The organism is Streptomyces sp. NRRL S-87, from assembly GCF_000719335.1.
Taxonomy (GTDB): Bacteria; Actinomycetota; Actinomycetes; order Streptomycetales; family Streptomycetaceae; genus Streptomyces.
This window is the reverse complement of record NZ_JOGB01000050.1, coordinates 1-49,786: the sequence shown is the minus strand read 5'-3', so window position 1 is coordinate 49,786 and position 49,786 is coordinate 1. Positions and strand designations below refer to the sequence as shown.

Annotated in this window: 38 protein-coding genes and 1 pseudogene; 28 read left to right on the top strand and 11 right to left on the bottom strand. The window is 72.9% G+C overall.

What is annotated here, in order from left to right; genetic code table 11:
- Positions 1-112: 112 nt before the first annotated feature.
- Complete coding sequence (locus IF43_RS39875) at positions 113-619, bottom strand: DinB family protein (RefSeq protein WP_037890222.1); 507 nt, start codon at positions 617-619, stop codon at positions 113-115.
- Between the two features lie 141 nt (positions 620-760).
- A pseudogene (locus IF43_RS39870) lies at positions 761-1,561 on the bottom strand (GNAT family N-acetyltransferase); the annotation flags it as partial.
- A gap of 78 nt (positions 1,562-1,639) precedes the next feature.
- On the opposite strand from IF43_RS39870, the gene IF43_RS0126915 reads away from it, so the two are divergent.
- From IF43_RS0126915 to IF43_RS0126900, 4 genes are all read left to right on the top strand, one after another.
- Positions 1,640-2,065 (top strand): hypothetical protein, encoded by a 426-nt coding sequence (locus IF43_RS0126915; protein ID WP_051796240.1) that lies wholly within the window; start codon positions 1,640-1,642, stop codon positions 2,063-2,065.
- 48 nt (positions 2,066-2,113) lie between these two features.
- On the top strand, positions 2,114-2,680 hold the full coding sequence (locus IF43_RS0126910) for a hypothetical protein (protein WP_199922792.1): 567 nt from the start codon (positions 2,114-2,116) through the stop codon (positions 2,678-2,680).
- A gap of 215 nt (positions 2,681-2,895) precedes the next feature.
- On the top strand, positions 2,896-5,118 hold the full coding sequence (locus IF43_RS0126905) for an MMPL family transporter (protein WP_030205877.1): 2,223 nt from the start codon (positions 2,896-2,898) through the stop codon (positions 5,116-5,118).
- A gap of 78 nt (positions 5,119-5,196) precedes the next feature.
- A complete protein-coding gene (locus IF43_RS0126900) occupies positions 5,197-5,748 on the top strand; it encodes a GNAT family N-acetyltransferase (protein ID WP_030205876.1) in 552 nt (183 codons plus the stop codon).
- A gap of 87 nt (positions 5,749-5,835) precedes the next feature.
- Here the strand turns inward: IF43_RS0126900 and IF43_RS0126895 are convergent, their stop codons facing one another.
- On the bottom strand, positions 5,836-6,330 hold the full coding sequence (locus IF43_RS0126895; protein WP_158939510.1) for a DUF3887 domain-containing protein: 495 nt from the start codon (positions 6,328-6,330) through the stop codon (positions 5,836-5,838).
- Between the two features lie 351 nt (positions 6,331-6,681).
- On the opposite strand from IF43_RS0126895, the gene IF43_RS41815 reads away from it, so the two are divergent.
- Entirely contained in the window at positions 6,682-6,846 is a 165-nt protein-coding gene (locus tag IF43_RS41815; protein ID WP_158939508.1) for a hypothetical protein, read from the top strand.
- A 149-nt stretch (positions 6,847-6,995) separates the two neighbouring features.
- Positions 6,996-10,037, top strand: a complete 3,042-nt coding sequence (locus IF43_RS0126885) for a helix-turn-helix transcriptional regulator (protein WP_030205874.1) — start codon at positions 6,996-6,998, stop codon at positions 10,035-10,037.
- 35 nt (positions 10,038-10,072) lie between these two features.
- Here the strand turns inward: IF43_RS0126885 and IF43_RS0126880 are convergent, their stop codons facing one another.
- Together IF43_RS0126880 and IF43_RS0126875 are read right to left on the bottom strand one after the other, a co-directional pair.
- Complete coding sequence (locus IF43_RS0126880; RefSeq protein WP_051796238.1) at positions 10,073-11,254, bottom strand: sorbosone dehydrogenase family protein; 1,182 nt, start codon at positions 11,252-11,254, stop codon at positions 10,073-10,075.
- An 86-nt stretch (positions 11,255-11,340) separates the two neighbouring features.
- Positions 11,341-12,384: an aldo/keto reductase gene (locus IF43_RS0126875; RefSeq protein ID WP_030205865.1), complete on the bottom strand. Its 1,044-nt coding sequence runs from the start codon at positions 12,382-12,384 to the stop codon at positions 11,341-11,343.
- A 77-nt stretch (positions 12,385-12,461) separates the two neighbouring features.
- Between IF43_RS0126875 and IF43_RS0126870 the strand changes: the two genes are divergently transcribed.
- The 6 genes from IF43_RS0126870 to serA all read left to right on the top strand — a co-directional run bounded on the left by IF43_RS0126870 (position 12,462) and on the right by serA (position 22,205).
- On the top strand, positions 12,462-13,400 hold the full coding sequence (locus IF43_RS0126870) for a 2-hydroxyacid dehydrogenase (protein ID WP_030205862.1): 939 nt from the start codon (positions 12,462-12,464) through the stop codon (positions 13,398-13,400).
- Between the two features lie 258 nt (positions 13,401-13,658).
- The gene (locus IF43_RS0126865) at positions 13,659-16,532 is read left to right on the top strand and encodes a bifunctional diguanylate cyclase/phosphodiesterase (RefSeq protein ID WP_030205860.1); all 2,874 of its coding nucleotides are present in this window, start codon (positions 13,659-13,661) and stop codon (positions 16,530-16,532) included.
- A gap of 210 nt (positions 16,533-16,742) precedes the next feature.
- Positions 16,743-18,620: an acetolactate synthase large subunit gene (locus IF43_RS0126860; RefSeq protein WP_030205859.1), complete on the top strand. Its 1,878-nt coding sequence runs from the start codon at positions 16,743-16,745 to the stop codon at positions 18,618-18,620.
- A 32-nt stretch (positions 18,621-18,652) separates the two neighbouring features.
- Positions 18,653-19,177 carry an acetolactate synthase small subunit gene (gene ilvN, locus IF43_RS0126855; RefSeq protein WP_030205858.1) on the top strand — a complete coding sequence of 175 codons (525 nt, stop codon included), beginning with the start codon at positions 18,653-18,655 and terminating at the stop codon, positions 19,175-19,177.
- Positions 19,178-19,316: 139 nt separating this feature from the next.
- Positions 19,317-20,318 (top strand): ketol-acid reductoisomerase, encoded by a 1,002-nt coding sequence (gene ilvC, locus IF43_RS0126850; protein ID WP_030205857.1) that lies wholly within the window; start codon positions 19,317-19,319, stop codon positions 20,316-20,318.
- Positions 20,319-20,615: 297 nt separating this feature from the next.
- Positions 20,616-22,205: a phosphoglycerate dehydrogenase gene (gene serA, locus IF43_RS0126845; RefSeq protein WP_030205855.1), complete on the top strand. Its 1,590-nt coding sequence runs from the start codon at positions 20,616-20,618 to the stop codon at positions 22,203-22,205.
- Positions 22,206-22,329: 124 nt separating this feature from the next.
- Here the strand turns inward: serA and IF43_RS0126840 are convergent, their stop codons facing one another.
- Positions 22,330-23,922 (bottom strand): MFS transporter, encoded by a 1,593-nt coding sequence (locus IF43_RS0126840; RefSeq protein WP_051796235.1) that lies wholly within the window; start codon positions 23,920-23,922, stop codon positions 22,330-22,332.
- 97 nt (positions 23,923-24,019) lie between these two features.
- On the opposite strand from IF43_RS0126840, the gene IF43_RS0126835 reads away from it, so the two are divergent.
- The 3 genes from IF43_RS0126835 to IF43_RS0126825 all read left to right on the top strand — a co-directional run bounded on the left by IF43_RS0126835 (position 24,020) and on the right by IF43_RS0126825 (position 27,612).
- Positions 24,020-24,604 (top strand): TetR/AcrR family transcriptional regulator, encoded by a 585-nt coding sequence (locus IF43_RS0126835; RefSeq protein WP_030205850.1) that lies wholly within the window; start codon positions 24,020-24,022, stop codon positions 24,602-24,604.
- Between the two features lie 124 nt (positions 24,605-24,728).
- A complete protein-coding gene (locus tag IF43_RS0126830; protein WP_030205846.1) occupies positions 24,729-25,673 on the top strand; it encodes a hypothetical protein in 945 nt (314 codons plus the stop codon).
- Positions 25,674-25,902: 229 nt separating this feature from the next.
- Positions 25,903-27,612, top strand: coding sequence for an FAD-dependent monooxygenase (locus IF43_RS0126825; protein ID WP_030205831.1), 1,710 nt, complete (start codon positions 25,903-25,905; stop codon positions 27,610-27,612).
- An 84-nt stretch (positions 27,613-27,696) separates the two neighbouring features.
- Here the strand turns inward: IF43_RS0126825 and IF43_RS0126820 are convergent, their stop codons facing one another.
- The gene (locus IF43_RS0126820; protein ID WP_030205828.1) at positions 27,697-28,896 is read right to left on the bottom strand and encodes a helix-turn-helix domain-containing protein; all 1,200 of its coding nucleotides are present in this window, start codon (positions 28,894-28,896) and stop codon (positions 27,697-27,699) included.
- A 193-nt stretch (positions 28,897-29,089) separates the two neighbouring features.
- On the opposite strand from IF43_RS0126820, the gene IF43_RS0126815 reads away from it, so the two are divergent.
- Together IF43_RS0126815 and pruA are read left to right on the top strand one after the other, a co-directional pair.
- Positions 29,090-30,016, top strand: a complete 927-nt coding sequence (locus tag IF43_RS0126815) for a proline dehydrogenase family protein (protein WP_030205827.1) — start codon at positions 29,090-29,092, stop codon at positions 30,014-30,016.
- Between the two features lie 20 nt (positions 30,017-30,036).
- On the top strand, positions 30,037-31,668 hold the full coding sequence (pruA, locus tag IF43_RS0126810; protein ID WP_030205826.1) for an L-glutamate gamma-semialdehyde dehydrogenase: 1,632 nt from the start codon (positions 30,037-30,039) through the stop codon (positions 31,666-31,668).
- A gap of 170 nt (positions 31,669-31,838) precedes the next feature.
- Here pruA and IF43_RS0126805 read toward each other — a convergent pair whose 3' ends face one another.
- Positions 31,839-33,869 carry a phosphocholine-specific phospholipase C gene (locus tag IF43_RS0126805; protein WP_030205825.1) on the bottom strand — a complete coding sequence of 677 codons (2,031 nt, stop codon included), beginning with the start codon at positions 33,867-33,869 and terminating at the stop codon, positions 31,839-31,841.
- Between the two features lie 149 nt (positions 33,870-34,018).
- Positions 34,019-35,029: an NADP-dependent oxidoreductase gene (locus tag IF43_RS0126800; RefSeq protein ID WP_030205824.1), complete on the bottom strand. Its 1,011-nt coding sequence runs from the start codon at positions 35,027-35,029 to the stop codon at positions 34,019-34,021.
- Positions 35,030-35,131: 102 nt separating this feature from the next.
- On the opposite strand from IF43_RS0126800, the gene IF43_RS0126795 reads away from it, so the two are divergent.
- From IF43_RS0126795 to IF43_RS0126780, 4 genes are all read left to right on the top strand, one after another.
- A complete protein-coding gene (locus IF43_RS0126795; protein WP_030205823.1) occupies positions 35,132-36,034 on the top strand; it encodes a LysR family transcriptional regulator in 903 nt (300 codons plus the stop codon).
- Positions 36,035-36,281: 247 nt separating this feature from the next.
- Complete coding sequence (locus IF43_RS41110) at positions 36,282-36,422, top strand: hypothetical protein (RefSeq protein ID WP_107048601.1); 141 nt, start codon at positions 36,282-36,284, stop codon at positions 36,420-36,422.
- Positions 36,423-36,536: 114 nt separating this feature from the next.
- Positions 36,537-37,577 carry a 3-isopropylmalate dehydrogenase gene (locus IF43_RS0126785; protein ID WP_030205822.1) on the top strand — a complete coding sequence of 347 codons (1,041 nt, stop codon included), beginning with the start codon at positions 36,537-36,539 and terminating at the stop codon, positions 37,575-37,577.
- Positions 37,578-37,891: 314 nt separating this feature from the next.
- The gene (locus IF43_RS0126780; protein WP_030205819.1) at positions 37,892-38,977 is read left to right on the top strand and encodes a branched-chain amino acid aminotransferase; all 1,086 of its coding nucleotides are present in this window, start codon (positions 37,892-37,894) and stop codon (positions 38,975-38,977) included.
- 157 nt (positions 38,978-39,134) lie between these two features.
- Here IF43_RS0126780 and IF43_RS0126775 read toward each other — a convergent pair whose 3' ends face one another.
- Complete coding sequence (locus IF43_RS0126775) at positions 39,135-40,565, bottom strand: cytosine permease (protein WP_030205813.1); 1,431 nt, start codon at positions 40,563-40,565, stop codon at positions 39,135-39,137.
- A gap of 192 nt (positions 40,566-40,757) precedes the next feature.
- On the opposite strand from IF43_RS0126775, the gene ureA reads away from it, so the two are divergent.
- From ureA to IF43_RS0126745, 6 genes are all read left to right on the top strand, one after another.
- Positions 40,758-41,453 carry an urease subunit gamma gene (ureA, locus tag IF43_RS0126770; RefSeq protein WP_030205810.1) on the top strand — a complete coding sequence of 232 codons (696 nt, stop codon included), beginning with the start codon at positions 40,758-40,760 and terminating at the stop codon, positions 41,451-41,453.
- Positions 41,450-43,183, top strand: a complete 1,734-nt coding sequence (locus IF43_RS0126765; RefSeq protein ID WP_051796229.1) for an urease subunit alpha — start codon at positions 41,450-41,452, stop codon at positions 43,181-43,183. Before ureA ends, IF43_RS0126765 begins: the two co-directional genes overlap by 4 nt.
- Positions 43,184-43,273: 90 nt before the next feature.
- Complete coding sequence (locus IF43_RS0126760) at positions 43,274-44,332, top strand: agmatine/peptidylarginine deiminase (RefSeq protein WP_051796228.1); 1,059 nt, start codon at positions 43,274-43,276, stop codon at positions 44,330-44,332.
- An 18-nt stretch (positions 44,333-44,350) separates the two neighbouring features.
- Positions 44,351-44,971 (top strand): TetR/AcrR family transcriptional regulator, encoded by a 621-nt coding sequence (locus tag IF43_RS0126755; protein WP_030205794.1) that lies wholly within the window; start codon positions 44,351-44,353, stop codon positions 44,969-44,971.
- Positions 44,972-45,275: 304 nt separating this feature from the next.
- On the top strand, positions 45,276-46,877 hold the full coding sequence (gene cimA / locus IF43_RS0126750) for a citramalate synthase (protein ID WP_030205788.1): 1,602 nt from the start codon (positions 45,276-45,278) through the stop codon (positions 46,875-46,877).
- 67 nt (positions 46,878-46,944) lie between these two features.
- Complete coding sequence (locus IF43_RS0126745) at positions 46,945-48,378, top strand: hypothetical protein (RefSeq protein ID WP_030205785.1); 1,434 nt, start codon at positions 46,945-46,947, stop codon at positions 48,376-48,378.
- 80 nt (positions 48,379-48,458) lie between these two features.
- Here the strand turns inward: IF43_RS0126745 and IF43_RS0126740 are convergent, their stop codons facing one another.
- Positions 48,459-49,085, bottom strand: coding sequence for a YceI family protein (locus IF43_RS0126740; protein WP_030205783.1), 627 nt, complete (start codon positions 49,083-49,085; stop codon positions 48,459-48,461).
- 278 nt (positions 49,086-49,363) lie between these two features.
- On the opposite strand from IF43_RS0126740, the gene IF43_RS0126735 reads away from it, so the two are divergent.
- A partial coding sequence (locus IF43_RS0126735; RefSeq protein ID WP_030205780.1) for a carboxyl transferase domain-containing protein occupies positions 49,364-49,786 on the top strand: 423 nt, incomplete at its 3' end.

Sequence of the window (49,786 nt, the reverse complement as noted above, 5' to 3'; positions counted from 1 at the left end):
GCCTGCGGCCACCCCTGGCCCGGGCCTGCCTCCGGTCCAGCCTGCCACCCCTGTCAAGCGCCTCCCCCACACACCACGGGACGGCCTGACGGGGCTGCGAGACGTTCGGGCGTCAGGCGCCCACCGTGCCGTCGATGCCCTCGCGGAGGAAGTCCGCGTGGCCGTTGTGGCGGGCGTACTCGTGGATCAGGTGGAGCATCACCAGCCGCAGGGAGACGTCCTCGTCCCAGTTCTTGTTGTGCGCCGTCACGTCGAGGGACTCGGCGGCCTGCTCGATGCGGCGCGCGTGCGCGACCTCCTCCTCCCAGGCCGCGAAGGCCTCGGCGCGGGTGGCGCCCGTGGCGTCGTACGCCGCCTGGTAGTCGCCCTCGGCGGACCAGCGCAGGGGGAGGTCCTCGCCGTTCATGGTCCGGCGGAACCAGGTCCGTTCCACCTCCGCCATGTGTCGGACGAGGCCCAGCAGCGACAGGGTCGACGGCGGCATCGAGCGGCGGCGCAGCTCCTCGTCGGTGAGGCCCTCGCACTTCATGGCGAGGGTGGCGCGGTGGTAGTCGAGGAAGGCGCGCAGGGTCTCGCGCTCGCCGCCGGTCAGGGGCGGGCCGATGCGTTCCGTGGTCATGATCTGCGCGCCTGTTTCGGGTTCGGGTTCGGTTCGTGCGGGCTCGGGCTCGGGTTCGGGTTCGGTTCGTGCGGGTGTGGGTGCGGGTTCGAGGTCTGTGCGGTTCGGAGAGGGGGTGTTCGGGGCCCAGTTGTACTCGCGCGTCGTGGTGAGGGGGGTGAAGCCGAGGCGTTCGAGGATGGGTCGGCTCATGGGGGAGGCGTCGACCTGGAGGTACGGGATGCCGCGCGCCGCCGCGATCGCCGCACGGTACGCCACCAGCGCGCGGTAAATGCCCCGGCCGCGCCACTCCGCCACCGTGCCGCCGCCCCAGAGTCCGGCGAACGCCGTGCCCGGCGTCATCTCCAAACGGGCGGCGCTGACCGGGCGTTCGCCGTCCGGCGTCGCCGCGAGGGCGACCACGGCCGCGATCGTGTCGGGTCGCTCGGTGAGTTGGGTCAGGATCTGGTGCGCCAGGTCCGGGCGGGGCGCTCCGAACGCCCGGTCGTGCACCTCCTCCATCAGCGCGACCCCGGCCGCGTCGGTGACCGCCACCAGTCGGAGGCCCGGGGCCAGTTCGGGCTCCCGGGGGAGGTCCGCCACGCGGGCCACCATCAGGGTCTCGGGCTCCCCGGGTTCGAGGCCGGCCGCGGCCAGCCGCGCGCCCAGGTCGGTCGGGCCGTCGTGTGCGTACAGCTTCCACTCGAAGGGACGGCCGGCCCCGCCGTCGAGCGCCGCGTAGTGCGCCACCTGTGCGGCGATCTCGGCGTCCGCGGTCGACTCGTCGAGGCCGGACCACAGCACCGCGTTCCAGCCGGGCGGCGGGGAGGTCTGGCGTACCACCCGCCCGGTCGCCTCCACCACCGCGCCGGTGCCGTCGGGGCGGGCGCCGAGGCGCATCTCGCGGTCGTACTGCGCGAGCAGTCGCCGGCGGTCGGGGTCGGAATCTTGATCGAACGTCATGCGGCCAGCTCAGCACTGGTCGGGCAGGCGGGCAATCGGTTTTGCCCTAGCCTCGGGCTCATGACCTCGGAAGACTCCATGACTCCCGACGTGTACGTCGGCAACGCCGGCAAGGACGCGCCGCTCGACCGGGGCTGGCTGCTCGGCCACTTCAAGGACCCCGGTGACCTCCGCCACAGCGGGGAGGTCGAGATTAAGTGGGGGGTGCACCCGAAGGGTGAGGAGCGGGGCCAGTGGGTGCGCGGTGAGCGGCGGGTCGCGCTGCAGGTGCTGATCAGCGGCCGGTTCCGGCTGGAGTTCCCCGGCCGCAGCGTGGTCCTCGCCGAGCAGGGCGACTACGTCGTGTGGGGGCGGGGCGTGGACCACTCCTGGTGCGCCGAGGAGGACTCCGTGGTCCTCACCGTCCGCTGGCCCTCCGTCCCCGGGTACCAGGTCCCCCCGCCGGACCCGTCTCACCTCGTGGTCCGGCGGTCGGACGGCCTTGACGGACCTCGCAAGGTTTAGGTAAGCCTTACCTGCTTAGGTCATCCTTATCCCCGCCAGGAGCCCGTCATGTCCGCCCTTCCCGCGCCCACCCCCGCGCCCGGCGTCCTCAGACCGGTGCGGCTGTACGACTCCTGGTGGACGGTCGCGGCGGCCGCGCTCATGGCGGTGGTGCTGCTCACCGGCGGCCTCTGGTTCTCCACCCACGTGCGCACCGACCCCGTCCTGCACGAGGCGGCGCTCTTCGTGCACCTGGCCTCCCTGGTCCTCGGCTTCGGTTCGGTGCTGGCCGCCGACTGGTACGGGACCCTCTGGCTCATGGGCCGCGCCCCCCTCTCCGAGGCGCTCAACGTGACCTCCCGCCTGCACGTCCCGATCTGGGCCGGCCTCGTGGGCCTGGTCGTCAGCGGCCTGATGCTCCACCCCGACCTGTCCTCCCCGCTGACCCGGGCCAAGATCGGGCTGATCGCACTGCTCACGGTCAACGGACTCCAGGCCGGGCTGCTGACCCGCCGCCTCTCCGCCCCCGGCGCGCCGAGCCGCGCCGCCCTCGTCTGGGCCGGCGGCACCGCGCTGGTCTCCCAGGGGTGCTGGTGGGGCTCCGTGGTCGTCGGCTTCGTCAACACCCGCCGCTGACGGTCCCCGGCCGGAAGCCCCCGGTCCGTGCGGTGCCTGTGCGGCCCCTGTGACGATGCCCACGAAACGGACCAACGATCACCAATCGCTGCCATGGTGGCGGGTGGGGCAAAACCCCCTCCTGGTCCGGGAAGGCGTACCCCCGCCTCGTTCTTCGTCGTTCTTTGCGCGCGGGCCTCTCCCGTAAAGATCCGATCCATCAGGGAGCACGCTCGTTGGCAGCTATCGCGCGGTGGTGCATGCGGCATCGCCTCCTCGCCGTCCTGATCTGGCTCCTCGCCCTCGGCGGCACCGCCACCGCAGCGACCGTCGCCGGCGCCGCGTACTCGAACAACTACGAGGTGCCCGGCACCGAGTCCGGCAAGGCCAACGACCTGCTCAAACAGGGCTTCCACGGCCAGGGCGGCGACACCGACACCGTGGTCTGGCGCACCAGCGCCCCGGCCACCGTGCACAGCGCCTCCGTCGAGCAGCGGATGTCCGAGGCCCTCGAGACGATCTCCGGACTGCCCGGCGTCGGCTCGGTGGCCAGCCCGTACGAGCGTGACGGCGCCGGCCAGATCAGTCGGGACGGCCGCACCGCCTACGCGGTGGTCACCTTCGACCAGCAGGCCGACTCCGTGCCGAAGTCCCAGGCCCGGGCCGTGGTCGACGCCGCCAAGGCCGCCGAGGCGGAAGGCCTCCAGGTCGAGCTCGGCGGCCGGGCCGTCCAGCTCACCGAGGCCCCCGGCATGCACCTGGCCGAGGTCATCGGCGTGGTCGTCGCGGGCGTGGTCCTCTTCCTCGCCTTCGGCTCGCTGGCCGCCAGCCTGCTGCCCCTCGCGACCGCCCTGGTCAGCGTCGGCACCGCGTACGCCGGGATCACCCTGCTCGGCCACGCCATGGCCGTCGCCGACTTCGCGCCCATGCTCGGAACCCTGATCGGCCTCGGCGTCGGCATCGACTACGCGCTGTTCATCGTCACCCGCCACCGCAAGGGCCTGCGCCGCGGCCTCGCCGTCGAGGAGGCCGCCCGCAACGCCGTGGCCACCACCGGCCGGGCCGTCGTCTTCGCCGGCGCCACCGTCTGCATAGCCCTCCTCGGCATGCTGATCCTGCGGCTGAACTTCCTCAACGGCGTCGCGATCGCCGCCAGCCTCACCGTGGTCCTCACGGTGGCCGCGTCCGTGACGCTGCTGCCCGCCCTGCTCTCGTACATCGGCATGCGCGCGCTCTCGCGGCGCGAGCGCCGCGCCCTCGCCGAGCGCGGCCCCGAGCCCGGGACCACCACCGGCTTCGCCGCCCGCTGGGCCGCCTTCGTCGAACGCCACCCCAAGCTGCTGGGCGCCGTCGCCGCCGTCGTGATGACCGTCCTCGCGCTGCCCACCCTCTCCCTCCACCTGGGCACCTCCGACCAGGGCAACAACCCCACCACCTCCACCACCCGCCAGGCGTACGACCTGCTCGCCGACGGCTTCGGCCCCGGCGTCAACGGGCCGCTCACCCTCGTGGCCCACCTGGAGGGCGCGGGGGACCGGCTGGCGCTCGACCGCCTCGCCGACTCCGTACGCGACACCCCGGGCGTCGCGACGGCCGGGCACGCGGTCCTCAACCGGGCCGGCGACACCGCCGTCATCCCGGTCGTACCCGAGACCTCCCCGCAGTCCCGGCAGACGAGCGACCTGGTCGACCGGCTGCGCGACGAGGTCATCCCGGCCGCGGAGCAGGGCAGCAGCCTCGACGTGCACGTGGGCGGCGTGACGGCGGGCTACGACGACTTCGCCGAGATCATCGTCGGCAAGCTGCCGCTGTTCGTGGGAGTGGTCATCGCCCTCGGCTGCCTCCTGCTGCTGCTCGCCTTCCGCTCCATCGGCATCCCGCTCAAGGCCGCGGCCATGAACGTGGCCGCCGTCGCCTCCTCCTTCGGGATCGTGGTCGTGGTCTTCCAGTGGGGCTGGGGGAGCGAGCTGCTCGGCCTCGGCAGCGCCGGGCCCATCGAACCGTTCCTGCCCGTGATCATGGTCTCCGTGCTCTTCGGGCTCTCCATGGACTACCAGGTCTTCCTGGTCAGCCGGATGTACGAGGAGTGGCTGGAGACCGGCGACAACCGCCGCGCGGTCAGGGTCGGCCTGGCCGAGACCAGCCGCGTGATCAACTCCGCCGCCGTGATCATGATCTCGGTCTTCCTGGCCTTCGTCCTGTCCGGCGACCGGATCATCGCGATGTTCGGCATCGCCCTGGCCGCGGCCGTGGCCCTGGACGCCTTCGTCCTGCGGACCCTGCTGGTCCCGGCCCTGATGCACATGCTCGGCGGGGCCAACTGGTGGCTCCCCGGCTGGCTGGACCGGCGGCTGCCCAGGATCAGCATCGAGCCGCCGGACCTGCCGCGGCATGCGACACTTCCGGCGCAGCGGGTGAGCGACGAAAGCGCGGAGCCGGCTGCGACCACGCACGCCTGATCCGCCCGCCCGCAACCCCGTCCGGTGACGAGAGCCCGGCCACCGCCGGCCACCGCCGGTCACCGCAGAAGGAGCCCGATGTTCGCGATAGACCTCGCCGACGACGCCCAGCTCAGGCCGCTGGAGGTGTGGCACGCCGAGGAGTTCCTCGCGCACATGGACCGCGGCCGCGAGTTCATCGGCCAGTACATCGCGTTCCCCGACCGGGCCGTGGACCTCGACGGGACGCGCGAGTTCCTGCGCACGAACGCGGAGAAGGCGGCGAACGACAGCACGCGCCTCTTCGGCATCTGGATCGAGGGCACCCTGCGCGGCGGGGTCCTCTTCCCGGTCTTCGACGCGGCGGGCGGCAACGCCGAGGTGGGCTGCTGGATGGAGCCGGCCGGGGCGGGGCGGGGCCTGATCACCAAGGCCTGCCGCGTGCTGATCGACCACGCCGTCCACGTCCGCGGCATCCACCGCCTGGAGTGGCACGTCTGCACCGAGAACGAGAAGAGCATCGCGGTCGCCAAGCGGCTCGGCTTCACCCTCGAGGGCGTCCAGCGGGAGAACTACCTCCACCGCGGGCGTCGCCAGTCCACCGAGGTCTGGTCCCTCCTCGCCCCCGAGTGGCGCTCCGCCGCGTCCTGACACCCGCCCGACGGCCGGCGCGGCGCACGGGAGCCCGCCGCGTCCGGCCCGCCGGCTCGCGGCAGGCCCGCCCACCCGTGGGCGCGGCTACGTGACCGGGGTGTTCGGCGCCAGGCACCACAGACCGGCCACGCTTCCGTCCTGCTGGAAGACGAACCGGAGGGCGGCGGACTGCTGCGACATCGTCATCGGGATGTCGACCGCAGTGAGCGCGCCGACCGTGACGTCCGACGGATCCCCGTGCGACCGGTAGTCCCCGAAGACGTCCTGGCAGGTCTGCCAGGCCCTCGCGAGTGCCTCCGGGGGCAGGGCCCGGCGCATCGTCGGGGAGAAGCGGGCCGAGGCCGCGACGAAGTCGCCCGCCACGATGTCGTCGAGGGCCTGTACGGCGATCCGGTCGAACCGGGTGTCGGCCGCGACCGCCGCCGGGCCCGCAGCCACGGCGGCCGGGCGGGCCTCGGCCGCCACCCCCGTACCGCCCGCCGACACCAGTGCGCAGACGGCCAGCGTCAGAGCGGCGGCCCTCGGGGCCGCCCGGGGCCCCCTGCCGGCAGTGCGGTCTCGGTCCGGCGTCGCAACCACGGCTACCTCCGGTCGGCTGGGGTGGGATACCTCCACCCTGCTCCTCCCGCACTGCCCCCGCACGCCGGGCCGGTCCCGGGACGCCGCCCGCCCCGGGACCCCGGCCGGGCGCTGAAGGTGCCCGACCCGCCTTACCCGACGCCCCGCCCCGCCTTAGACCGGGGCCGGGACTCAGGGCCGAACCGCGGCGTAGGGCTCCCGTCTAAGGCCCCCGGTCCCGCGCAGATGCGGAAGTCGCCCGATGTGGCAGCACCCCCTGGCACGCGAAGCTTGAGGCACATCGAAACGAAGTGACCGCAACACGGCGAGTGTCCGCCCAACGGGGCGGGCCGGTCAGAGGAGAAGACGAAGATGTTCGAGTACGAGATCGCCACCATGCGCAACGCCGAGCTCATCCGCCAGGCCGAGGCCTACCGCCGCGTGCGCCAGGCGCAGCGGGCCGCGGCCGCCACCGAGGGCACGGGCCAGGGCACCGACCGGCGCGCCGCCCGCGAGCGCTTCACCCGCGCCGCGTAGGCGCGGCCGGGCCTGCGCTCCCCTTCCGACCCGCACGTGCGGTCCCGCCCCGACACCCCTGAGGCGGGCCCGCCACCCCTCGTCCCGGAGGCGGGAGTTCCGTGAGAAGCCCGGTGAAACCCAGTGCCGCCGCAGTCGATCTCTGTGCGATGCTCGGCGACGTGGAAACCAGATCCGTCAGCCCGGTGTTCGTCGGCCGAGCCGACGAACTGGCCGTCCTCACCGACGCACTCGACCGCGCGGCCACGCACGAACCGCAGGCCCTGCTCATTGGCGGTGAGGCCGGGGTGGGCAAGACCCGCCTCACCGAGGAGTTCATAGCCGAGGCCACCCGGCAGGGCGCCGTGGTGGCCGTCGGCGGCTGTGTGGAGATCGGCGCGGAGGGCCTGCCCTTCGCCCCCTTCTCCACCGCTCTGCGCTCCCTGCACCGCCGCCTGCCCGAGCAGCTCGCCGCCGCGGCCGGCGGTCAGGAGTCCGAACTCGCCCGCATCCTGCCCGAGTTGGGCGAGACCTCCCGCGGCCCGCACGACGAGGAGAGCACCGCCCGCCTCTTCGAGCTCACCGCCCGCCTGCTGGAGCGGCTGGCCGCCGACCGCACCGTCGTGCTCGTCCTGGAGGACCTGCACTGGGCCGACGCCTCCACCCGCCACCTGCTCGCGTACCTCTTCCGCACCCTGGCCCGCGGCCGTCTCGCCCTCGTCGCCACCTACCGCGCCGACGACGTCCACCGCCGCCACCCGCTGCGGCCGCTGCTCGCCGAGCTCGACCGGCTGCGCACCGTACGCCGCCTGGAACTGGCCCGCTTCACCCGCGCCGAGGTACGCCGCCAGCTCGCCGGCATCCTGGCCTCCGAGCCCGACGAGCGCTTCGTCGACGACGTCTTCGCCCGCTCCGACGGCAACGCCTTCTTCGTCGAGGAGCTCGCCGCCTGCGGGGGCGGCGGCAGCTGCCCGCCCGGCCTCACCGAATCCCTGCGCGACCTCCTCCTCGTCCGGGTCGAGGTGCTCCCGGAGACCGCCCAGCGGGTGGTCCGGCTGGTCGCCGAGGGCGGCTCCACCGTCGAGTACCCGCTGCTCGCCGCCGTCGCCGGACTCTCCGAGGACGAGCTGCTCGAAGCCCTGCGCGCCGCCGTCACCGCCAACGTCCTGCTCGCCACGCCCGAGGGGGACGGCTACCGGTTCCGCCACTCCCTCGTCCGCGAGGCCGTCGGCGACGACCTGCTGCCGGGCGAGCGCTCCCGCGTCAACCGCCGCTACGCCGAGGCGCTGGAAGCAGACGACACCCTGGTGCGCGCCGAGGAGCGGGTGATCCGCCTGGCCAGCTACTGGTACGCCGCCCACGACCCGGCCAAGGCCCTGCCCGCCGCTCTGGACGCCTCCGTCGCGGCCCGCCGCCGGTACGCCTACGCCGAGCAGCTGCGGCTCCTGGAACGGGCCGTCGACCTGTGGGAGGACACCCCCCGCGAGGTGCGCGACGCCCTGCGCCCCGCCGACTACACCGACGTCTACCCGCCCTGCGGATGCGACCCGGCCACCGCTCCGCTCCAGTGGCTGGACCTGATGGCCGAGGCCACCGTCGCGGCCCGGTACGGCGGCGAGCGCGAACGCGCCCTGAAGCTCACCAAGACGGCCCTGCGCACCCTGGAGGACGACCACGACCCGCTGCGCGCCGCCTGGTTCTGGACCGAGCGCTCGCGGCTGATCTCCAGCCTGGGCCGCGGCGACGGCTGGGCCGAACTCGGTACCGCCCAGGAGCTGGTGCGCGGCCTGCCGCCGTCCCAGGTGCACGCCGAGGTGCTCACGCACGCCGCGTCCTGGGGCATGCTGCACGATCCCGGCCCGGACAACCTCGCCACCGCCGAACGGGCCGTCGAGGTGGCCAGGCTGGTCGGCGCCGAGGACGTCGAGCTCAACGCCCGGCTCACCCTGGGCAGCCTGATGTCCGACGCCGGCGACATCGACGGGGGCCTCGCCGTCATGGAGGAGGTCAAGGACCGGGCGGTGGCCCTCGGCCTGGCCGCCATCCTGGGCCGCGCCCACATCAACCTCTCCTCCCAGCTGGAGAACAACGGCCGCTCCGAGGACGCCGTGGCCCTGGCCGACGAGGGCATCGCCCTGGTCCGCCGGTACCGGCTCCTCGACAGCGAGGCCTGGGTGTGCGGCAACAAGGCCGACTCCCTCTACAGCCTCGGCCGTTGGGAGGAGTGCGCCGACCACGCCCGGCGCGCGCTCGAGGTGGCCCAGACCGGCAAGCCGCGCGGCGCCGGCGCGCTCCAGCTCTCCCACCTGGCGCTGGCCCGCGGCGCCCTCGGCGAGGCCGCCGCCCAGCTCGCCGCCGCCCGCGCCCACTTCGGCACCCACGACAGCCAGCCCCAGCACCGCATCCCGCTGGACCGGATGGCCATCGGCATCGCGGCGGCCGAAGGCCGGATCCAGGAGGTACGGGCCACCCTCGCGGAGTCGATCGCCCAGGGCATCCCGCCCGGCAACCACCGCTACGCCTGGCCGATGCTGCTGGCCGCCGCCACCGGCGAGGCCGACGCGCGGGGCCTGCCCTCTGCCGACGCCGGCCGGGCCGCCGCCCTCGACGCGATCCGCAAGCAGGCCAGGGCCCTCGCCACGCCCGTGCCCCTGTGGGTCGCGCACGCCGCCTACGTACGGGCCGAACTGCTGCGCGCCGAGGGCCGGGACGCGCTCTCCGACTGGGCGGAGGTCGAGGCGGCCGTCCGGCCGCTGAGCCGCCCGTACCTGCTGGCCAGGGTGCGCCACCGGCTCGCCGAGGCCCTGCTGGCGGCCGGCGGCGACCGGGACGTGGCGGCCGCGCTGCTGCGCGACGCGCTGGACACCGCCGGGCGCCTGGGCTGCCGGCGGCTGCGCGAGGAACTGGAGCTGCTCGCCCGCCGGGCCCGGCTGCCGCTCACCGGCGCCGAGGACCCGCAGGTCGTACGGGCCGACGCGGATCCGGAGGAGGACCCGGCGGAGGCGCTGGGGCTGACCAGCCGCGAGCGGGACGTGCTGCGGCTGGTCGCGGCCGGGCGCACCAACCGGCAGATCGCGGAGGAACTCTTCATCTCGCCGAAGACGGCGAGCGTGCACGTCTCGAACATCCTGGCCAAGCTGGGCGTGGCCGGCCGGGGCGAGGCCGCCGCCCTCGCCCACCGGCTGCGGCTGTTCACGCCGGAGGCCGCCTGAGCGAGCGGGCGGCGTCGGGGGTTCCGCGAGGTCCGTCAGCGCACCGTCAGTTCCACGATCCGGTCGTCGCCCGGGCGCGGCGATCCGCGCCCGTCGGTGTTGCTGGTGCTGAGCAGCAGTCCGTCCGGGCCGGTGGCGAGGACCGTGCGCAGGCGGCCGAACCGGCGCTCCAGGAAGGCCTGGGGGGCGGCGGCCGCGCGGGCGCCGTCGAGCGGGACGCGCCACAGCCGCTGGCCGCGGAGCCCGGCCATCCAGATCGCCCCCTGCGCGTACGCGATGCCGCTGGGGGAGGCCTCCTCGGTGGTCCACTGGGCCACCGGGTCGCGGTACCCGGGGCGGCCGGCCCGGCCCTCGACGACCGGCCAGCCGTAGTTCCGGCCGGGCTCGATCAGGTTCAGTTCGTCGTACCGGTTCTGCCCGAACTCCGCCGCCCAGAGCCGGTGCTCGGCGTCCCAGGCGAGGCCCTGCACGTTGCGGTGCCCGTACGAGTACACCACCGAGTCCGCCTCGGGGTTGCCGTGGACCGGCTCGCCGTCCGGGGTCATCCGCAGGATCTTGCCGCCCAGCGACGCCTTGTCCTGGGCCAGGTCCCCGTTGCCGGTCTCACCCGTGCCGGCGTACAGCATCCGGTCGGGGCCGAACGCGATCCGCCCGCCGTTGTGGATCAGTCCCTTCGGGATGCCCCTGAGGATGGTGTCGGGGGCACCGAGCTGCTGCCCGGACGGGCGCCGCTCGTCGTAGATCAGGCGGGCGATGCGGTTGTCCGACGCGGTGGTGAAGTACGCGTACACCAGGTGGTCCGCGGCGAAGTCGGGGGAGAGGGCCAGGCCCAACAGGCCGCCCTCGCCGCCGGGTTCGACCCCGGAGACCTCCCCGACGGGGGTGAGCCGGCCGCTCCGCCCGTCCACCCGCGTGATCGTGCCGTCGTCGCGCGAGCCCACCAGCAGGTCGCCGCCGGGCAGCGGGGCCACCCCCCAGGGGGTCTTCAGCTCGGTGGCCACGGTCCGGCCCGTCGTCACCGAGCCCTTGGCGGCCACCGCGGGTGCGGTGGCGGACGCCGAGGGCTTCGGCGGGGACGGCACGGCCGTCGCGGACCGCTCCGCCGGGGTCGCGACCCCGGCGCCGCCGCCCCCCGCACCCGTACAGCCCGCCGCGAGGAGGGCCGCGCACACGGCCGGCGCCCCCGCCCTCAGAACGCCCCGCACTCCTCTGCGCATGGCTCGCTCACTTCCCCCGTGCCGCCGCCCGTACACCTCGAACATCCGGACCACTCCGGACCATCCCCGCCACCTCGGAGAACACCTCAGTCCCACGATCCCACCGGCCCCGGCAGCCCCGCGATCTCCACCAGGTCCGCCGCCGTCAGCAGCACCCGCGCCGCCCGGGCGTTCTCCACCGCCCACCGCGCCTGCTTCGCCCCCGGTACGGGAACCACGTGCGGCCCCTGCGCCAGCACCCAGGCCAGCGCCACCTGCGCCGCGGTCACCTCCGGTCCGTGCCGCCGGGCCACCCGCCGCAGCCCCGCCACCAGCGGCTGGTTCGCGGCCATCGCCTCCGCGGTGAACCGCGGGTGCCGGGCCCGTACGTCCTCGCGCTCGAAGCCCTGCCCCGGCGTCAGCGTCCCGGTCAGGAACCCGCTGCCCAGCGGCCGCGCCGCCAGCAGGCCCACCCCGCGCGCCGCGCACCACGGCAGCAGCGTCTCCAGCGCCTCGGGAGCCCACACGGACAGCTCCGCCTGCACCGCGCCGACCGGGAACACCTGCTGGACCCGCTCCAGTTGGTGAATCGTCTCTGCGTAACGGGCCGCACCCGCGGGGCGCCGCCCCGGACCCCGTCCGGCCCGCCCGGCGCCCCGCGGGGTCTCCCGCGGCCGCGCGTCCACCGCACAGAAGCCCAGCGCCCGCACCTTCCCCGCGGACACCAGCCCGGCCAGCGCGCCCCAGGTCTCCTCCACCGGCACGTCCGGGTCGGCCCGGTGCAGCTGGTACAGGTCGATGACGTCGCTCTGGAGCCGGCGCAGCGACGCGTCGCAGGCCCGGCGCACGTACTCGGGCCGTCCGTTGACCACGACGTGCTGGTCGCCCACCTGGAGACCGCACTTGGTCGACACGAACGCCTCGGCGCGCCGCTCCTTGAGGACCCGCCCCAGCAGGAGCTCGTTCGTGAACGGCCCGTACATGTCGGCCGTGTCCAGCAGGTTCGCCCCCTCGTCGAGCGCCGCGTGCACCGTGCGCAGCGAACCCTCCCCGTGCCGGCGCGATGCCGAGTAGCCCCAGCTCATCGGCATGCACCCGAGGCCGATGGCACCCGCCTCCAGCGCCGCCGCCCCCAACGTCCTGCGCTCCACCTGCTCGTACCCCTCCCCGTGACCGCCACCCAAAGCTATCCGCTGATCATGTGGCCGGTTCGCATAGCCTCCTGGTCATGACTACTGACGTGTGGCTGCCGTTCCGTCCCGAGGAGGTCCCGGGCCTGCCCGAGGGCCCGGAGTACCGCTTCTGGGACGGCGGGCCGGAGTACCCGGCCGATCCGGCCGACTGCGCCTTCTACGTGGTGCCGTACATGAAGGGCGCCGAGGTCGCCTGCCGGCCGCTGCCCGCCATGTCCTCGGTCCGGGTCGTGCAGACCCTGTCCGCGGGGATAGACCACGTCGAGCCCGGCCTGCCCGACCTGGGGTCCGGCGTACGGCTGTGCAACGCGCGCGGCGTCCACGAGGCCAGCACCGCCGAGCTGACCCTGGCGCTGGTCCTGGCCTCGCTGCGGGACCTGCCGGGGTTCGTGCGGGGCCAGGACCGCGAGGAGTGGCGGGCCGGCTTCTACCCCGCGCTCGCCGACAAGTCCGTACTGATCGTGGGGTACGGCTCGATCGGCGCCGCCATCGAGGACCGGCTGGCCCCCTTCGAGTGCGCGGAGGTCGTCCGGGTCGCCCGGAGCGCCCGCACCGCGGCCCGGGGGCCCGTGCACGCGCTCGCCGACCTGCCCGCGCTGCTGCCGCAGGCGGACGTGGTGATCCTGTCGACCCCGCTCACGCCCGACACCAAGGGGCTGGCCGGGGCCGAGTTCCTCGGGCGCATGAAGGACGGGGCGCTGCTGGTCAACGTCGCCCGCGGCCCGGTCGTCGACACCAAGGCCCTGCTCGCCGAGCTGGAGTCGGGCCGGCTGCGCGCGGCGCTCGACGTCACCGACCCGGAACCGCTGCCCGCCGGGCACCCGCTGTGGCACGCTCCCCACGTCCTGATCACGCCCCATGTGGGGGGCAGCACCTCCGCTTTCAAGCCACGGGCCAAGCGGCTGCTGGCCGCCCAGCTCACCCGCTTCGTCACCGGAGAGACCTTGGAGAACGTCGTACTGGTCACCGAATGATCACCGAATGAGCCCGATTCTGTACGCTCCGGAGCGGTTCGAGTGCACAGGGTGTCCACAACTCCGACAGTAGTAACACAGCGTATAGGTGCTATGTCCCTGAGTGACGAAACTGGTGTATCGTCCGCCAAGGGGCTGCGCCGCGAACGTACGGCGCTGGGGAGTGATCGGACACTTTGGGGGGCGACGGGCGATGCACGGCCAATGGACGAACGATCCGCGCACACGGAAACCGGCCATGCCGGTGCTGGGGCCCCGGTGAGTGCCCCCGGGGCCCTCCTCGCCCAGCCCCCGCCGGTGTCCGGCGGTGGCCGGGGCCTGGCCGCCCAACTCCTCCTCGCCGTGATCTGCGGAGGGTACGCCGTCGGCGCCGCCCTCGGCTGGGGGTCCGAGGAACTCGCGCTCGTCATGGGCGACTTCGGACTGAGCGCCGCCGCCCTGCTCGCCGCGGTCTCCTGCTACAACTACGCGCGCTCCAATCCCAGCAGGGAGCGCCCCGCCTGGCTCCTGTTCGCCTTCTCCTCCCTGATGGCCGCCTGCGGCAACGCGGTCTGGGGCTGGTACGAGGTCGTCCTGGAGCGCGAGGTGCCCAGCCCCTCCGTCGCCGACTTCTGCTTCCTCTGCTTCGCGCCCCCCGCGATCGTCGGCCTGCTCGTCCTCGCCAAGCGCCCCGTCACCCGCGCCGGGTGGGTCTGCCTCGCCCTCGACTCCTGGCTCATCGGCGGCTCGCTGCTCACCCTGTCGTGGAGCCTCGCCCTCGCCCACACCGCCCAGAGCGCCACCTCCGAGGGGTCCGGCAGCGTACCGCGGGCCGCCCTGTCGCTCGCGTACCCGCTGCTGGACATCGCGCTCGTGTCGATGGTCCTCGTCCTGCACTTCCGGCGCTCGGCCGCCAACCGCTCCGCCGTGAACACGGCCATCGCCGCCCTCGCCCTGACCGTGCTCAGCGACGCGCTGTTCACCTCCCCGCTGCTGCACGCCAGATACCGCTCCGGCGAACTGCTCGACGCCGGCTGGTTCGCCGGCTCCCTGCTGCTCGCGTACGCCCCCTGGGGCGCCCGGCGGCTGCTGCACGGCGACGAAGACGACGGCCCCCCGCGCGGTCCCCGCCCGCACAGCCGGCCCATCACCGGCTCGCTGCCCGCCCTGACGCCCTACCTCGCCGCCGCGGTGTGCACGCTCGGCATCCTCTACAACGTCGTCGACGGCCGCCGGGTGGACCGGGTCGTCGTCTTCACCGGCTGCACCGTGGTCCTCGCCCTCGTCGTGCGCCAGGGCATCATGCTCCTCGACAACATCGCCCTCACCCAGGAACTGGCCCAGAAGGAGAACCACTTCCGCTCCCTGGTCCAGGGCTCCAGCGACGTCATCATGATCGCCGCGCCCACCGGGATACTGCGGTACGTCAGCCCGGCCGCCGCCGGGGTCTACGGACGCGAGGCCGAGGAGCTCGTCGGCTCCGAGCTGTCCGCCCTGATCCACCCCGACGACCTCGGGCGCGTGGTCCACGAGGTCCGCCGCTTCCTCGCCGCCCCGCCCGCCGAGGAGCCCACCACCCGCATCGAATGCCGCTTCAAGTCCGGCAGCGGCGAGTGGCTGAACGTGGAGTCCACCGTCAACCGCCACCAGGGCGGGCTCATCCTCAACAGCCGGGACGTCACCGAACGGGTCCGCCTCCAGGCCCAGCTCCAGCACAGCGCGGAGCACGACCCGCTCACCGACCTCCCCAACCGGGCGCTGTTCACCCGCCGGGTCCGCCAGGCGCTGACCGGCCGCCGCGCCGGGGACCACTCGAGCGCCGTGCTCTTCATCGACCTCGACGGCTTCAAGGCGGTCAACGACAGCATCGGCCACCAGGCCGGCGACGAACTGCTGATCGAGGCCGCCCGCCGGCTCCACGAGTCCGTCCGCGCCGGGGACACCGCCGCCCGGCTCGGCGGGGACGAGTTCGCCGCCCTCATCCTGGGCGACGGCAGCCGCGACCGCAGCGCCCGCGAGTACCAGGTGCACGAGATCGCCGAGCGGCTGCGCGCCACCCTCTCCCAGCCGTACCGGATCGCCGGCAGCGAGGTCCGGGTCGCCGCCAGCATCGGCGTCGCCTTCGCCGATCCCGGCATCAGCCCCTCGGACCTCATGCGCAACGCGGACCTCGCGATGTACCGGGCCAAGGCGGGCGGCAAGGACCGCGTGGAGCTGTACGCGCCGCAGATGGAGGCCGAGGTGGTCGGCAGGGCCGAGGTCGCCGGCCGCCTGCGCACCGCCCTGCACGACGGCGAGTTCGTCCTGCTGCACCAGCCCGTGGTCTCGCTGGCCACCGGGACCGTCACCGCGGTGGCCGCCCAGGCCCGGTGGCGCTCCGCCCAGGGGTTCCTCTTCACCCCCGCCGAATTCCTCCGGGTGGCCGAGTCGGCCGACCCGCACGGCGGCCCCGAGCCGGGCCGGACCGCCGAGCTGGGGCGCTGGCTGCTGGAGGAGGCCGTCGAGCAGGCCGCCGAGCGGCACCGCGCGGGCCACGGGACCCCCGTGACCGTACGGATCTCGGCCCACCGACTGCTGGACCGCTCCCTGCCGCCCACCGGCACCGTGGAAGCCCTCCTGACCCGGCACGGGCTGCCCTCGGGGGCGCTGGTGATCGAGCTGGCCGACAGCGACCCCAGGGTGGCCTTCGACGAGCTGGAGCGGCGCCTGGCCGGGCTGCGCCGGCTCGGCGTACGGATCGCCCTCGACGGCTTCGGGAGCGGGTACGCGGCCATCGGTGCGCTGCGTCGGCTGCCGGTCGACGTGCTGAAGCTCGACCGGGGGCTGGTCGAGGGCGTCGTGGAATCGGCCCGGCTGCACAAGATCACCGCAGGTTTGTTGCGTATTGCAAATGATTTGGGCATGGAGTCCGTGGCCGAGGGCGTGGACCTGCCCGAGCAGGTCCTGGCGCTGCGCGCCATGGGCTGCACCCACGGCCTGGGCATGGCCTTCTCCGGCCCCTTGGACGAATACCGGCTGCGCCGCTCCCTCGTGCGCGGTACGTTTCCAGTACCCGGCGGGGCCGCCCTTCCCGCACTGGCGGGCAGGTCGCTGAGCGTCCCGCGGGGACTCCGTAGGGGCTCAAATAGTGAGACGTCCATCCCACCTACTTGACATCCCCCTCCCGCCGGAGGGAGGGTCAGTGCCATGCGCACCCGAATTCTCGTACTTGGAAAGCGCGTCGGCTGAAGCTGGGCAGTTCACGACCCCGCTCAACGCACCCGACGCGCTCCCCTCGCTTGCCCTTAGGCACGAGGGGTTTTTTGTTGCACTGGCAAAACCCAAACCCACGCAAAAACCCTCAGCTTCGAGAAGAGATTGCCGATGACCGAGCAGGCCTCCGGGGCCCACCATCCGCAGCCGCGGGCCCGTACCGGCGGACAGCAGACCGCTGCGATCGAGCACGTCACGGGTGCGCAGTCCCTCATCCGTTCTCTCGAAGAGGTGGGGTGCGACACCGTCTTCGGCATCCCGGGCGGCGCGATCCTCCCGGCGTACGACCCGATGATGGACTCGAAGAAGGTCCGCCACATCCTGGTCCGGCACGAGCAGGGCGCCGGCCACGCCGCCACCGGCTACGCGCAGGCCACCGGCAAGGTCGGCGTCTGCATGGCCACCTCCGGCCCGGGCGCCACCAACCTCGTCACCCCGATCGCCGACGCCCACATGGACTCCGTCCCGCTGGTCGCGATCACCGGCCAGGTCTCCTCCAAGGCGATCGGCACCGACGCCTTCCAGGAGGCGGACATCGTCGGCATCACGATGCCGATCACCAAGCACAACTTCCTGGTCACCAGGGCCGAGGACATCCCGAAGACGATCGCCGAGGCCTTCCACATCGCCGCCACCGGCCGCCCCGGCCCGGTCCTGGTCGACATCTCCAAGGACGCCCTGCAGTCCCGGACCACGTTCAGCTGGCCGCCCGCCCAGGACCTGCCCGGCTACCGACCGGTCACCAAGCCGCACGCCAAGCAGATCCGCGAGGCCGCCAAGCTCATGGTCCAGGCCAAGCGCCCGGTCCTGTACGTGGGCGGCGGCGTCATGAAGTCCGGCGCCACCGCCGAGCTGAAGGTCCTGGCCGAGCTGACCGGCATCCCGGTCACCACCACCCTGATGGCCCTGGGCTCCTTCCCGGACACCCACCCGCTGCACGTCGGCATGCCGGGCATGCACGGCGCGGTCACCGCCGTCACCGCCCTGCAGAAGGCCGACCTGCTCATCGCGCTGGGCACCCGCTTCGACGACCGCGTCACCGGCAAGCTCGACAGCTTCGCCCCGTACGCCAAGGTCATCCACGCGGACATCGACCCGGCGGAGATCGGCAAGAACAAGCCCGTGGACGTCCCGATCGTCGGCGACGCCCGCGAGGTCATCGCCGACCTGGTCCAGGCCGTCCAGGCCGAGCACACCGAGGGCCACGCCGGCGACTACACCGCCTGGTGGAAGGACCTCAACCGCTGGCGCGACACCTACCCGCTCGGCTACGACCTGCCCGAGGACGGCAGCCTCTCGCCGCAGCAGGTCATCCAGCGCATCGGCGAGCTCGCGCCCAAGAGCACCATCTTCGCGGCCGGCGTCGGCCAGCACCAGATGTGGGCCTCGCACTTCGTCAACTACGAGGAGCCCCGCACCTGGCTGAACTCCGGCGGCGCCGGAACCATGGGCTACGCGGTCCCGGCCGCGATGGGCGCCAAGGTCGGCATGCCGGAGCGCACCGTCTGGGCGATCGACGGCGACGGCTGCTTCCAGATGACCAATCAGGAACTGGTCACCTGCGCGCTGAACAACATCCCGATCAAGGTCGCGATCATCAACAACGGCGCGCTGGGCATGGTCCGCCAGTGGCAGACCCTGTTCTACAACCAGCGGTACTCCAACACCGTCCTGCACGCCGACGAGACCGGCCACACCACCGTCGGCTCCCAGCTCGGCGAGTCCACCGCGCCCCGCCAGGGCACCCGCGTCCCGGACTTCGTCAAGCTCTCCGAGGCCATGGGCTGCGTCGCCCTGCGCTGCGAGGACCCGGCCGACCTGGACAAGGTCATCGCCGAGGCCAACGCCATCAACGACCGTACGGTCGTCGTCGACTTCATCGTCCACGAGGACGCCATGGTCTGGCCGATGGTCGCCGCCGGCACCTCCAACGACGAGGTCATGGCCGCCCGTGGCGTCCGCCCGGACTTCGGCGACAACGAAGAGTGACTGAGCGAAGAGCGAAAGAGAGAACGACTCACATGTCCAAGCACACGCTCTCCGTCCTGGTCGAGAACACCCCCGGCATCCTCGCCCGGATCGCCGCCCTGTTCTCCCGCCGCGGGTTCAACATCGACTCCCTCGCGGTCGGCGTCACCGAGCACCCCGACATCTCCCGCATCACGATCGTCGTCAACGTCGAGGACCTGCCGCTGGAGCAGGTGACCAAGCAGCTCAACAAGCTGGTCAACGTCCTCAAGATCGTCGAGCTGGAGCCGTCCCACGCCATCCAGCGCGAACTCGTCCTGGTGAAGGTCCGCGCCGACAACGAGACCCGCTCCCAGATCGTCGAGATCGTCCAGCTGTTCCGCGCGAAGACCGTCGACGTCTCCCCGGAGGCCGTCACCATCGAGGCCACCGGCGGCGCCGACAAGCTGGAGGCCATGCTCAAGATGCTGGAGCCCTTCGGCATCAAGGAGCTCGTCCAGTCCGGCACGATCGCCATAGGGCGCGGCGGCCGCTCCATCACCGACCGCAGCCTGCGCGCCCTCGACCGCAGCGCCTGACGCCACGCCGGACGCCACGCCGGGCCCCGTCCGACGGGCGCCCGGCCCCCCGAGCCCGTATACCGAGACCGGTAGACCGCAACACCGCCCCCCGCCGTACGGTGGGAAGCAGAAGCACCAAGACCAAGGAGATTTCGCAGTGGCCGAGCTGTTCTACGAGTCCGACGCCGACCTGTCCATCATCCAGGGCCGCAAGGTCGCGGTCATCGGCTACGGCAGCCAGGGCCACGCCCACGCGCTGTCGCTGCGCGACTCCGGCGTCGACGTGCGCGTCGGCCTGCAGGAGGGTTCCAAGTCCAAGGCCAAGGCCGAGGAGCAGGGCCTGCGCGTGGTCTCCGTGGCCGAGGCCGCGGCCGAGGCCGACGTCATCATGATCCTGACCCCGGACCCGATCCAGGCCCAGGTCTACGAGGAGTCCATCAAGGACAACCTGAAGGAGGGCGACGCGCTCTTCTTCGGCCACGGCTTCAACGTCCGCTACGGCTTCATCAAGCCCCCGGCCCACGTCGACGTCGCCCTCGTCGCCCCTAAGGGCCCGGGCCACCTGGTCCGCCGCCAGTACGAGGAGGGCCGCGGCGTGCCGTGCATCGCGGCCGTCGAGCAGGACTTCACCGGCAGCGCCTTCGCGCTGGCCCTGTCGTACGCCGCCGGCATCGGCGGCACCCGCGCCGGCGTCATCAAGACCACGTTCACCGAGGAGACCGAGACCGACCTGTTCGGTGAGCAGGCCGTCCTCTGCGGTGGCGCCTCCGCCCTGGTCAAGGCCGGCTTCGAGGTCCTGACCGAGGCCGGCTACCAGCCGGAGATCGCGTACTTCGAGTGCCTCCACGAGCTGAAGCTCATCGTCGACCTCATGTACGAGGGCGGCCTGGAGAAGATGCGCTGGTCCGTCTCCGAGACCGCCGAGTGGGGCGACTACATCACCGGCCCGCGCGTCATCACCGACGCCACCAAGGCCGAGATGAAGAAGGTCCTCGCCGAGATCCAGGACGGCACCTTCGCCAAGACCTGGATGGAGGAGTACCACGGCGGTCTGAAGAAGTACAACGAGTACAAGAACGCCGACTCCGAGCACCTGCTGGAGACCACCGGCAAGAAGCTGCGCAAGCTCATGAGCTGGGTCGACAGCGACGAGAGCTGATCCGGAGCGGCGGGGCCGGGGCGTACGCGTCCCGGCCCCGCCGTCCCTGGGCGTCCGCCCGCTCCGGCCGGACCGGTCCGGCCCCGCGGTGGGGGCCGCCCCACCCCGCTTGTCCACGCCGTCCAACCACGGACGGGTGATCCTTCCGCTCAGGCGGAAAACAAGCGGCGGTCCGCCACTACACTGCTCAACACATACGCGTCAGGCCCACAGTGTCGTGCGTCTTCCACGCGGCTACCCCCTCCACCGCATGCGGCCGTCGGGACGGCCGTCCGCACTGGACTTGTGAGGACCCACGTGAGCTCGAAACCTGTCGTACTCATCGCCGAAGAGCTGTCGCCCGCCACGGTCGAGGCCCTCGGACCCGACTTCGAGATCCGCCACTGCAACGGAGCCGACCGCGCGGAGCTGCTGCCCGCCGTCGTGGACGTCGACGCGATCCTCGTCCGCTCCGCCACCAAGGTCGACGCGGAGGCCATCGCCGCCGCCAAGAAGCTCAAGGTCGTCGCCCGCGCCGGCGTCGGCCTCGACAACGTCGACGTCTCCGCCGCCACCAAGGCCGGCGTCATGGTCGTGAACGCCCCGACCTCCAACATCGTCACCGCAGCCGAGCTCGCCTGCGGTCTGCTGGTCGCCACCGCGCGCAACATCCCGCAGGCCAACACCGCCCTGAAGAACGGCGAGTGGAAGCGCAGCAAGTACACGGGCGTCGAGCTCAGCGAGAAGACGCTCGGCGTCGTCGGCCTCGGCCGCATCGGCGTCCTGGTCGCCCAGCGGATGTCCGCGTTCGGCATGAAGGTCGTCGCCTACGACCCGTACGTGCAGCCCGCGCGCGCTGCCCAGATGGGCGTCAAGATGCTCTCCCTCGACGAGCTGCTCGAGGTCGCCGACTTCATCACCGTGCACCTGCCGAAGACCCCCGAGACCCTCGGCCTCATCGGTGACGAGGCGCTGCACAAGGTCAAGCCGACCGTCCGCATCGTCAACGCCGCGCGCGGCGGCATCGTGGACGAGGCCGCCCTCTACTCGGCCCTCAAGGAGGGCCGCGTCGCCGGCGCCGGCCTCGACGTGTACGCGAAGGAGCCCTGCACGGACTCCCCGCTGTTCGAGCTCGACGAGGTCGTGTGCACCCCGCACCTGGGCGCCTCCACCGACGAGGCCCAGGAGAAGGCCGGCATCGCCGTCGCCAAGTCGGTGCGCCTCGCGCTCGCCGGCGAGCTGGTGCCGGACGCGGTGAACGTCCAGGGCGGCGTCATCGCCGAGGACGTACGCCCGGGCCTGCCGCTCGCCGAGAAGCTCGGCCGCATCTTCACCGCCCTCGCGGGCGAGGTTGCGGTCCGCCTCGACGTCGAGGTCTGCGGCGAGATCACCCAGCACGACGTCAAGGTGCTCGAACTCTCCGCGCTCAAGGGCGTCTTCGAGGACGTGGTCGACGAGACCGTGTCGTACGTCAACGCCCCGCTGTTCGCGCAGGAGCGCGGCGTCGAGGTACGCCTGACCACCAGCTCGGAGTCGCCGGACCACCGCAACGTGGTGACCGTGCGCGGCACCCTGGCGGACGGCCAGGACGTGGCCGTCTCCGGCACGCTGGCCGGCCCCAAGCACCTGCAGAAGATCGTCGGCATCGGCGGCTACGACGTGGACCTGTCGCTGGCCGACCACATGGTCGTGCTGCGCTACCAGGACCGCCCGGGTGTCGTCGGCACCGTCGGCCGGGTCCTCGGTGAGGCCGGGCTGAACATCGCCGGCATGCAGGTGGCGCGCGCGGAGGAGCACGGCGAGGCGCTCGCGGTGCTGACCGTGGACGACACCGTACCGGCGGGCGTTCTCGCGGAGATCGCGGAGGAGATCGGCGCCGCCTCGGCGCGGTCGGTCAACCTCGGCTGATCCGGCCGTACGCAGGACGACGGAGAAGGGCCCGGGTGATCCCGGGCCCTTCTGCGTGTCTGCGTGTCTGCGTGTCTCCGTGTCTGCGTGCCCCCGGCACCCGCCGCGGGCGCGCGGGTCAGCGTCAGCAGGCGGCGTGGGTGGGGCGGGCGGCCCCGTCGGCCGGGTCCGCCGCGGGATCGGTGGCGGGGGCGGTCGGGGTGGCGGTCGGGGGGGTGGCCGGGTCGCCCTGGGCGCCGCGGTCGCGCAGCAGGGAGGCGGTGACGACCGCGGTGGCCAGCAGCAGGGCCGCCGTGCCGAAGGCCATGTACTGCATGCCGTGGACGAAGGCTTCGCGGGCCAGGGCCAGCAGGGTGTCGCCGGCGCGTCCGCCGAGCTGCCCGGCCGCGGCCACCGCACCGCCCAGGGTCTCCCGGGCCGCCGCCGGCTCGACCCCGGCGAGGTCGGAGCGGTAGACCGCGGTGCCGAGGCTGCCGAGGGCGGCCATCCCCAGGGCGCCGCCGAACTCCTGGCCGGTCTCCAGCAGCGAGGCGGCCGAACCGGCCTTCTCCGCGGGGGCGGTGGCCAGGGCCATGTCGGAGACCAGGGCCATCACGGTGACCATGCCCGAGGCGAGCACCGCACAGCCGGCCAGCACCAGCCACAGCGAGTCGGTCCCGACGCCGGTGAGCAGGACGAATCCGGCCGCGGCCAGGGCGAAGCCGGCGGCGATCACGTACGCCCGGTCCACCTTCCGGGCGACGCCCGTGGCGATCGGGGCGGTGGCGCCGACGGCCACGGACGGGGCCAGGCTCCACAGCGCCGCCTCCAGCGGGGCCATGCCGAGCACGGACTGCAGGTACTGGGTGCTGAAGTACGCGGAGCCCATCATCCCGAAGGCGGCGACGGTGTTGAGGCCGATGCCGGCTCCGAAGCCGCGGTGGCGGAACAGCGCCCGGTCGATCATCGCGTCCCGGCGGCGCCGCTGGCGCAGGACGAAGAGCGCACCCACGGCCAGACCGGCCGCGATGCAGGCGGCGTACCGGGCCTCGAAGCCCTCGGCGGCCAGCTCCTTGAGCCCGTAGACCACCGGCAGCACAGCGCCCGTCGACAGCGGCACGCTCAGCAGGTCGAAGCGGCCGGGCGCGGGGTCCTTGAACTCCGGGACCAGGACCGGGGCGAGGACGAGCAGCAGCACCATCGCCGGGACGTTCACCAGGAAGACCGAGCCCCACCAGAAGTGCTCCAGCAGCAGGCCGCTGAAGACCGAGCCGAGGGCCACGCCGCCGGCCATCGCCGCGGACCAGATGCCGACGGCCTTCGAGCGCTGGGCATCGTCCTGGAAGAGGTTGCGGACCAGGGCCATGGTCGAGGGCATCAGCGTGGCCCCGCCGACGCCCAGCAGCACGCGGGCGGCGATGAGCATCTCGGCGCTCTGGGCGTACGCGGCCGCCACGGAGGCGAGGCCGAAGGCGCCGGCGCCCAGGAGGAGGAGCTTGCGGCGGCCGATCCGGTCGCCGAGCGAGCCCATCGTGATCAGCAGTCCGGCCAGGGCGAAGCCGTAGCTGTCGAAGATCCACAGCTGCTGGGTCGCCGTCGGGTCGAGCTCGCGGGTGATGGAGGGGACCGCGAAGTACAGGACGGAGACGTCCATGGAGACCAGGAGCAGGGGCAGCAGGAGGACGGTGAAGGCGGTCCACTCCCGGCGGCCGGCGCGTCGTGCGGCGGAGTTCGTCATGCCGAGAAATGTACAGACGTCATAAACGCTTGTCTATGACGGATGTATGGAACGTCTGTCTGTGACGCTCGTACGGGTCGGCGCTAGGCTCGGACCCATGGGACACAAGGAAGATCTGCTCGACGGCGCGAAGAAGTGCCTGATGGACAAGGGCTTCGTGCGCACCACCGCACGCGACATCGTCAACGCCTCGGGCGCGAACCTGGCCTCGATCGGCTACCACTACGGTTCGAAGGACGCCCTGCTGATGCAGGCTTTCCTCGCGTTGATGGAGGAGTGGGGCGACTCGGTCATGCCCTCGGCCGGCGCCGCGGAGGGGAAGGGGGGCTCGCTGGAGCGCTTCCGCTCGCTGTGGGAGTCCTTCCTGAGCACCGAGGAGGCGACCCGGCCGCTGTGGCGGGCGAACCTCGAGGTGGCGATGCAGGACGACCGCCTCCCGGAGCTGCGCGCGCTGCTCGTCTCCTCCCAGGAGGAGGGGCGCAGGGGACTCGTGGCCACGTTCACCGGAGTGCCCGAGGAGGACGTCACCGAGGAGGACGTCGTCACCCTCGGCGCCTTCTACCAGGCGCTCCTCGGCGGAGTGATGATCCAGCGGATGTTCGCCCCCGAGGCCGCGGTCACCGCGGAGCAGCTCACGCAGGGCCTGCGGCGCGCGGCCGAGTTGGCGGCGGAGCGGGGCTGAGCCCACCGCCCCCGTGCGCGCCGGGAACCGCGGGCGGGGCGGCCCCGTCACATCCCCGACCGGCCGGTAACCACTACCGGAGCAGGCCAGGGCCGTAGCGGCAGTACGGGGTGAGGGGGACGGTGTGGAACGCAGGTCGTTAGGGACGTCGTCGGGGTGGCGCGCGCGGACGCTCGCCGCGGCGCTGGCGGTGGGCGCGCTGCTCGCCGGCTGCTCCGGTCCGTACCGCAGCGAAGAGCGGTACCCGGGCGAAGGTCCCGACACCGGGCCGCGGATCTGGCAGGTGGCCCGCGCCTGGGACGCCTCACTGGCCGCACGGGCCTGGCGCGACGGGTTCTTCCCGCTCGACCCGCTCGTCAGGCTGCCCGCGGGGGGCTGGCGCAGCGCGGCGGACCGGCGGGCGTACGAGCGGCAGGACCTGGTGTTCCGGTCCGACCCGGCGTTCACGGTCCCGTCCGTGCCGGGGACCGTCCGGTGGGCGGACGGCAGGACCCTGGAGCTGCCGGTGATGCCGGCCGTCGAGGCGTACCGCGCCCTGGCGCCCGGCGGGGGGCGTGGCGCGGGCCGTGGAACCGGCCCCGGCGCCGGCCGTGGCGGGGAGGGGTCGCTGGTCGTCACGCGGGCGGAGCTGGGGGAGCTGGCCGTGCGCACCAGCCGCGGTCCGGCCCGGGTGCCGGCCTGGCAGTTCACCGTGGCGGGGTACGACACCCCGCTCGTGCGCGTCGCGGTCGACCCCTCGCCGGTCCCCAAGGCCCCGATCGGGCCCGCCGGTCCGAGCGCGTCGGCGCTGTCGCTGGTGTCGGTCTCGGCCGACGGACGGGTCCTCACGCTCTCCGCGGGCCACGGGGCGTGCGACGGGGGCGCGCGGGTGGACGTGCTCGAGGGGATCGACGCGGTGGTGCTCGAGGCTGGGGCGGAGCCGGCGCGGCGCGGCGGGTCCGGCAACTGCCCGGCCGTCCTGCTCCACCAGACGGTCGAGGTCACCCTGGCCAGCCCGCTGGCGGGGCGGACGCCGGTGGACGCGCACACGGGCGGTCCGGTCGCCATGCCGGGGATCCGGGCGCGCTGACCCGTCCGGTCGGCACCCGGCCGCCTGGGGAGTGCGGGCCGCCGCGCCTGCACGGCCACCCGGCCGTCCCGTGCGCACGATGGGGCGGGCGGCCGATGGGCCCCGGCGGGTCCCCGGGTGGACAGGGGGCCCCCGGCGGATCTCCGGCGGGCGGACGGGAGCTCGGCCGGATCTCCGGCGGGCGAACGGGGCTCCGGCGGCCCCCGGACGAGCGGCAGAGGAGCGTGGCATGGCCGAGGCGGGCGGCGACTGCGAGGTGGACGTACTGGTCGTCGGGGGCGGCCCGGTCGGGCTCACGGCCCGGGCGCTCCTGGAACGGTGGGGCGTACGGGTGCTGGTGGTCGAGAAGCACCGCGAGCTGTCGCCCTTCCCGCGGTCGCGGCTGGTCAACGTGCGCTCGATGGAGATCTTCCGCCAGCTGGGGCTGGCCGCCGGGATCACGGCCCGGGCCTTCGCGCCGGAGTACGGCCGGGTCCGCTTCCGCGACACCCTGCACGACCGGGACTTCGCCACCGCGGCGATGGCCGGCGTGCACGACCCGGTCCCCGTCAGCCCCGTCACGGGGGTGGTCACCTCCCAGGACCGGCTGGAACCGCTGCTGCTCGGTGCGGCCCGGGCGCCGGTGCGGTTCGGGGCCGAACTGACCGGCCTGGCCGAGGACGGCGACGGCGTCACGGCCGTGCTCCGGGCCGGCGAGGGCGGCGCCGAGGCGCGGGTCCGGGCCCGGTACGTCGTGGGCGCCGACGGCGCGCACTCCACCGTCCGGGGGCTGTTGGGCATCGGCACCACCGGCCCGGGGGAGTTGGGGGCCGTCACCACCGTCGTGTTCGACGCCGACCTCGGCCCGTGGCGCGCCCGGCAGCCGGCCGGCGTGTACTTCACGGCGCACGGGTCGTTCATGCCGCTCTACCCCGAGGGGGGTTGGGCCTGGTTCGGCCCCACCCCCGAGGACACGGCGGGTACGGACTGGGCGCGACTCGTCGCCGACGCGCTGGGTGCGGGTGCGGGTGCGGGTGCGGGTGCGGGTGCGGGCGGGGGCCTGGGCGTGGGTACGGGTTCGGGTGCGGGCCCGGGCCCCCGGGTTCTGCGGGTCCAGCACTGGGTGATGAACGCGTTCGTCGCCGACCGGTTCCGGCGCGGCCGGGTCCTGCTCGCCGGGGACGCCGCGCACGCCGTCCCCATCATCGGGGGGCTCGGCATGAACGCCGGCATCGCCGACGTGCACAACCTGTGCTGGAAGCTGGCCGGCGTCCTCCGCGGCTGGGCCGGACCGGGCGTGCTGGAGACCTACGGGACCGAACGGGAACCGGTCGCCCGGCGGACGCTCGACGAGGCGGTCGCCAACACCCGGCAGCTGGTCCAGGTGCAGAACCGGCTGCGCGAGCAGGCCCGGGCCGGCGGAGCGCCGCCGGAGCCGGCCGAACTCCCCTGGTCGGACCGGTACTTCGCGCAACTCGGGCTGGTGCTCGGCGTCACCTACCGCTCCGAGGCGGTGCTGGTGGGTGGGGGTGAAGAGGAGGAAATGCTACGCGAGGGGGTGGACGGTGTGCCGGTCGCGCGCGAGGGGGCGGACGGTGTTCCGGTCGTTCCGTCCGTTCAGTCCGTTCCGTCCGTCGAGTACGTGCCCACCGCCGGGCCGGGTCGACGCATGCCCCACCTCTGGACGGCCGACGGCCGGTCCACGATCGACGCCCTCGGGGAGTGGTTCACCCTGTTCACCCCCGATCCCGCGGGCTGGGCGGGACGGGACGACGGACCCGTGCCGCTGCGCGTCGAGCCCCTGCCGGGCGAGCACCTCGACGCCTGCGGCATCGGACCGTCCGGAGCCTTGCTCGTCCGGCCGGACGGCCACGTGGCCGCCCGCTGGCCCGAGCGCCCGGCGGACGGCGACCCGCTCCGCCGCGGCCTGGCCGCGATCACGGGGGCGGCGGCGCCCTGACGGGGTCGGGGGCGTCCCGGAGCTGCGGAAGTGTCCCGTGGCCGAACTACTCGCGGGACCGGGGGCTTCGTGGTGGCGGCCCGCTCACGGACCGAGCCGGGCCGCCTTCAGGGCCATGTGCAGCAGCAGGCGGTCCTCGCCGTCGTCGAGGTCGAGTCCCGTGAGGGCCTCCACCCGCGAGAGGCGGTAGTAGAGCGTCTGCCGGTGGATGCCCAGGGCCGCCGCCGCCCGCCCGGCCTGGCCGGCGCAGTCGAGGAACACCTCGGCGGTGCGGGCCAGCTCCGGGTTGGCCGGGCTCAGCAGCGCGCGCGTCGCCGGGTCGTCCGCCGGGCCGAGCGCCGCCAGCATCCGGTACGGGCCGATCGCCGACCACTGCGCCACCGGGCCCAGCCGGGGCTGCGCGCGGGCCGCCCGGGCGGCCGCCGCGGCCTGCCGCCATGCGGTGGCGAGCTCGGCGAGGTCCCGTACGGGCTCCGACACCCCCGCGGCCGCCCCGCCCGCGCCGGCGGCCCCGGCCACCCGGGCCGCGGCGGCCGTGGCGGGGGTCAGCGCGTCGGCCGTACGGAGGCGGACCAGCAGGGCCAGTGCCCGGTCGTCGGCCGGCACGTCACCCGGCCGGCCGTCCCCGGCGTCCCCGCCGGACGGACCCTCCGGTGCGAGCGGGCCGCGCCACGGCGCCACGCCCATCGCCGCCACGGCCGGCACCGGCCCCGGCACCTCACCCGACCAGGGGGCCACGCACACCAGCGCGTGCAGCCCGTCCGCCGCCGCACCCAGGGCCGCCCGCAGCGCGGCCGCGGCCATGTCCCGCTGCCAGCCCCGCCCGGCCGTCAGCACGGTCCGGAACTCCCGCGACAGGTCCGCCCCGGCCTTCGCCTCGTCCGCCAGGAGCACGCCGATCCGCTCGGCCACCTCCATGGCCGCCGCCAGCTGCTCCGGGTCCGGCCCCGGCTCCGCGTCCAGCAGCCACACGTACCCGTGGACGATCCCGCGGTGGCGCACCGGCAGGCAGATCCGCCCGCGGAACACCCCCGCGTCCGGCGCCGCCGGGATCCGTACCGGCCCGGTCGCCCGGGCGATCCCGAAGCCCTCGAACCAGCTGCGCACCGCCGCCGTGGACCGGCGGGTCAGGATCGAGCGGGTCCGCACCGGGTCCATGGCCAGGTCGTCGTCGCTGTCGTGGGCGCCGAAGGCGATCAGGCGGAAGTCCCGGTTCTCCAGGGTCGCCGGGGCGCCCAGCAGCGCCGAGATCTCGTCCACCAGCTCCTGGTAATCGGCCTTCACGCGGCCATTCTCCCATCGCCGGCGGGCCCCTTCAGACAGATGTCTGAAGTCGCGGCCACGGATGCGTGACAGCTGTCGATAGCCCAGGATTCAGGAGATCCTTAGGTTTCACGGTGGTTTTATTTGCGTTCCTTTGACGGACATCGCCCACACCCGCGATGTCGGTCCCTCTGCCACCCGTTGGAGGTGCCCCGTGCTGGGTCCCCTGATCCTCGCCGCGTCCCGCAGCGACAAGATGCGCAAGATCGTCTCTGCCGCTCCGGTCACGAAGCCCGTGGTGAACCGCTTCATCCCCGGTGAGACGGTCGACCAGGTGATCCCGATCGTCGCGGACCTCTCGCAGAAGGGCCTCGAGGTCACCCTCGACGTCGTCGGCGAGGACATCACCACCGTGGAGCAGTCCTACGCCGCCCGCGACGCGTACCTGGAGCTCATCGAGCACCTCAAGGAGCTGGAGCTGGGCGAGCGGGCCGAGATGTCGGTCAAGCTCTCCATGTTCGGGCAGTCCCTCGAGGGCGGCCACGAGCTGGCCCTGGCCAACGTCCGCCCGGTCGTCGAGGCGGCCGCCGCCATCGGCACGACCGTGACGCTGGACGCCGAGGACCACACCACCCTCGACTCGATGTTCGCCATCCACGAGGAGCTGCGGAAGGACTTCCCGCAGACCGGCTGCGTCATCCAGGCGTACCTCTTCCGCACCGAGGCCGACGCCCGTCGCCTGGCCGCCGCCGGCAGCCGCGTGCGCATCGTCAAGGGCGCCTACAAGGAGCCCGCCTCCGTCGCGTACCAGGACAAGGCGGAGATCGACAAGGCGTACGTCCGCATCCTGAAGACCCTGATGGACGGCGAGGGCTACCCGATGATCGGGTCCCACGACCCGCGCCTGATCGCCATCACCCAGGAGCTGGCCCGCAAGGCCGGGCGCAAGCTGGACGAGTACGAGTTCCAGATGCTCTACGGCATCCGCAGCGAGGAGCACCTGCGGCTGGCTGCCGAGGGGCACCGCATGCGCGTGTACACGGCGTACGGCACCGACTGGTACGGCTACTTCATGCGCCGCCTGGCGGAGAAGCCCGCCAACCTCCTCTTCTTCGTCCGCTCGATGATCACCAAGAACTAGGTCAAGGAGTTACCAGTCCCATGGACGCAGTGACCCAGGTCCCCGCGCCGGTCAACGAGCCGGTCCACAGCTACGCGCCCGGCAGCCCGGAGCGCGCGCGGCTCGAGGCCAAGCTCAAGGAGCTGTCGGAGAACCCGATCGAGCTCCCGATGACCATCGCCGGCGAGAAGCGCATGGGCGGTGGCGACCGCTTCGACGTGGTCCAGCCGCACGACCACAAGTCCGTCATCGGTACGTACGCCAACGCCACCGAGGCGGACGCCCAGGACGCCATCGACGCCGCCCTGGCCGCCGCCCCGGCCTGGCGCGCCATGTCCTTCGACGACCGCGCCGCGATCATCCTGCGCGCCGCCGAGCTGCTGTCCGGCCCGTGGCGCGAGACCCTGGCCGCCTCCACGATGCTGGGCCAGTCGAAGACCGCGCAGCAGGCCGAGATCGACACCCCCTGCGAGCTCGTCGACTTCTGGCGCTTCAACGTCCACTTCGCCCGCCAGATCCTGGCCGAGCAGCCGGTCGCCCACTCCGCCGGCGTGTGGAACCGCAGCGACCACCGCCCGCTCGAGGGCTTCGTCTACGCGATCACGCCGTTCAACTTCACCGCGATCGCCGGCAACCTGCCGACCGCCCCGGCCCTGATGGGCAACGTGGTCGTCTGGAAGCCGTCCCCGACCCAGACCCACGCCGCCGTGCTGCTCATGCAGCTGCTGGAGGAGGCGGGCCTGCCCAAGGGCGTCATCAACCTCGTCACGGGCGACGGCCTGGCCGTCTCCGAGGTCGCCCTGAACCACCCCGAGCTGGCCGGCATCCACTTCACCGGCTCGACCAAGACCTTCCAGTACCTGTGGAAGACGGTCGGCAACAACATCGAGAAGTACCGGTCCTACCCGCGCCTGGTCGGCGAGACCGGCGGCAAGGACTTCGTCGTCGCGCACCCGTCGGCGGACCGCGCGATCCTGAAGACCGCGCTGACCCGCGGCTCCTTCGAGTTCCAGGGCCAGAAGTGCTCCGCGTCCTCCCGCGCGTACGTCCCGGCCTCCATCTGGAACGACGGCTTCAAGGAGCAGTTCGCCGCCGAGGTCGACGGCATCACCATGGGTGACGTCCGAGACCTGTCGAACTTCATCGGCGCCGTCATCGACGAGCGGTCCTTCGCCAAGAACAAGGCCGCCATCGACCGCGCGAAGTCGGACCCGACCTGCACGATCGTCGCCGGCGGCACGTACGACGACTCGGAGGGCTACTTCGTCCGCCCGACCGTCATCGAGTGCACCGACCCGGAGAACGAGGTCTTCACGACCGAGTACTTCGGCCCGATCCTCGCCGTGCACGTCTACGAGGACGACAAGTACGACGAGATGCTCGCGCAGATGGAGAACGTCTCGGCCTACGCCCTGACCGGCTCCGTCATCGCGCAGGACCGCTACGCGGCCGCCGACACGATGGAGAAGCTCCGCTTCGCCGCGGGCAACTTCTACATCAACGACAAGTCGACCGGCGCCGTGGTCGGCCAGCAGCCCTTCGGCGGCGGCCGTGCCTCGGGCACGAACGACAAGGCCGGCGCCGCGTCCAACCTCCTGCGCTGGACCTCGACCCGCTCCATCAAGGAGACGCTGGTCCCGCCGACCGAGTACGGCTACCCCCACATGGGCTGACGCCCCCCGGGCCCCCTCCCGGGCCCACCCGGGTCCGCCCCCGGACGAGCCGCACCTCGTCCGGGGGCCCGGCCCCCTCGAACCCCGCCCCCGCTCCGGTACCCCCAAGCCCGGAGCGGGGGCGGTCTCCATCCACCCACCACGGGCCGGCCTGACCGGGGCGTCGTCGGTCAGCCGCTCACGCTCGGCGCGCCCGTCTCCAGGTGGCCCGTGTAGCGCCGCGACCACGTGCCGTCGGAGCCCGCCAGCACCGTGAAGTCGTACCAGCCGTTGCAGTACGCCACCTGGTTGAAGTAGTCCTCCGTCGAGCCGCCCGCCGGGACCGTGTACGTCCAGGGCCCGTCCGAGCGGTAGGCGTTGGAGCGGATCGTGAACGTGGCCGCGGCGGACGACCGGTTGGTGATCTCGAACCAGAGGGCCAGCTTGCCCGTGCCCTGCTCGACCGCGTAGCGGGCCGCCACCTCGTAGTCCCTGCCCGCCTGGTTGGCGTCGCCGATGAACCGGCGCAGGAAGCGGTTCGGGCCGGTCATCGAGATGTCGTACCTGCCCAGGCCGTAGCCCAGACCGATGTTGAAGGAGTCGGTCGCCGTGCCGCCCGGATCGACGGTGTACTGGTACGGCGTGGTGTCGCGGTGCTGGTGCGGGTGGATCGAGAAGTGCGCGGCGCTCCTGGCCGGAGCGCCCTGGTTGGTCATCGAGAACCAGGCCAGGACCCTGCCGGCGGCGCCGAACTCCAGGCGGTCCAGGTTGCCGTTGACCTGGTACGGCAGGGCGCGGGCCGGCCGGGTGCCCGCCTCGACCGACGGCAGCGCGTTGTCCTGGGGTACCGGGTTCGGCATCGGGGCGCAGGTGGCCTGGCCGATGACCTTCGCCGTGCCCGGCAGGTTCGCCGGTACGCCGTACACCGGGTGGGCGAAGTCGAAGACCCCGGTCAGGTCGCCCGTCACCTTCCGGCGCCACGCGCTGATGTTCGGGCAGGTGGCCGGCCTGCCGAGGGCCGCCGTCCACGTCTCCAGGAACCGCAGCACGGAGGTGTGGTCGAAGACCTCGGAGCTCACCCAGCCGCCCCGGGTCCACGGCGACATCACCAGCATCGGGACCCGGAAGCCGAGCCCGATCGGCACCCCGTCGACGAACTCGCCCGGGGTCCCGGCGGGCGGCACCGGCGGCGGGACGTGGTCGAAGAAGCCGTCGTTCTCGTCGTAGTTGAGGAAGAGGACGGTGGAGTCGAAGACCTCCGGGTTCGCGGCCAGCGCCCGGTGGACGAGGTCCACGAAGTGCGCGCCGTCGCCGGGCGGGGCGTACGGGTGCTCGCTGAAGGCCTCGCTGGCGACGACCCACGACACCTGCGGCAGCGTGCCGGCCAGCGCGTCGGCGCGGATGGCGGCGGCGATGTCGTCGGGGGTGGAGCCGGTGGTCCGCGGCACCGAGCCCATGCCCTTGTCCCACAGCGGGTCGCCGGGCCGGGCGTCGGTGAACTTCTTGAAGTACGCCAGGCCGTTGTCGCCGTAGTTGTCGGCCGCGTTCTGGTAGACCTTCCAGCTCACCCCGGCGCGCTCCAGCGCCTCGGCGTACGTCTCCCAGGTCAGGCCCGACTCCTCCCCGCCGTCCTTGCTGGCGGCCTCCACCTTGCCGCTCCACAGGAACGTCCGGTTGGGGCCGGTCGCGCTGAGCGCGGAGCAGAAGTACGCGTCGCAGACCGTGTAGGCGTCGGCGAGGGCGTAGTGGAACGGGATGTCACCGCGGTCCAGGTAGCCGAGCGTGCGGGTGTTCCCGACGCCGGTGACCCAGTTGTCGAGGCGGCCCTTGTTCCAGGCGGCGTGCTGCGAGGTCCAGCTGTGCGGCAGGTCCCCGGTGCACTGGGCGAGGGTCCGGCCGTCGGCCCCGCCGGCCGGGGGAGTGGCGCTGAGCTTCCACGGGTAGTGGCGGCCGCCCCAGTTGGGCTGGTTGAACATGCCCCAGCCACCGGGGATGTTGACCGCGGCCCGGTCGCCGAAGCCGCGGACGCCCCTGAGGCGGCCGAAGTAGTGGTCGAAGCTGCGGTTCTCCTGCATCAGGATCACCACGTGCTTGACGTCCGTGATCGTGCCGGTGGCGGCCGGCGCGGCCGCCGAGGCCGGGCCGGCGGCCGCGGGCAGCGCGGTCCCCGCCACGAGTCCGGCCCCGATCCCGACGAATCCCCTGCGGCTGATGGGAGTCATGCCCCGCCCTTCACGTCTGCGAGTGTCCCGCGTGCCCCAGCGGCAACGCCGAGCCAAGGGTGGGGGTCAGGCCTCCAAAGGTCTAGATCCGTGCAGTAAGGCGTGGGTCAACTTCCGGTGGCGGATGGAGCGGAGCCGGACGGACCGGTTCAAACCCCCGTCCGCACCAGCATCTTGCCGGTGTTCTCGCCGTGCAGCATCCCGACGAAAGCGTCGACGGTGCGATCGAACCCGTCCATTACGGTCACGTCCACGGTCACCGAACCATTGCGCAGATGCGGGACCAGGAACTCCTCCAGTTCGTCCTGGAGATTGGTGTGGTGGCGAACCAATACGCCCTCCATGCGCAGTGATTTGTGCACGACCTCGAAGAGGTTGCGCGGCGCGGCCGGCGAGCGGTCGCCGTTGTACATCGACAGGGCGCCCACCCAGGCGATGCGGCCGAACTCGCGCAGCGCGTCGATCGCCGCCTCCAGGTGGTCCCCGCCCACGTTGTCCACGTACACGTCGATCCCGTCGGGGGCGGCCGCGGCCAACTGCTCGCCCACCGGCCCGTCGTGGTAGTCGAAGGCCGCGTCGAAGCCCAGCCGTTCGGTCAGGTGGCGCACCTTGGCCGGCGAACCGGCGCTGCCCACGATCCGTCCGGCGCCCAGCAGCCGTGCGATGTGCGCGGTGGCCGTGCCCACCCCGCCCGCGGCCGCCGACACGAAGAGGTCCTCGCCCTTCTCGAAGCGCGCGGTGCGGGTGAGTGCCGCGTACGCCGTCAGGCCGGTGCCGCCGAGGATGCTGAGGTACGCCTCCAGCGGCACGCCCTGCCAGTTCCGCAGCCGGCGCGTGCCGTCCACGCCGGACGCGACGACGGCGTGCGTGCGCCAGCCGCCGCGGTGGAAGACCAGGTCGCCCTCGGCCAGTCCCGGGTCCCGGGAGGCGACGACCCGGCCGACCGCGCGGCCCTCCAGGGGGGCGCCGAGCGCGAAGCCGCCCTCGCCGCCGTCCATCAGGCCGCGGTGGTAGGGGTCCACGGAGAGCAGCAGGTTCTCGACCACGGCCGTGCCGGCCGCGGGGGAGGGCACGGGGCCCTCGACGTACGTGAAGTCGGCGGCGGTGGGGAAGCCGGTGGGTCGGGCGGTCAGGTGCACGTAACGAGCGGTGTCGGTCATGGGCACGACGCTAGGAAGGAATGGCGGACGGAAGCAGGGGGTTGGCCTCATGGCAGCACGAGATCCATGAGCACTGCTCATACGACGAGGTGGGAGCCTCCCATGACCCCCGCGCCCGAACTCGCCCCCCAGGAACTGCGGGTCCTGGCCGCGGTCGCCGACACCGGCTCCTTCACCGCCGCCGCGGTCGCCCTCGGCCTCACCCAGTCGGCGGTGTCCCACTCCGTCCGCGGTACCGAGGCGAAGATCGGCACGGTCCTCTTCACCCGGGGCCGCCGGGGCGCCGCCCCCACCCCCGCCGGTGAACTGGCCGCCGGCCACGCCCGCCGCGTGCTGCGCCAGCTCGACCTCCTCGTCGCCGACGCCCGTTCCGCCGGCCGCGCGCCGGCCGGGGCCCCGCCACGGGCCGCCGGACCGCTGCGCGTCGCCGCCTTCCGCAGCGCCGCCCTGCACCTGCTGCCACCCGCGCTGGAGCGGCTGCACCGCCGGCACCCGGACGTCGAGCCCGAGGTGCGGGTCGTCCGGGAACTGGGCGCCGGTACCGCGGGCGAGGTCGCGGCGGGCCGTGCCGACATCGGGATCGCGACCCTGGGCGGCTCGGCCGCGCTCCCGGAGGGGCTGCTGACCGGCGCGCTCGCCGAGGAGCCGTACTCCCTGGTGCACCCGGCCGGCCATCCGGACCCCAGGGCGCTGCCGCTGGTGGACTGGGACGAGAACTGCGGCTCGTACACCCGGGCCTGGTGGCGGCGGCAGGACTGGATCCCGCGGGCCACCGTGCAGGCCGAGGACGACGGCATGGTGCTCGCCATGGTCGAGCGGGGTCTCGGGATGGCGATCATGCCCGCACTGTCCCTGAACGGAGCAAGCGCCTCCGTCGCGATCGCGGACCTCGGACCCGACCGCCCGACCCGCACCGTGGGCTACGTCACCACCCCCGAGGCCGCTTCCTCCCTGGCCGTGAAAGCCCTGATCAGGGAGTTGCGGGTGGGACACCAGGCGTCTTGAGGGAGCTCTTCCGGGGGAAGTGCCGTCTCAGATAGTAGGAAGTCCGAGTAAGTGCAGAGACATACAGCGCGACCTGTCCTAGCTTTGTAGGAGCCGAACGTCTCGCTGATCCAGCGAATGGCGGCCGTGAGCGCGCGCCCCGCGCAGGCAACCCCTGCGGCGCCCGACTCCCCGCCCCTTCCGGCGCCTTGAAGGAACCCCCTCATGCGCGGTCCCGCCGCGCCGTGATCTCAAGGAGTCGATCACCATGTCCGCAGTCACCGCCGTCCGCCGTGCCCGCGTCCGTCACACCTCCGCCGCCTCTCCCGACGCCGACCGCAAGAACGCCGCGGCCGCCCTCCAGCGCGCCCTGGACCGTCGGGACAACGGCGGCGTGACCGGCCACTGACGCCGGCCGCAGCCCCGCAGACCGACACCTCCGCCGCACCTTGTGCGAAGACACGTCACGTCCGGATGTTGGACGTGATGTGTCAGCGGATGGGACAAGGAGTACGGTGCCGTCATGTCGACCAGCATCAATCTCGCAGTGATCCCCGGCGACGGCATCGGCCAGGAAGTCGTGGCGCAGGGCCTCAAGGTCCTCTCCGCCGTCCTGCCGCAGGACGTGAAGCTGGAGACCAAGGAGTACGACCTCGGCGCCCGGCGCTGGCACCGCACGGGTGAGACCCTCCCGGACGCGGAGCTCGAGTCCCTCAAGCAGCACGACGCCATCCTGCTCGGCGCCATCGGAGACCCCTCGGTCCCCTCCGGCGTGCTCGAGCGTGGCCTGCTGCTCAAGCTCCGGTTCGCCTTCGACCACTACATCAACCTGCGGCCCTCGAAGCTGTTCCCGAACACGGCCACCCCGCTGGCCGGCCGTCCGGAGATCGACTTCGTCGTGGTCCGCGAGGGCACCGAGGGCCCGTACACCGGCAACGGCGGCTCCCTGCGCACCGGCACCCCCGCCGAGGTGGCCACCGAGGTCAGCGTCAACACCGCCTACGGTGTCGAGCGGGTGGTCCGGGACGCGTACGAGCGCGCCGACGCCCGCCCCCGCAAGAAGCTGACCCTCGTCCACAAGAACAACGTGCTCGTGTACGCGGGCCACATGTGGAAGAACATCTTCGACAAGGTCGGCCAGGAGTACCCCGAGGTCACCACCGACTACCTGCACGTCGACGCCGCGACGATCTTCTTCGTCACGCAGCCCGAGCGCTTCGACGTCATCGTCACGGACAACCTCTTCGGCGACATCCTCACCGACCTGGCCGCGGCCGTGACCGGGGGCATCGGCCTGGCCGCCTCCGGCAACATCAACCCCACCGGCGCCTTCCCGTCCATGTTCGAGCCCGTCCACGGCTCGGCCCCGGACATCGCCGGCACCGGCAAGGCCGACCCGACCGCGACGATCCTGTCGGTCGCCCTGCTGCTGCGCCACCTCGGCCACGAGGACCGGGCCGCCCGCATCGAGGACGCCGTCTCCGCCGACCTCGCGGAGCGCGACGGCACGTTCCGCAGCACGGACCAGATCGGCGACGCGCTCGCCGCCCGAGTAGCCGGCTGACCCGGCCGCCCACCCCGATCCACTCCAGTCCGCGCGCCCGTACGAAAGACCAGGGCGCGCGGACCGCACGATCCAGGTGAACAGCCGCCGGGTCGCTCTCCACGGGCCCCGGCGGCTTCTCCTTTGCGGTCCCCGGGTGCCACCATCTTCCCCGGACCGCCACCACCCGTTTCTCCGCAGGCGGCCCCCGCGCGATAATCGAACGTGGGGCCGCGGCATGCGGGAATGCGCGGACGTCCTCAGGCCGGACGTCCTGCAGTCCCGTACGGCGTGAGCGCGGTCCGTCACACACAACCGGTGAAGGACTAGCACTCATGACGACGCCCACGATCGAGCTCAAGCCCTCCTCGAACCCGCTGTCCGACGCGGAGCGCGAGGCGATCCTGGCCAGCCCCGGATTCGGCCGCCACTTCACCGACCACATGGTGACGATCAAGTGGACGGAGGGACGCGGCTGGCACGACGCCGAGCTCGTCCCGTACGCGCCGCTGTCCATCGACCCGGCGAACATGACGCTGCACTACGCCCAGACGATCTTCGAGGGCCTCAAGGCGTACCGGCAGCCCGACGGCACCGTGGCCACCTTCCGCCCGGAGGCCAACGCGGAGCGCTTCCAGGCCTCCGCCCGCCGCATGGCCATGCCCGAGCTGCCCACCGAGCTGTTCATCGCCGCCTGCGACGCACTGATCCAGCAGGACCGCGACTGGGTGCCCGGCTCCGGCGAGGCCTCGCTGTACCTGCGGCCCTTCATGTTCGCGGCCGAGGTCGGCCTGGGCGTCCGCCCCGCCAACGAGTTCCTCTTCATCGTCATCGCCTCGCCGGCCGGCGCGTACTTCCCCGGTGGCGTCAAGCCGGTCTCCGTCTGGCTCTCCGAGGACTACGTCCGCGCCGTCAAGGGCGGCACCGGCGCCGCCAAGACCGGCGGCAACTACGCCGCCTCCCTCGTCGCCCAGGCCGAGGCCGCCGGCCACGGCTGCGACCAGGTGGTCTGGCTCGACGCGGTCGAGCACCGCTGGATCGAGGAGATGGGCGGCATGAACCTGTACTTCGTGTACGGCGACCGCATCGTCACCCCCGAGCTCACCGGCTCGCTGCTGCCGGGCATCACCCGCGACTCGCTGCTGAAGATCGCCCGCGACCTCGGCTACACCGCCGAGGAGGGCCGGATCTCCACCGAGGACTGGAAGCGCGACGCCGCGAACGGCACCCTGACCGAGGTCTTCGCCTGCGGCACCGCGGCCGTCATCACCCCGGTCGGCTCCGTGAAGTCCAAGGGCGGCGACTGGAGCCAGGGCAACGGCGAGCCCGGCGAGGTCACGATGAAGCTCCGCAAGGCGCTCCTCGACCTCCAGACCGGCCAGGCCGAGGACACCCACGGCTGGATGCACCCGCTCGGCTAGTCCGCGGGTACGACGCCACCCGTCGTACGGACATACGAAGGCCCGCCCCCGGTGAGGATCCGGGGGCGGGCCTTTTCCGTGGCCGGTGAGGGCCGGCCGCGGGGGTTCGGGCGTCCGTGCCGTGTGGCGGGACGCCCGGCGCGACCGTGTCAGTCGGTCACGCGGAGGCCTCCACGGGATCGGCCGCCGGTGCAGGGGCGGCCGCGGGCGCGGAGGAGCGGGCGGTCAGGAGCAGGTAGGCGAGGCCGCCCACCAGTCCCGAGAGGACGAAGCTGCAGTCCACCCCGCCGGTCAGGGCCAGCAGCGGGCCCTCGTACACGGTGGTGGAGACGGCGCACAGGCCCACCCCGGCGCCCAGCGCCCAGGAGACGGTGGCCGGCAGGTTCCAGCCGGCGCGGTACCAGTAGACGCCGCCGCGCGAGCGCCGGTTGAAGACCTGGAGGGCGTCGGCGTCGTACACGCCCCTGCAGCGGACGAAGCCGATCAGGGTGATGACGGCCCACGGGGTGCCGATCGCGGTGAGCAGCAGCACGAACGAGGTCATCGCGGCCTGCGCGTTCCACTCGAAGGAGCCGACGAAGACGAAGGCGGTGGCGACGGCCGCGGCGATCACGGTCGCCTTGGTGCGGGTGGCCCTGGGCACGATCGCGTCCAGGTCCAGGCCCATCGAGTAGAGCATCAGGCCGGCGTTGCCGACGGAGCCCGCGGAGGCGGCCAGCAGCAGCGGCACGAGGTACCAGAGGGGCGAGGCCGCCACGAGCGGGGCGGCGTACTCCAGTCCGGCCTTGGCCGCCAGGGCGGTGTAGGTGCCGAACAGCTGCGGGGTCAGCAGGCCGACGAACAGGCCGAGGCAGGTGGCCCAGAAGACCGTGCGGGAGCTGTGCCGGACCGGGGAGACGTAGCGGGTGTAGTCGCCCAGCAGCGTGATGAAGGCGACGGGTCCGCTGAGGCCCGCCGCGACCACGGCCAGCAGCCAGGTCGGCCAGAAGGAGCCCAGCAGGTACGGGGTGTCCGGCGGGGCGGCGGTGGTGAAGTCGCCGGCGTACGCGTACACGCCGATCGCGAGGAGGATCACCATCCCGATCGACAGCACCTTGCTCATCCGCAGCAGCAGCCGGTAGCCGAAGACGGCCCCGACGACCGTACAGGCGGCCAGGGCGCCGTACATCACGGCACGCGAGACGCCGCTGTTCGGCAGGCCGGTGAGCCGGGAGAGCGCGCCCACCATCACGTCGCCGCCGATCCACAGGGTCAGGGCGGTGTAGCCGAGCGAGAGCAGCAGGCCCACGATCGAGCCGACCAGGCGGCCGCGGACGCCGAACTGCGCGCCGGAGGACGTCGACAGGTTGGTCGCGGTGCGCAGCGAGATCAGCGCGAGCGGCGCGGTGACCGCGATTCCGGCGAGCGTTCCGGCCACGATCGCGGTGACGGACGGCCACCAGCCCAGCCCGAAGGAGGGAGGCAGCCAGCCGAAGACGATCACGCCGAGGCAGAGGTTCGAGCCGAGCAGGATCGCCACGAGGTCCCGCGGGCCGCTCGTGCGCTCTTCCTCGGGGATGGTGTCGACTCCGCGCTGTTCTATCGGCATGAAGGGCGCTCCCTGGCGAGGACGGAACGGGGACGGTCGCATTCCGGTGACGGACGGCACCCCGGCGGACGTCAGGGTTCCGTTTTTCTTTGAACGACACTCAATGTGACTCAGGTCTGCTGTCAGGTCAATGATTCACGCCAACGAAATGAAGAGTTAGAGTGATGCTCTAAACCCTTGGAGGTGGACGTCGTGCGACTGACTCCCACGGAGCGCGACCGGCTGCTGCTCTTCGGCGCCGCGGAACTGGCCCGGGCCCGCCGGGCCCGCGGCCTGAGACTCAACGTTCCCGAGGCCACGGCCCTGATCGCCGACACGGTCTGCGAGGCCGCCCGCGACGGAAAGCGGCTGGCCGAGGCCATCGAGGCCGCCCGCAGCGTGCTCGGCCCCGAGGACGTGCTGCCCGGCGTCGCCGACGTGGTGACCGAGGTGCACGTCGAGGCCGTCTTCGACGACGGCTCCCGGCTGGCCGTGGTGTCCGCGCCCATCAAGGGCGCCGCCGGCCTCGGCGCCGACGCCCCCGGTGCGGTCGTACCCGGCCCCGAGACCCCGGCGCCCGAGCCGGCCGTCACCCTGCCCGTGCGCAACACGGCGACGGTGCCGGTGAGCGTGACCTCGCACTTCCACTTCTTCGAGGCCAACCCCCGACTGGACTTCGACCGCGCCGCGGCCTACGGCATGCGGCTGTGCGTTCCCGCCGGCTCCTCGGTCCGCTTCGACCCGCTCGGCGAGGCCGAGGTGGGGCTCGTACCGATCGGCGGCGACCGGATCGCCATCGGCTTCGCGGGCCTGGTCGACGGACCGCTCGACGCGCCGGGAGCGAAGGAAGAGGCCCTGCGCCGCGCCGCCGCGTGCGGCTACCTGGGAGTGAAGGAGGACCGGCGATGAGCAGGCCCAGCAGGCACAGCGACCACTGCGCCCCCGGCAGCCGCCACATCGACCCGCACGAGTACGCGGCCGTCTTCGGCCCGCGCGCCGGCGACCGGGTCCGGCTGGGCGACTCCGGGCTGACCGTACGGGTCGAGTCCGACGCGCAGAAGCCCGGCGACGAGTTCCTGGCCGGCTTCGGCAAGACCGCCCGCGACGGGCTGCACCTGAAGGCGGCCGCGGTCCGCGAGACCTGCGACGTCGTCATCAGCAACGTGCTGGTGATCGACGCGGTGCTCGGCATCCGCAAGGTGTCGATCGGCATCCGCGAGGGCCGCATCCACGCCATCGGCCGGGCCGGCAACCCCGACACCCTCGACGGCGTCGACGTCGTCGTCGGCACCGGCACGAGCATCGTCTCCGGCGAGGGTCTGATCGCCACCGCCGGCGCCGTCGACACCCACGTGCACCTGCTGTCCCCGCGTGTCATGGAGGCCTCGCTCGCCGCGGGCGTCACCACGATCATCGGCCAGGAGTTCGGACCCGTCTGGGGCGTCGGGGTCAACTCCCCGTGGGCGCTCAAGCACGCCTTCAACGCCTTCGACGCGTGGCCGGTGAACATCGGCTTCCTGGCCCGTGGTTCGTCCTCGGACGCCGCGCCGCTGGTGGAGGCCCTCGCCGAGGGAGGCGCGTCCGGCTTCAAGGTCCACGAGGACATGGGCGCCCACACCCGCGCCCTGGACACCGCCCTGCGCGTCGCCGAGGAGCACGACGTCCAGGTCGCCCTCCACTCCGACGGCCTGAACGAGTGCCTCTCCGTCGAGGACACCCTGAAGGTGCTCGAAGGCCGGACGATCCACGCCTTCCACATCGAGGGCTGCGGCGGCGGCCACGTCCCCAACGTGCTGAAGATGGCGGGCGTGCCGAACGTCATCGGCTCCTCGACCAACCCGACCCTGCCCTTCGGCCGCGACGCGGTCGCCGAGCACTACGGGATGATCGTCTCCGTCCACGACCTCAAGCCGGACCTGCCCGGTGACGCCGCCATGGCCCGCGACCGCATCCGCGCCGGGACCATGGGCGCCGAGGACGTGCTGCACGACCTCGGGGCGATCGGCATCACCTCCTCCGACGCCCAGGGCATGGGCCGGGCCGGTGAGACCGTCCGCCGCACCTTCGCCATGGCCGCCAAGATGAAGGCCGAGCTCGGCCCGCTGGACGGCGACGGCGAGGGCGACGACAACGCCCGCGTCCTGCGCTACATCGCCAAGCTCACCATCAACCCGGCCCTCGCCCACGGCCTGGCCCACGAGATCGGCTCCATCGAGGTCGGCAAGCTCGCCGACATCGTCCTGTGGCGCCCCCAGTTCTTCGGCGCCAAGCCCCAGCTCGTGCTGAAGTCCGGCTTCCCCGCCTACGGCGTCACCGGCGACCCCAACGCCGCCACCGACACCTGCGAACCCCTCGTCCTCGGACCGCAGTTCGGCGCGTACGGGGCCACGGCCGCGGACATCTCGGTCGCGTTCGTCTCCGCCGCGGCCGCCGCGCTGGGCTCGGACGAGATGCCCACCCGGCGCCGCCGGGTCGCCGTCCGCGGCACCCGCGGCATCGGCCCGAAGGACCTGCTCCTCAACTCCCGGGTGGGCGCGGTCGACGTGGACCGCACCAGCGGCCTGGTCACCCTCGACGGCAGCCCGCTGCAGTCGCCGGCCGCCGACTCGATCGCCCTGAACCGCCTGTACTTCCTGTAGCCCGCGCCCCGCCCCGCGGACCCACCCCGGACCGCGCGGGCACCGCCCCGCAGCCCGCCCGCGCCCCGCACCACCCCGAAGGACCCGACCATGACGCACCCTGCCGGTACCCCCGCCGCCGACGGCTTCCGCATGCCCGCCGAGTGGGCACCCCACGAGCGCACCTGGATGGCCTGGCCCAGCCCCAACCCGACCTTCACCACTGCCGAGGAGCTCGCCGAGGCCCGCGCGGCGTGGGGCGCGGTGGCCCGCGCCGTGCGCGCCCACGAGCCCGTGACCCTCGTGGTGAGCCCCGGCGACGCCGCCGTCGCCCGCGCGATCGCCGGCGCCGGCGACGGCCACGAACTCACGGTCGTGGAGCGTGAGCTCGACGACGCCTGGATGCGCGACATCGGCCCCACCTTCGTCACCAACGACCGGGGCGAACTGGCGGCCGTCGACTGGACCTTCAACGGCTGGGGTGCCCAGGAGTGGGCCCGCTGGGAGCACGACTCCAAGATCGCCCGGCACGTCTCCGACCTCGCAGGCACCCGCACGTACAGCACCGCACTCGTCAACGAGGGCGGTGCCATCCACGTGGACGGCGAGGGCACCGTGCTCCTGACCGACACCGTGCAGCTCGGCGAGGGCCGCAACCCCGGCTGGACCCGCCAGCAGGTCGAGGCCGAGATCCACGCCCACCTCGGCACCACCAAGGCCATCTGGCTGCCCTACGGCCTGGCCGGCGACTACGGCACCTACGGCACCCAGGGCCACGTCGACATCGTCGCCGCCTTCGCCCGCCCGGGCGTGGTCATGGTCCACGCGCAGCCCGACCCGGCCCACCCCGACCACGAGCGGTGCAAGACCATCGCCGCCCTGCTGCGCGCCGCCACCGACGCGCGGGGGCGCCGCCTGGAGGTCGTGGAGATCCCCGCCCCGACCGTCCTGGAGGAGGACGGCGAGTGGGTGGACTACTCCTACATCAACCACCTCATCTGCAACGACGGCGTCGTACTGTGCGCCTTCGACGACCCGCGCGACGAGGAGGCGGCCGAGATCTTCCGGGGCCTGTTCCCGGACCGTACGGTCACGCTCGTGGACGCCCGTACGATCTTTGCCGGGGGTGGCGGCATCCACTGCATCACCCAGCAGCAGCCCAAGGTGTGACGAGGTAGAGGAGTGGCCATGGCGGGTGGGGCGCGTGCGCGGAAGAACGCGCCGCCGCGCGAGGAGGTCCTCGCGGCCGCCATGGCCATGATCGCCGAGCGCGGCCTGGACGGCCTCACCATGGCCGCCCTCGGCCGCGAGGTCGGCATGAGCAGCGGCCACCTCCTCTACTACTTCCGCACCAAGGACGAGCTCCTGCTCCAGACCCTGGAGTGGAGCGAGGCCAACCTCGGCGCCGCCCGCTCCGCCCTGCTCTCCCGCCGCGCCCCGGTGCGCGAGCGGCTCGCCGCGTACGTCGACCTGTACGTGCCGGACGGCCCCCGCGACCCGCACTGGACGCTCTGGCTGGAGGTCTGGAACCGCTCCCAGGAGGCCGGCCCCGAGGAGCGCGACCGGCAGGCCGCCATCGAGGGCGCCTGGCACCGCGACCTGGTGGCCCTGCTCGCCGAGGGCGTCTCCCGCGGCGAGTTCCGCGCGGTGGACGCCGACCGCTTCGCCACGCGTACCCGCGCCCTGCTGGACGGCTTCAGCATCCAGCTGGCCGTCGGGCTGCCGCTCCTGGACCGGGCGGGGATCCTGGACCACGTACGAGAGTTCGTCGAGGACGGGCTGCGGCCCGACCCGGCGCCCGGCATGTGACCCGGCCGACGACCGCATCGTGAGATGCCGTCTCGGGCGCGCCCGGCCGTGTGCAAGACTGCGGGCGTGCTGGCCTTCACCATGATTATGGGAAGCAGCGCGCCGGTCCGCTTTGACCGCTGACCACGGGACATCCCCCGTGGTGGCGGACATCGTGCCCCAGACCCGCGCGCAGACCTCTCGCACCCGCGAGGGGTTTTTTCGTTTCCCGGCCCCATTCCTGCCGGGGGCGGATCTCGCGCGAAGATGGGAGCAAGTGGATCCCGGGCATCCGGACCACTCATCCGACAGGAGTCAGACCAGCATGACGACAGAGGTCATCGACGACGCGTTCCACGTCTTCGACACCACGCTGCGCGACGGCGCCCAGCGCGAAGGCATCAACCTCACCGTCGCGGACAAGCTGACGATCGCCCGTCACCTGGACGACTTCGGGGTGGGCTTCATCGAGGGCGGCTGGCCCGGTGCCAACCCCCGCGACACCGAGTTCTTCGCCCGGGCCCGTGCCGAGATCGAGTTCAGGAACGCCCAACTGGTCGCGTTCGGCGCCACGCGCCGGGCCGGCGGCAAGGCCTCCGAGGACCCCCAGGTCAAGGCGCTGCTCCAGTCCGGGGCCCCGGTGATCACCCTGGTCGCCAAGTCGCACGACCGGCACGTCGAGCTGGCCCTGCGCACCACCCTCGACGAGAACCTGGAGATGGTCCGCGACACCGTCTCCTACCTGCGCGAACAAGGGCGTCGGGTGTTCGTCGACTGCGAGCACTTCTTCGACGGCTACCGCGCCAATCCCGAGTACGCCAAGTCCGTGGTGCGCACCGCCCACGAGGCCGGGGCGGACGTCGTGGTCCTGTGCGACACCAACGGCGGCATGCTCCCCGCCCAGATCCAGGCCGTGGTCTCCACCGTGCTGGCCGACACGGGCGCCCGCCTGGGCATCCACGCCCAGGACGACACCGGCTGCGCCGTCGCCAACACCCTGGCCGCCGTCGACGCGGGCGCCACCCACGTCCAGTGCACCGCCAACGGCTACGGCGAGCGGGTCGGCAACGCCAACCTCTTCCCCGTCGTCGCCGCCCTGGAGATCAAGTACGGCCGCAAGGTGCTGCCCTCCGGTGCGCTGGCCGAGATGACCCGCATCTCGCACGCCATCGCCGAGGTGGTCAACCTGACCCCCTCCACCCACCAGCCGTACGTCGGCGTCTCGGCCTTCGCCCACAAGGCCGGGCTGCACGCCTCCGCCATCAAGGTCGACCCGGACCTCTACCAGCACATCGACCCCGAGCGGGTCGGCAACACCATGCGCATGCTGGTCTCCGACATGGCCGGCCGCGCCTCCATCGAGCTCAAGGGCAAGGAGCTCGGCGTCGACCTCGGCGGCGACCGCGCCCTGGTCTCCCGGGTGGTCGAGCGGGTCAAGGAGCGCGAGCTCGCCGGCTACACGTACGAGGCCGCCGACGCCTCCTTCGAGCTGCTGCTGCGCGCCGAGGCAGAGGGCCGCGCCCGCCGCTACTTCCGCACCGAGTCCTGGCGGGCCATCGCCGAGATGCGCCCCGACGGCAACCACGCCAACGAGGCCACGGTCAAGATCTGGGCCAAGGGCGAGCGGATCGTCGCCACCGCCGAGGGCAACGGCCCCGTCAACGCCCTCGACCGGGCGCTGCGCGTCGCGCTGGAGCGGTTCTACCCGCAGCTGGCCAAGTTCGAGCTGGTGGACTACAAGGTCCGCATCCTGGAGGGCAAGCACGGCACCGAGTCCACGACCCGCGTGCTGATCACGACCTCCGACGGCGAGAACGAGTGGGCCACCGTCGGCGTCGCCGACAACGTCATCGGCGCCTCGTGGCAGGCGCTCGTCGACGCCTTCACCTACGGCCTGCTCCGGCAGGGCATCCAGCCCACCGAGTGAGCCGGGCAACCTGCCCCTTATCCCATCGAAACGCCCGAAAACCCCCCGTTCGGGTAGCGTCGAGGATATGAGGACCAGGCTGATGTCCGCACCGTCCGCACCGCCCGTCCTGGCCGTGTTGTTCGGGCTGCTGCTCGTCCTGTCCGCGGGAGCCGTCGGGACGGCCCCCGCCGCCTCGGCCCTGACCGGGGCGTCCCGCCCCACGGCCACGAGCCCCGCCACCGGTCCCGCCGCCGTGGCCGAGGCCCTGCGGAAGGGTCCGGTGTACGTCGACCCGCGGGCCGCGGCGCAGCTGCCGCCGGCGGCGGCCGACGCACTGGCCGAGAAGATCAAGGACGCGGACAAGCCGGTCTTCGTGGCGGTCCTGCCCGCGACCGACGAGTTCCCGGCGTCCAGCGTGCTGCGCACCGTGCGCACCGGGACCGGCATCACCGGCCTGTACGCGATCCGGCTCGGCGACGGCTTCAACGCGGGCGCCGACCCGGTGGTCCTGTCCCGGCAGGCGGTCGGCAACCTGGTCGCCGCCGCCAAGGCGGGCGGCCCGGTCGACGCCACCACCCAGCTCAACTCCTTCGTCGACCAGGCCCTGCCCCAGACCCGGGGCCACGCCCCGGACTCCTGGTCCGGCACCGGCGGCTCCTCCGGCGGCAGCTCCACCGTCGGCCTGGTCGTGGTCGGCGGACTGCTCGTGGCCGGCGGGGCGGGTGCGTACACCCTGGTGCGCCGCAACCGGAAGAGGAAGGAGGAGCGCGAGCGCGAGGCCGTCGAGAAGCTGCGCGTGGTCGTGGACGAGGACATCACCGCCTTCGGCGAGGAGCTCGACCGGCTCGACTTCCACCCCGGCGAGGCGGGCGCCGACGACGCCATGCGGGCGGAGTACGAGAAGGCCCTCGACGCCTACGACGGGGCCAAGCAGATCATGGGGCGGGTGCGGCACCCGGACGAGGTGCGCGGGGTGACCCGGGCCCTGGAGGACGGCCGCTTCGCGCTGGCCGTGCTCGCCGCGCGCCGGGAGGGCCGGCCGCTGCCCGAGCGCCGGGCGCCCTGCTTCTTCGACCCGCGCCACGGGCCGTCCACCGACGACGCGGACTGGGCCCCGGCCGGGGGAGCGGTGCGCACCGTCCCGGTGTGCGCGGCCGACGCGGTGCGGCTGCGCCAGGGCCGGGACCCGCTGGTGCGGACCGTCGACACCGAGCACGGGCCGCGCCCGTACTACGACGCGGGCCCGGTGTACGGGCCCTGGGCGGGTGGGTACTTCGGCGGCGGGATCCTGCCCGGCCTGCTCGTGGGCACGATGCTGGGGTCGATGATGGCGACCCCGGCCTACGCCTCCGACTTCGGCGGGTACGAGAGCGGGTACGGCGGCTACGACGGGGGCGACGTCTCCGGCGCCGACTTCGACGCGTCGGGCTTCGGCGGCGGTGACTTCGGTGGCGGGGGCGGGTTCGACGGGGGCGGCGGCGGGTTCGACGGCGGGTTCGACGGCGGGGGCGGCTTCTGACCCCCGGCCGGTTCGGGGGTGCACGGCGGCGGGGGCGGCGCGGTGGCCGCCCCCGTGGGGTCCGTACTCCCGGTCCGGGGTCAGGCCTGCTTGATCGCGGAGATGTCGAAGGTCAGCTTCACCTTGTCGCTCACCACGACGCCGCCGGTCTCCAGCGCAGCGTTCCAGGTCAGGCCCCAGTCCGAGCGCAGGATGTCCGTGCTGCCCTCGAAGCCGACGCGCTGGTTGCCGTACGGGTCGGTGGCGGAGCCGTTGAACTCCAGGTCGATGGAGAGCGGGCGGGTGACGTCCTTGATCGTGAGGTCGCCGGTGATCCGGTAGGTGTCCCCGCCGAGGAACGCGGCCTCGGTGGAGCGGAAGGTCATCAGCGGGAACGTCTCGGCGTCGAAGAAGTCACCGCTGCGCAGGTGGCCGTCGCGGTCGGCGATGCCGGTGTCCACGGAGGCGATCTTGACGTCGATGGCGGCCGTGGAGCGGGCCGGGTCGGAGCCGTCCAGGTGGAGGGTGCCCTCGTGGTCGGCGAAGGAGCCGCGGACGTTGGTCACCATCGCGTGGCGGACGGTGAAGCCGATGCTGCTGTGGGCCGGGTCGATGACGTAGTCACCGGTGAGCGCGGCGAGCGCGGGGTCCACCGCGACGGTGGCGACGGAGCCGGCCGGGGCGGCGTTCGGGGTGGTCTCCTTGGTGCGACGGTTGAAGAGAGCCATGGTGTCCTCCGGTGAGCGGGTCCGGGCGGGGTACCCGGAGAGCGGTTCGTTGAATGTTGAACTTTCAACGAGAACGACACTAGACCCATTCCGTTCAAATTTCAACAGAACTCGCCGGGGTGACGCATCCTTGTGGAGACTCCACAAAGGCCATTGGTCCCATCTGGTGACTCGCCCACAGCGGCGAACGGTTCTGTCCGGGACGGACAGCGGAACACGCGCGAGACTGTGGAGAGCCAACGGAGAGATTTGCTTCGTCGGCTTCGTAAGGTCGGTACATGACCGTTGTGGACCAGACCCCCGGCGAGCCGACGGACGCTCGCGGCCGCGTGGCCGAGCTGCACGCCCTGCGCGAGCAGGCGCGCCGCGGCCCCAGTGACCGCGCGACCGAGGCGCAGCACGCCAAGGGCAAGCTGACGGCCCGCGAGCGCATCGAGCTGCTGCTCGACGCGGGCTCCTTCCGTGAGGTGGAGCAGCTGCGCCGGCACCGCGCCCAGGGCTTCGGGCTGGAGGCGCGCAAGCCGTACACCGACGGTGTCATCACCGGTTGGGGCACGGTCGAGGGCCGCACGGTCTTCGTGTACGCGCACGACTTCCGGATTTTCGGTGGCGCGCTGGGTGAGGCCCACGCGACGAAGATCCACAAGATCATGGACATGGCCATCGCTGCGGGCGCCCCGTTGGTGTCCCTGAACGACGGC

Bases quoted from the DNA above. Each gene is read 5' to 3' on its own strand.
- IF43_RS39875 (WP_037890222.1), bottom strand. From the start codon at position 619: ATGACCACGGAACGCATCGGCCCGCCCCTGACCGGCGGCGAGCGCGAG.
- IF43_RS0126915 (WP_051796240.1), top strand. From the start codon at position 1,640: ATGACTCCCGACGTGTACGTCGGCAACGCCGGCAAGGACGCGCCGCTC.
- IF43_RS0126910 (WP_199922792.1), top strand. From the start codon at position 2,114: ATGTCCGCCCTTCCCGCGCCCACCCCCGCGCCCGGCGTCCTCAGACCG.
- IF43_RS0126900 (WP_030205876.1), top strand. From the start codon at position 5,197: ATGTTCGCGATAGACCTCGCCGACGACGCCCAGCTCAGGCCGCTGGAG.
- IF43_RS41815 (WP_158939508.1), top strand. From the start codon at position 6,682: ATGTTCGAGTACGAGATCGCCACCATGCGCAACGCCGAGCTCATCCGC.
- IF43_RS0126885 (WP_030205874.1), top strand. From the start codon at position 6,996: ATGCTCGGCGACGTGGAAACCAGATCCGTCAGCCCGGTGTTCGTCGGC.
- IF43_RS0126880 (WP_051796238.1), bottom strand. From the start codon at position 11,254: ATGCGCAGAGGAGTGCGGGGCGTTCTGAGGGCGGGGGCGCCGGCCGTG.
- IF43_RS0126870 (WP_030205862.1), top strand. From the start codon at position 12,462: ATGACTACTGACGTGTGGCTGCCGTTCCGTCCCGAGGAGGTCCCGGGC.
- IF43_RS0126860 (WP_030205859.1), top strand. From the start codon at position 16,743: ATGACCGAGCAGGCCTCCGGGGCCCACCATCCGCAGCCGCGGGCCCGT.
- ilvN (WP_030205858.1), top strand. From the start codon at position 18,653: ATGTCCAAGCACACGCTCTCCGTCCTGGTCGAGAACACCCCCGGCATC.
- IF43_RS0126840 (WP_051796235.1), bottom strand. From the start codon at position 23,922: ATGACGAACTCCGCCGCACGACGCGCCGGCCGCCGGGAGTGGACCGCC.
- IF43_RS0126835 (WP_030205850.1), top strand. From the start codon at position 24,020: ATGGGACACAAGGAAGATCTGCTCGACGGCGCGAAGAAGTGCCTGATG.
- IF43_RS0126825 (WP_030205831.1), top strand. From the start codon at position 25,903: ATGGCCGAGGCGGGCGGCGACTGCGAGGTGGACGTACTGGTCGTCGGG.
- pruA (WP_030205826.1), top strand. From the start codon at position 30,037: ATGGACGCAGTGACCCAGGTCCCCGCGCCGGTCAACGAGCCGGTCCAC.
- IF43_RS0126805 (WP_030205825.1), bottom strand. From the start codon at position 33,869: ATGACTCCCATCAGCCGCAGGGGATTCGTCGGGATCGGGGCCGGACTC.
- IF43_RS0126800 (WP_030205824.1), bottom strand. From the start codon at position 35,029: ATGACCGACACCGCTCGTTACGTGCACCTGACCGCCCGACCCACCGGC.
- IF43_RS0126795 (WP_030205823.1), top strand. From the start codon at position 35,132: ATGACCCCCGCGCCCGAACTCGCCCCCCAGGAACTGCGGGTCCTGGCC.
- IF43_RS41110 (WP_107048601.1), top strand. From the start codon at position 36,282: ATGTCCGCAGTCACCGCCGTCCGCCGTGCCCGCGTCCGTCACACCTCC.
- IF43_RS0126785 (WP_030205822.1), top strand. From the start codon at position 36,537: ATGTCGACCAGCATCAATCTCGCAGTGATCCCCGGCGACGGCATCGGC.
- IF43_RS0126780 (WP_030205819.1), top strand. From the start codon at position 37,892: ATGACGACGCCCACGATCGAGCTCAAGCCCTCCTCGAACCCGCTGTCC.
- IF43_RS0126775 (WP_030205813.1), bottom strand. From the start codon at position 40,565: ATGCCGATAGAACAGCGCGGAGTCGACACCATCCCCGAGGAAGAGCGC.
- IF43_RS0126765 (WP_051796229.1), top strand. From the start codon at position 41,450: ATGAGCAGGCCCAGCAGGCACAGCGACCACTGCGCCCCCGGCAGCCGC.
- IF43_RS0126760 (WP_051796228.1), top strand. From the start codon at position 43,274: ATGACGCACCCTGCCGGTACCCCCGCCGCCGACGGCTTCCGCATGCCC.
- IF43_RS0126755 (WP_030205794.1), top strand. From the start codon at position 44,351: ATGGCGGGTGGGGCGCGTGCGCGGAAGAACGCGCCGCCGCGCGAGGAG.
- cimA (WP_030205788.1), top strand. From the start codon at position 45,276: ATGACGACAGAGGTCATCGACGACGCGTTCCACGTCTTCGACACCACG.
- IF43_RS0126745 (WP_030205785.1), top strand. From the start codon at position 46,945: ATGAGGACCAGGCTGATGTCCGCACCGTCCGCACCGCCCGTCCTGGCC.
- IF43_RS0126740 (WP_030205783.1), bottom strand. From the start codon at position 49,085: ATGGCTCTCTTCAACCGTCGCACCAAGGAGACCACCCCGAACGCCGCC.